This window comes from Paenibacillus sp. PAMC21692 (genome assembly GCF_014303795.1).
GTDB classification, from domain to species: Bacteria; Bacillota; Bacilli; order Paenibacillales; family Paenibacillaceae; genus Pristimantibacillus; species Pristimantibacillus agaridevorans.
In genome coordinates, this window is the sequence record NZ_CP060293.1 from 2,890,760 (window position 1) to 2,948,430 (window position 57,671).

The 57,671-nt window shown below is 53.4% G+C and carries 38 protein-coding genes and 1 riboswitch (2 of these 39 running past the window's edge); of the genes, 34 read left to right on the plus strand and 4 right to left on the minus strand.

Translation table 11 applies throughout. The features are described 5' to 3' along the window. The 10 genes from H7F31_RS11340 to H7F31_RS11385 form a co-directional block, all read left to right on the plus strand. Positions 1-334, plus strand: the final stretch of a protein-coding gene (locus H7F31_RS11340) for an oligogalacturonate lyase family protein (protein WP_187104266.1). Its footprint begins 824 nt before the window's first position; only the last 334 of its 1,158 coding nucleotides appear in the window; the start codon falls outside the window, past its left edge; the stop codon is at positions 332-334. A 19-nt stretch (positions 335-353) separates the two neighbouring features. Continuing rightward, positions 354-1,508 (plus strand): glycoside hydrolase family 88/105 protein, encoded by a 1,155-nt coding sequence (locus H7F31_RS11345; RefSeq protein ID WP_187104267.1) that lies wholly within the window; start codon positions 354-356, stop codon positions 1,506-1,508. Continuing rightward, entirely contained in the window at positions 1,501-4,146 is a 2,646-nt protein-coding gene (locus H7F31_RS11350) for a glycosyl hydrolase family 95 catalytic domain-containing protein (RefSeq protein ID WP_261800381.1), read from the plus strand. The genes H7F31_RS11345 and H7F31_RS11350 overlap by 8 nt, the downstream gene beginning before the upstream one ends. Positions 4,147-4,711: 565 nt before the next feature. After that, complete coding sequence (locus H7F31_RS11355) at positions 4,712-5,668, plus strand: ABC transporter permease (RefSeq protein ID WP_187104268.1); 957 nt, start codon at positions 4,712-4,714, stop codon at positions 5,666-5,668. A 16-nt stretch (positions 5,669-5,684) separates the two neighbouring features. After that, positions 5,685-6,557, plus strand: coding sequence for a carbohydrate ABC transporter permease (locus H7F31_RS11360; RefSeq protein ID WP_261800382.1), 873 nt, complete (start codon positions 5,685-5,687; stop codon positions 6,555-6,557). A gap of 41 nt (positions 6,558-6,598) precedes the next feature. Beyond that, positions 6,599-8,236 (plus strand): extracellular solute-binding protein, encoded by a 1,638-nt coding sequence (locus H7F31_RS11365; protein WP_187104270.1) that lies wholly within the window; start codon positions 6,599-6,601, stop codon positions 8,234-8,236. A gap of 106 nt (positions 8,237-8,342) precedes the next feature. Continuing rightward, positions 8,343-9,458: a glycoside hydrolase family 88/105 protein gene (locus H7F31_RS11370; RefSeq protein ID WP_261800383.1), complete on the plus strand. Its 1,116-nt coding sequence runs from the start codon at positions 8,343-8,345 to the stop codon at positions 9,456-9,458. Between the two features lie 152 nt (positions 9,459-9,610). Further along, positions 9,611-11,308 (plus strand): cache domain-containing sensor histidine kinase, encoded by a 1,698-nt coding sequence (locus tag H7F31_RS11375; protein ID WP_261800384.1) that lies wholly within the window; start codon positions 9,611-9,613, stop codon positions 11,306-11,308. Then, complete coding sequence (locus H7F31_RS11380; protein ID WP_187104272.1) at positions 11,305-12,840, plus strand: response regulator transcription factor; 1,536 nt, start codon at positions 11,305-11,307, stop codon at positions 12,838-12,840. The genes H7F31_RS11375 and H7F31_RS11380 overlap by 4 nt, the downstream gene beginning before the upstream one ends. Positions 12,841-12,904: 64 nt before the next feature. Further along, positions 12,905-16,792: a family 43 glycosylhydrolase gene (locus H7F31_RS11385; protein WP_187104273.1), complete on the plus strand. Its 3,888-nt coding sequence runs from the start codon at positions 12,905-12,907 to the stop codon at positions 16,790-16,792. 86 nt (positions 16,793-16,878) lie between these two features. Here H7F31_RS11385 and H7F31_RS11390 read toward each other — a convergent pair whose 3' ends face one another. After that, entirely contained in the window at positions 16,879-17,823 is a 945-nt protein-coding gene (locus tag H7F31_RS11390) for a ketopantoate reductase family protein (protein ID WP_187104274.1), read from the minus strand. Between the two features lie 147 nt (positions 17,824-17,970). Between H7F31_RS11390 and H7F31_RS11395 the strand changes: the two genes are divergently transcribed. The 10 genes from H7F31_RS11395 to H7F31_RS11440 all read left to right on the plus strand — a co-directional run bounded on the left by H7F31_RS11395 (position 17,971) and on the right by H7F31_RS11440 (position 32,596). After that, positions 17,971-18,537, plus strand: a complete 567-nt coding sequence (locus tag H7F31_RS11395) for a TetR/AcrR family transcriptional regulator (RefSeq protein WP_187104275.1) — start codon at positions 17,971-17,973, stop codon at positions 18,535-18,537. Between the two features lie 396 nt (positions 18,538-18,933). Beyond that, the gene (locus H7F31_RS11400; protein ID WP_187104276.1) at positions 18,934-21,219 is read left to right on the plus strand and encodes an AraC family transcriptional regulator; all 2,286 of its coding nucleotides are present in this window, start codon (positions 18,934-18,936) and stop codon (positions 21,217-21,219) included. Between the two features lie 182 nt (positions 21,220-21,401). Next, positions 21,402-22,745, plus strand: coding sequence for an ABC transporter substrate-binding protein (locus tag H7F31_RS11405; protein WP_187104277.1), 1,344 nt, complete (start codon positions 21,402-21,404; stop codon positions 22,743-22,745). Between the two features lie 85 nt (positions 22,746-22,830). Continuing rightward, positions 22,831-23,736, plus strand: coding sequence for a carbohydrate ABC transporter permease (locus H7F31_RS11410; RefSeq protein WP_187104278.1), 906 nt, complete (start codon positions 22,831-22,833; stop codon positions 23,734-23,736). Continuing rightward, complete coding sequence (locus H7F31_RS11415) at positions 23,733-24,566, plus strand: carbohydrate ABC transporter permease (protein ID WP_187104279.1); 834 nt, start codon at positions 23,733-23,735, stop codon at positions 24,564-24,566. The genes H7F31_RS11410 and H7F31_RS11415 overlap by 4 nt, the downstream gene beginning before the upstream one ends. Before the next feature lie 12 nt (positions 24,567-24,578). Beyond that, a complete protein-coding gene (locus tag H7F31_RS11420; RefSeq protein ID WP_187104280.1) occupies positions 24,579-27,758 on the plus strand; it encodes a hypothetical protein in 3,180 nt (1,059 codons plus the stop codon). 3 nt (positions 27,759-27,761) lie between these two features. Continuing rightward, positions 27,762-28,775 (plus strand): alcohol dehydrogenase catalytic domain-containing protein, encoded by a 1,014-nt coding sequence (locus tag H7F31_RS11425; protein ID WP_187104281.1) that lies wholly within the window; start codon positions 27,762-27,764, stop codon positions 28,773-28,775. 36 nt (positions 28,776-28,811) lie between these two features. Continuing rightward, entirely contained in the window at positions 28,812-30,446 is a 1,635-nt protein-coding gene (locus H7F31_RS11430; protein WP_187104282.1) for an extracellular solute-binding protein, read from the plus strand. A gap of 121 nt (positions 30,447-30,567) precedes the next feature. Then, on the plus strand, positions 30,568-31,275 hold the full coding sequence (gene ric, locus H7F31_RS11435) for an iron-sulfur cluster repair di-iron protein (RefSeq protein ID WP_187104283.1): 708 nt from the start codon (positions 30,568-30,570) through the stop codon (positions 31,273-31,275). Between the two features lie 220 nt (positions 31,276-31,495). Next, complete coding sequence (locus H7F31_RS11440; protein ID WP_187104284.1) at positions 31,496-32,596, plus strand: rhamnogalacturonan acetylesterase; 1,101 nt, start codon at positions 31,496-31,498, stop codon at positions 32,594-32,596. Positions 32,597-32,733: 137 nt separating this feature from the next. Here H7F31_RS11440 and H7F31_RS11445 read toward each other — a convergent pair whose 3' ends face one another. Continuing rightward, positions 32,734-33,804, minus strand: coding sequence for a Gfo/Idh/MocA family protein (locus H7F31_RS11445; RefSeq protein WP_187104285.1), 1,071 nt, complete (start codon positions 33,802-33,804; stop codon positions 32,734-32,736). A 159-nt stretch (positions 33,805-33,963) separates the two neighbouring features. Next, positions 33,964-34,824 (minus strand): AraC family transcriptional regulator, encoded by an 861-nt coding sequence (locus H7F31_RS11450; protein WP_187104286.1) that lies wholly within the window; start codon positions 34,822-34,824, stop codon positions 33,964-33,966. A 129-nt stretch (positions 34,825-34,953) separates the two neighbouring features. Here H7F31_RS11450 and H7F31_RS11455 point away from each other — a divergent pair, with 129 nt between their 5' ends. The 5 genes from H7F31_RS11455 to H7F31_RS11475 all read left to right on the plus strand — a co-directional run bounded on the left by H7F31_RS11455 (position 34,954) and on the right by H7F31_RS11475 (position 43,725). Next, positions 34,954-37,017, plus strand: a complete 2,064-nt coding sequence (locus H7F31_RS11455; RefSeq protein WP_187104287.1) for a beta-galactosidase — start codon at positions 34,954-34,956, stop codon at positions 37,015-37,017. Positions 37,018-38,209: 1,192 nt separating this feature from the next. After that, positions 38,210-39,256, plus strand: a complete 1,047-nt coding sequence (locus tag H7F31_RS11460; protein ID WP_187104288.1) for an ABC transporter substrate-binding protein — start codon at positions 38,210-38,212, stop codon at positions 39,254-39,256. A gap of 11 nt (positions 39,257-39,267) precedes the next feature. Continuing rightward, positions 39,268-40,317, plus strand: a complete 1,050-nt coding sequence (locus tag H7F31_RS11465) for a FecCD family ABC transporter permease (RefSeq protein ID WP_261800385.1) — start codon at positions 39,268-39,270, stop codon at positions 40,315-40,317. Then, the gene (locus tag H7F31_RS11470; protein ID WP_187104289.1) at positions 40,304-41,374 is read left to right on the plus strand and encodes a FecCD family ABC transporter permease; all 1,071 of its coding nucleotides are present in this window, start codon (positions 40,304-40,306) and stop codon (positions 41,372-41,374) included. Before H7F31_RS11465 ends, H7F31_RS11470 begins: the two co-directional genes overlap by 14 nt. A gap of 168 nt (positions 41,375-41,542) precedes the next feature. Then, positions 41,543-41,711, plus strand: a riboswitch (cyclic di-AMP (ydaO/yuaA leader). A 187-nt stretch (positions 41,712-41,898) separates the two neighbouring features. Further along, positions 41,899-43,725 carry an APC family permease gene (locus H7F31_RS11475; protein ID WP_187104290.1) on the plus strand — a complete coding sequence of 609 codons (1,827 nt, stop codon included), beginning with the start codon at positions 41,899-41,901 and terminating at the stop codon, positions 43,723-43,725. Positions 43,726-43,810: 85 nt separating this feature from the next. On the opposite strand, the gene H7F31_RS11480 is transcribed toward H7F31_RS11475, so the two are convergent. Next, entirely contained in the window at positions 43,811-44,818 is a 1,008-nt protein-coding gene (locus tag H7F31_RS11480) for a LacI family DNA-binding transcriptional regulator (RefSeq protein WP_187104291.1), read from the minus strand. A gap of 528 nt (positions 44,819-45,346) precedes the next feature. Between H7F31_RS11480 and H7F31_RS11485 the strand changes: the two genes are divergently transcribed. The 9 genes from H7F31_RS11485 to H7F31_RS11525 all read left to right on the plus strand — a co-directional run. Next, entirely contained in the window at positions 45,347-47,926 is a 2,580-nt protein-coding gene (locus H7F31_RS11485) for a beta-mannosidase (protein WP_187104292.1), read from the plus strand. Between the two features lie 237 nt (positions 47,927-48,163). Then, positions 48,164-49,945, plus strand: coding sequence for a sensor histidine kinase (locus H7F31_RS11490; RefSeq protein ID WP_187104293.1), 1,782 nt, complete (start codon positions 48,164-48,166; stop codon positions 49,943-49,945). Next, entirely contained in the window at positions 49,920-51,272 is a 1,353-nt protein-coding gene (locus tag H7F31_RS11495) for a response regulator (protein ID WP_187104294.1), read from the plus strand. Before H7F31_RS11490 ends, H7F31_RS11495 begins: the two co-directional genes overlap by 26 nt. A gap of 93 nt (positions 51,273-51,365) precedes the next feature. Next, positions 51,366-53,066 (plus strand): extracellular solute-binding protein, encoded by a 1,701-nt coding sequence (locus tag H7F31_RS11500; RefSeq protein WP_187104295.1) that lies wholly within the window; start codon positions 51,366-51,368, stop codon positions 53,064-53,066. 18 nt (positions 53,067-53,084) lie between these two features. After that, positions 53,085-54,185 carry a phosphotriesterase family protein gene (locus tag H7F31_RS11505; protein WP_187104296.1) on the plus strand — a complete coding sequence of 367 codons (1,101 nt, stop codon included), beginning with the start codon at positions 53,085-53,087 and terminating at the stop codon, positions 54,183-54,185. After that, entirely contained in the window at positions 54,172-54,957 is a 786-nt protein-coding gene (locus tag H7F31_RS11510; protein WP_187104297.1) for an amidohydrolase family protein, read from the plus strand. Before H7F31_RS11505 ends, H7F31_RS11510 begins: the two co-directional genes overlap by 14 nt. Beyond that, entirely contained in the window at positions 54,954-55,802 is an 849-nt protein-coding gene (locus H7F31_RS11515) for an amidohydrolase family protein (protein WP_187104298.1), read from the plus strand. Before H7F31_RS11510 ends, H7F31_RS11515 begins: the two co-directional genes overlap by 4 nt. Positions 55,803-55,807: 5 nt before the next feature. Continuing rightward, a complete protein-coding gene (locus H7F31_RS11520) occupies positions 55,808-57,310 on the plus strand; it encodes a hypothetical protein (RefSeq protein ID WP_187104299.1) in 1,503 nt (500 codons plus the stop codon). Further along, positions 57,307-57,671, plus strand: partial view of a M24 family metallopeptidase gene (locus H7F31_RS11525; RefSeq protein WP_187104300.1) — the beginning only. 859 nt of this gene lie beyond the right edge of the window; the window shows 365 of its 1,224 coding nt (coding positions 1-365); its start codon is at positions 57,307-57,309; its stop codon lies off the right edge, out of view. The genes H7F31_RS11520 and H7F31_RS11525 overlap by 4 nt, the downstream gene beginning before the upstream one ends.

Genomic DNA, 57,671 nt, shown 5'->3' on the forward strand with positions numbered 1-57,671 from the left:
CAGCATTCGTTATGACAATACCGGGATGGAGGAAACCGATTTCGGCTTCGACACTTGGCACGGGTATGCCGACGGGCTGGGGCAGGCCGTCGTGGACGGCAAAGGCGCGGTCAAGAGTCTCAGTCTGTGGCGTAAGCAGAATGGCAAGTACGAGGGCCCCCGCATGCTCTGCGAGCTTCGGTGCAGCTTCCACTCGCAGAAGGTGCATGCCCATCCGCGCTTCGACGAGCGGGGGAAGAGATTGTTGTTCACGAGCGACAAGAACGGTTACGCCAATCTGTATTTAATCGATATTCCGGAGCGTTTCGAGGAGCTTCCTATATTCCGGCCATAGAGACGAGGAGGATGTGAAGATGAAGGCTGAGACGCGGATTCATAGCGGGACGAACATGTCCGGCAAAATCGCCGAGACGATTCTTTCGCTCACCGACGAGCATGGTTATCACCCGCAAATCGCGAACAAATGGGGATATGTGTCCGGCATGGCGCTGCTTGCGATCAGCCGGGCGGGCGATTGGACGGCCAACGACAGCTATCAGCCGTTCGTCAAGCGCCAGATGGACGCGTTCATTCAGGACGATGGCGCGATCGGCGGTTTCTTCCGGTTGGAGGATTACAACCTGGATCATATCAACAAAGGCAAAAACGTGCTGCGCTTGTGGCGGGAGACCGGCGAAGAAAAATACCAAAAGGCAGCCAGCCTGTTGATTACGCAGTTGATCGGTCAGCCGCGGACGGAAGAAGGCGGCTACTGGCATAAAAAAATATATCCGTTCCAAATGTGGCTGGACGGCTTGTACATGTCATCGCCTTATATGGCGGAATATGCGGCGACGTTTCAGAAGAACGAATGGTTCGACGAAGCGGCGAAGCAATTGCTGCTCGTCGAGAAACGGACTCGCAACCCGCTGAACGGGCTGCTGCATCATGCTTGGGACGAGAGCCGAGAGCAGCGGTGGTGTGACGGAACGACGGGACGATCGCGCTACGTATGGGGAAGAGCGATGGGCTGGTACGCCATGGCGCTCGTGGATTCGCTGGAGCACTTCCCAGCCGATCATCCGAAGCGAGGCCAATTGATGGGCATTTTCGAACGCATGTGCAATGCGGTGCTTCGGGTGCAGGATCAGCAAAGTGGCGTCTGGTATCAACTTTTGGACTGCAATGGCCGCGAAGGCAACTATCTGGAGGCGTCAGGCTCTTGTATGCTGACGTATGCGATGGCTAAGGGGATAAGGCTGGGCTACCTTGCGGAGATCGATCGCGGGGCGGTGGAGCGCGCTTATGAGGGCATATTGGTCCGATTCGTCACGGAGGACGAGAAGGGCGTGCATCTGCATGGCATCTGCCACGGCGCCGGGCTTGGCGGCCGCAAGTACCGCGACGGCTCCTACGAATATTACATGAGCGAAGCGGTCGTCAGCGATGCGCTTATGGGGGTAGCGCCGTTCTTGCTCGCCAGTATCGAAATCGAGAGGCTGCGAGAGGAAGCGGGCGAAATTGAGTAGAGGGGAGCGCGGCGAGTCCTATCATGCGGGTGCCGATCATGTGGATGCCAATTATGTTGACGACGGTCCTTGTGGCGGCCAAGCAAGCGATCATCCAACCTGTAATCCTGAGGACGTGTTGATCCTGCGCTATCCGGCTTCCTGGTGGCGCAACATGTGGCGAGAGGCGCTGCCGTCCGGCAACGGCGTTATCGGGGCATCCGTATTCGGCGGCGTGAAGGAAGAGACCGTATTGCTGAACCATGCCAAGTTATGGCACTGGGGGCAGAAGGACGAACTGCCGGATGTCAGTCACGTCTTGTCCCGGACAAGAGCGATGATGGATGAGGGGCGGTATAACGAGGCCAGCTGGCTGCTCGCGAACGCCTTGAAGGAGAGCGGGTACGGAACGAAGCTGGCGTCGCGCTTCCCCCTTGCGGCCATTCGTCTCGACATGCCTTGCGGCAGCGCCTTTCGCTCCTATCGGCGTACGCTGGCTATGGATAGCGGGGAAGTCCATGTCGGATGGACGGATGGGCCGATCCGCTACCAACGCCGCTTGTTCGTTTCGCGCGCCGACAATGCCGTCGTTTACGAGATTGGATCGGACGGACAATCGTCGGTTTCCGGCGAGATCGGCCTTGTCTTGCATCCCAGCGACCGCTGGGCGGATACGCCGGAATTCAAGGAGCTGGAGAAGTCCGTGGAGGCGGGGGCGTCCGCTTGGGAGGCTGCCTCTCTTGCAGGAGATAATGAGGGCAAACATGAGTGGGACTGGCCTTGCGGCTTGGAAGGCTGCGAGGCGACTGAAGGCGCCGCGGGGGTTTCGTGGTTCTCCGCAACCAATGACGACGGGCTTGACTACGGTGCGGTGATGTTCATCAAGTCCCAGGGCGGTATCGTACGGGCAAGAGACGGGATGCTCATTATTGAAGGCGCCTCAAGCGTTCTGGCTGTAGTGCGCGTATTCGTCAAAGGTGAGCGGGTACGCGACTGGGACAGACTCCGGAGAGAGCTGTCCAACCTTATGTCCGATGTTACCTATGAGCAACTGCTGGAACGTCATACCGCGCTGCATCGGCCTTTGTACCGCTCCGCTGCTCTTGAGCTTGGGGACGAGGGGCGGGCGGATTCTCTTAGCGGGCGTCGGATACAAGAGGATATGTCCAATGAAAGATTGCTCCTTGATGCGTACGAAGGAGAAGCCCCTTTATCCCTTGTTCGCCGAATGTGGGCCTATGGCCGATACCTGTTCATAAGCGGAACGGACGCTTCCCCGGAAGCCGAGCCGTTCGGACTTTACGGTCTGTGGGGGGGCGATTACCGGCTCGTGTGGAGTCATAACATGGCCAACGAGAATGTCCAGATGATGTATTGGCATGCTCAAGTAGGCGGGCTTGGCGAATTGACCCCCGCTCTCTTCCGCTATTACGAAGAGCTGATGGACGACTTCAAGGGCAACGCCCAAAAACTGTACGGCTGCGAAGGGATCTACATTCCCGCAGGGACGGCGCCGGGTATCGGGGTGCCTAACCAGATCGTGCCCGTCATTCTGAATTGGACGGGAGCTGCCGGCTGGCTTGCCCGTCATTACGTCGAGCATTACCGATTCTCGGGTGATCTGGATTTTCTGCGGGGGCAGCTCATCCCGTTCCTGCGGGAAGCGGTTCGTTTCTATGAAGACTTCCTTGTGACCGGCGCGGACGGATTGTATCGCATCTATCCATCCGTCTCTCCGGAGAATACGCCGCTTAACTTTATGCCGCCGGAAGGCGTGGCGCTGGCGCATCCCATGCCCACTACGATTAACGCAACGATGGATGTCGCCATCTTGAAGGAGCTGCTTGGCAATCTTCTTGCGGTTTCTCGTCAATCCGGCACGGCGACAAGGGCTGAGCATGAGAAGTGGAAGGGCATGCTCGATAAGCTTCCCGCATATCTCGTCAATGAGGACGGCGCCGTTCGGGAGTGGATCCACCCCGACTTTGACGACCGGTACGCGCATCGGCATCTATCCCACCTGTATCCGGTGTTTCCGGGCCAGGAAGTGTCGGGGGAGAGCGACCCGGAGCTATTCGAAGCCTTCAAGACAGCCGTGCGCAATCGCGAGCTGGGAGCGCAGAGCGGATGGTCGCTTGCGCATATGGCTTCGATTTATGCAAGGCTCGGCGATGGCGAGAGCGCAGCCGGGTGTCTGGATATTCTCGCACGTTCGAGCCTGTTGCCCAATTTGTTCACGCTTCACAATGACTGGAGGGGCATGGGCGTCTCCTTGAACATGGCTACTGCCCCGGTGCAGCTTGATGCGAACATGGGGTGGGTGAACGCCGTGCAGGAGATGTTATTGCAGGTAGCGCCCGGCTTCGTTAAGCTGCTTCCCGCGCTGCCGGAGCGGTGGGCGCGCGGCAAGATTTCGGGCTGGCGGTTCCATACGGGAGAGGTAGCCATGGAATGGGATCGTGAACGGGGACGTTTCCTTGCCGTGCTGTTGGCGGAGCGAGAAACGGAACTCGTCGTCAAAGTGCCTGAATGGGTCGGCGGGTTCCAAGTGACCGGAGGAGAATTCGGGTCGTCCGAGCTCGGAAGGTCGTACCGTACTTTGCGGCTGGAAGCGGGAATGTCGGCGAGGTTTGAGATGGTGAATAAAGAGAACGGATAAGCAGGCTAATCAGACTTCGAGTACATCGCCAGTATGGCGATGTACTTCTTTATATAAGAAAACCCCCAGTTCGACTGGGGGTTCAGGAAAGCTATCCTGACGTTGAATAAACCCCCAATCCATTGTGCCAACTTCGTCGTATAGCAAATAAAACAAGACGCCAAACGAGCGAGCATCCGTACTCTGCCGATACTGCCAAGCGAGCACAACGGTGTTGTGGTGTGGTTTACAAGCAAATCGTACGTGCGGTTTTGGAACTCTTTTTGCAAACGCAATAGTGACTTTGCGCACTGATAAGCAATACTGTGGAGCAAAGTTCTTTTCTATTAAGGGACCTGGCCTGTGCCTTCCGGTACAGGCTATTTAGCGATGTCTTTAGCAGCCCTCAAGCTGTCAGCCATTCCCGGCATTGCTCAACCTCGCAATAAGCAGCAGACAGCCTCTGAGTAATCATTACATGCCCTAATGAGAAACAAAAATCGCACAGAAAGACCTCAAGATATTTAAGGCTCCTACTTGCGAACAAGCAGTATATTATAACTATCAACAAGAAAGAGGGGGAGCCATGAAAGTAACGTCTGCTGCCGTAGGAACGGATCAAGCGCCTGCAGCCAAAGAGGCTTTCTACCAGACCAAGCGGTTTCGGCAAAATATTCCGTTGTTTGCCATGCTTATACCGGGGGTGCTTTATTATCTGATCTTCCGCTATGCGCCTATGGGCGGTCTTGTCATTGCCTTCAAGGACTACAATTTTCACGATGGCATATGGTCAAGTCCGTGGGTGGGGTGGAAATATTTTGAGGTTTTATTTCAGTCTAACGTTACACTGCAGATTATCTGGAACACCCTTAACTTAAGTGTTCTGAATCTGGTGTTCGGGTTTCCTGCGCCGATTATTATCGCGATTGCCTTGAATGAGGTGCGGAAGACTTGGCTAAAGCGCTGGATTCAAACGGTTATTTATTTGCCTCATTTTTTGTCCTGGGTTATCGTTGCAGGCATTGTCCTGACCCTGTTCTCCATCGAAGGCGGTACCGTTAACAAGCTGCTGGGTCAATGGGGATGGGAGCCGGTGCCTTTCCTGTACCGAGCGGACTCATGGATCGCCATCTTTATCGGCTCCGGCATGTGGAAGGAGATGGGCTTCAGCGCTATTATTTACCTCGCCGCTCTCTCCAGCATTGACCCCAGTCTGTACGAATCCGCGGGGATGGATGGAGCAGGGAAGCTGAGACAGATTTGGCATATCACCCTGCCGGGCATCCGCCCTACGATTATTCTTCTGCTGATTCTAGGAGTGGGTCGTCTGATGGAAGTAGGATTCGATCAAGTTTACAATTTACAAAATCCTACTGTATTGGAGAAGGCGGAGGTCATCAGCACCTATGTGTATAAGGTGGGTCTGCAGCAGGCTCAATTTAGTCTGACCACGGCCATGGGGTTATTTGAGTCTTTTGTTGGACTGGTGCTAGTGTTGTCGGCCAATGCATTGGCCCGTAAATTCGATCAGGGATTATTCTGAAGAAAGGAGGCTGCGCTTGAGGGAATCCATAGGCGGTAAATTTTTTGTAACCTTTATTCATATCATTTTGATTCTCATATCGCTCACCTGCATCTTGCCTTTTTTGCATCTGCTTGCGTTGTCCGTAAGCTCAGGGCATGCGGTTGATCTGGGACAGGTCTTGTTCTGGCCGGTGGGACTTGATTTCACCGTTTACAACTACTTTTTCGAGAATACGCCAGCCTTGCGCGCCTTTACCAACAGCGTGATCATTACCTTGGGAGGAACGGTCTTGAGCATGTTGGCCACGGTGCTGACGGCCTATCCTTTATCCCGACGGCACCTCTACGCCCGCAAGCCGATCACAATGGCTGCATTATTCACCATGCTCTTCGGCGGAGGCATGATCCCGACTTACCTGGTCATGAATAGCCTGCATTTAATCAATACGTATTGGGCCCTTTGGTTTGCCGGGCTAATCAGCACCTATAATATGTTAATTATGAAAAGCTATTTTGAGAGCGTTCCAGGAGAAGTGGCCGAATCCGCCCAGATTGATGGCTGCGGCGAGGTTCGACTGCTCCTGCGCATAATACTTCCCTTGTCTCTTCCTATGCTGGCTACGCTGACGTTATTTTACGGGGTTGGCTACTGGAATATGTTTATGAGCGTCATTCTTTACATTAATGAGACGAGTTTGCAGAATCTGACCGTTGTCGTTCAGGGGATGTTGCAAATTCAGGGGAACTTCAACATGGCGGCCATGGATATGATGCAGCAACAGGAAATGGTATCCGAAAAACTGAAGGCGGTAGGGGTTGTGGTGATGGTCGTGCCCATGCTGGCGGTATACCCCTTCCTGCAAAAATATTTTGTCAAAGGCATTATGCTTGGCTCTATTAAGGGTTAGCGGCAACAAGGAAATTCATTATATATTGAGGGGGATTCCACATGTTTGGACAAACATTCACACCAAGAATGAAGTTCGCGTTGGCACTGGGGTTGTCCGCGGTTATGGCAGCAGGGGCAGTCGGTTGCAGCCAAGCGGAAACAGGATCAAAGGGGAAGAGCGAAAAAAAAGCTACAATTACCGTCTCCAACTATGACAGGGGAAATATTCCCGCAGCGGAGGGAACGGTTGAGGAGAACCGTTGGACCAAGTGGATTAATGAGCGTTCTCCTGTTACGGTCAAGTTTGTGCCGGTGGCACGGGCAGAGGCGGTCAGGAAGCTGAATGTGATGTTCGCATCGGGCAGTGCGCCGGATATTGTCAATGATTATGATACGGGGTTCCGGAATTCCCTGTATCAGCAGAAGCAATTGCTGCCTCTGGACGATTATTTGCAATATGCGCCTGAATACCAGAAGCTGTTGGAGAAGTACCCCCAGCTTCGCAAAGTAGGCACTAAGCCGGACGGCAAGCTGTACGAAATCGGTAAAATCAATGAGCCTCATCTGCAAAGTGTAGCCTTTATTCGAATGGATTGGCTGAAAAAGCTGGGTCTGGAGGTTCCGAGAACGACCGACGAATTGCTTGATGTTCTGAGAGCATTCGTGGAGCAGGATCCTGACGGTAATGGGAAGAAGGATACTTATGGAACCAATATGAGCTACACCTCGGGCGGAATGATAGATTCGATGTTCGGCTCGTATGGGTGGAAACTCTCCGATGATGATACAATTGTTAGAACTTGGGACAACACGCTGGAGTCCCTTAAATTTAAGAAGACATTATTTGAGGAAGGGCTTATCGATAAGGATTACCTCGCGGACAAGAATGGAGCTAAAGCCAAGCAGGATTATCTGAACGGTAAAATAGGCGTGTTCCTTCCCCCTGCTATCACTAACTGGTTTGAGAATACGGTAACGGACATTCAAACGCTCCGCAAGGTTGTTCCGGAGGCGGAGATAGCGCCGATGGAGCAGCCCAGGTCTTCCATGGGGCAATTCGTTCATCATGTGGTTAATCCGGTTCAAATGACCACGGTGATCAATGCTGCGGCCAAAGACCCCAAGGCCGCGATGGAATATATTAATTTCATCATCAAACCGGAGAACGCTCTGATTCTGAAGAAAGGAATTGAGGGAGAGCATTGGAGAGAAGGCGAGGACGGTTTTCCAAAGGTTATCGATCCTGAGAAGAACGCCAAGGAGCTGGACTGGGCTATGGACTATTCCATGTTTTATTCGATCCCTGAGAATCCGCTTCTGATTTCCACCACTGCGTTCGACGTGAACGATCCCGACCAGAAGGCCGGACTGGAAATGTTGAATAAAGCAGACGAGTTTCTGCTTAATCCCGAAGCTCAATATCCTGCGTTAAGCCACTATGAGCATATGCCTTCTCTGCCGAGCGAGCTGGTAGTGATCAATACCAATATCGACAAAGAGATCCAGGACATCTATGCCAAAGGCATTATTGGCGGGGCTCAATATACAGCTGAGCAAGCGGTTGCAGATGCGAAAGCTGCTTGGGAGAAAGGCGGCGGCAAGCAGATTGAGGAATTTATGAACACTTGGTATAAGGAAAACAAGGAGATCGCTTTCCTTGGCAAGGATATCTTGGAGTTGGTTCGCTCCCAGCACTAGCAAAGGGTGCAGGATCTGGAATATAGGATGAATGCGAGCCTAGTTCGGACATGATCGAGCTAGGTTTGCTTTCGGCACGTTGGATATGAGAAGGAGTAGATGAATCGTGACCAATGAAATACTGCTTCAAAAAATCTCGCGGGTAGTGGACAGGCTTATGAATTTGGGCGGCAGCGATTATGAAAAGGATAAAACCGTGGATCAAGCCGATACAAGAGTAGGGATTGTCCAACGAGATTTCGGAATAGAAGAATGGGACTGGCCTCAGGGTGTCGGTCTTTATGGTTTGTACAAGCTGCAAGAATATTACAGTGATCGCCGTTATATGGAGTTTTTTCAGGGATGGTATTCCCGCAATCTGGAGGTTGGTCTGCCGTCCAAAAATATTAATACGACAGCTCCCTATCTGGCTTTGGTTCATCTTCTGGATCAACTGGAGCCATCCAACCAACTGGAACAGTTATGCCAAGATCATGCGAACTGGCTTATTCATGAGCTGCCCAAAACGAAAGAAGGCGGCTTCCAGCATACAGTCACTGCCATTGGCAATCGGGATGGAGTTCACTTGCACAATGGGCAGTTATGGATTGATACGCTCTTTATGGCGGTTCTGTTCCTGGACCAAGCCGGGCGCAAGTTCAATCGACCGGAATGGGAACAAGAAGCCGTTCATCAGATTCTGCTTCATATCAAGTACTTGTACGACAAACATAGCGGACTGTTCTTCCACGGCTGGAGTTTCGAGCGTAATGATAATTTCGGCAGCATCTTCTGGTGCCGCGGCAATTCCTGGTTCACCTACGGCCTCGTCGATTACCTGGAAACTTGCCAGAATACGATTAATCCAGGTGTCCGGGAATTTCTGATTGATACGTACAAGGCGCAGGTCAATGCCCTGGTTCCGCTTCAAGCGGCTTCCGGTCTCTGGCACACCGTACTGCGCGACCCCACCAGCTATGAAGAGGTATCCGGGTCGGCTGCCATTGGCGCGGGTATCCTGAAAGGCATGAAAATCGGTATTCTGGATTCCTCCTATGAAGCTGTTGCGAACAAAGCTATCCAGGCGGTGTGTCAAAATATTAGCGAGGATGGAACCGTGCTGAATGTGTCGGCTGGAACCGGTATGGGAATGGATAGCGAACATTATAAGAACATCACGATCATGCCGATGGCATACGGACAATCCCTTGCTCTTATTGCCTTGTATGAGGCTTTAAAATAATATAAATATAATATGTAACTCGAGGAGGGAGCCGACTGCATCCGAAGAGCTGTCTGGGGTATATAGCCGGAAAAATAAAGGGCAGCTTCAAGATCAAGCTGATCGTCCTGCTCTCGTGTATGGTAACACTTTCATTTGCCTTGGCAGGTTGGATGGTTTATCGATCGAATATCCAATTAATGGAGGACGAAATTAGCAAGCAGTTCTCCATCGCCACCGAACAGGCATTGAACAGACTGGAGATGTCCTTCCAGGAAATCAACCGGGTATCCCTGTCTATTACCCTGAATCCGTCCATTGAACGGTTTCTTAAAGAGAACATTGTTTATGAAAGCGATTCCTACACTCAATTCAAGAACCGCAAATACGTGGAAGAACAGTTGAATATGCTGCTGGTGGATGCCCCGTCCATCCGTTCCGTGTTTCTGTACAATGAGAAGGGGGAACTGACGGTTCTCTCCAAAACCGGTGCGTCGGGAGAACCGGGAGCGAATGACTTGACCAGACTGATGGAGAAGCTTGAGCCTCATAGAGGGAACATGGTTTGGAGCCGGGCCGAGGCGGTCAGCGCCATTGATCCGAACGGACGCAGAACCGTTCTGATTGCTGCCAGACGGATGCTCAATGAGAAGCTGATCCCGTACGGCACTATGGTGATGGTGATAGAGGAAAGTCTGGTATCCAAGGTGCTGCGGGAACTGATGCATAACGGCAGAGGCAAGTTATTGCTGCTGGAACCTATGGGCGGCATGCTCTACTCCAATACCGAGCAGAGCGAGGCGGAGCAGCTCTTGCAACTGTCACAGGAAAGTTATCCCCAGCATGTCGAAATGGATGGCATCACCTATCTGTTCGTCCGACACGAGTTAATACCGGCAGGCTTTACCTTATACGGAGGAGCTTCCTTGCAGGAGATACAGAGGAGAAATAAAGACATTATCCGAATATTGGTATTCGCCGGAATCGGCATCATCCTGCTCAGTGCACTGCTGATTACGATTTCGACCCGGACGCTTCTGTCTCCTCTAGGCCATCTGATGCAGGGACTACGGATGTTGCGTTCCGGCGATTTCACGGTTCGTGTCAAGGTGAATTCCGGCGACGAGCTGGGATACATCGGAGATAGCTTCAACAACATGGCGGAGCAAGTGAGCGAACTGATCAACAAGGTATATCTGGCTCAGATCAGCCAGACGGAATCGGAGCTGAAGGCCATCCAGGCACAGCTGAACCCTCATTATCTGCACAACCTGTTCAATGAGCTGTATTGGAAGCTGTACAGCAACGATCAGGAGGAGACGGCGCTTCTGATCCACGCCATCTCGGAGATGCTGAAGTATTCCCTTAAACCTGTCCAGACGGATACGACTCTTGGCGAAGAGTTGAATCAGATCCGCAATTACATCAAGATCCAGACGGAACTATTCACCGGCGAGATTGAAACGATTATTCAAGCTGATGAGTCCTTGCTGAGTCTGAGGATGATGCGATCCCTTCTGCTGCCGGTGGTGGAGAATGTGTTTGTACACGCTTTCCGTGATATGGATCAAGACCGGGTGCTGCGGATCAAAGCGTTTCTATTAGATGAGGCGCTTCATATCGAGGTGGCTGATAACGGATGCGGTATGGATCAAGAAACCCTGAGAACCTTGACAGAGGCGGAGGATGTGCTGCAGGACGGCAATAAACTAGGGATCGGCTACAAAAGCGTGCTTCGGCGCATTCAGCTGGTATACGGCTCCGCATATGGAGTGAAGATTACCAGCAGTAAAGGGAACGGAACAGTTATTCACATGACGCTTCCTATTAAATCCGGGACACCGGGGAGTCATGAGGAGGGGGATAGATGAAGGGCAAGCTGTTTATTGCCGAGGATCAGCCCAACTTCCGCAAGGGACTGCTGAAGCTGGCGGGGAAGCGACCTGCCGACTGGGTAGTGACGGGAGAAGCGACTAATGGTCGGGACGCCTTGTACATGATGGAGCAAAGTGTCCCGGATCTCTTGCTGACCGATATTCGGATGCCCCATATAGATGGATTGCAGCTGACAGAAGAAATCAGAAGCCGCGGCTGGATGACCAAGATTGTAATTGTAACCGGATTCAAGGATTTCTCGTATGCCCAGTCCGCCGTCAAGTTCGGCGTGCAGGACTTTATCACCAAGCCTTGTGTAGAAACAGATATATTAAGCGTACTTGATCGGATTTATGTACAGCTGATTCAGGAAAGCCAGACCCAGCTCTCGGTGGAAGGCTGGAGAAGTCAGCATGAAGACAGCGAGCTGCGCTCGGCTATTATGGGCTTGCCCTGCAACGGCGAAGAGGTGGAGGCTTTGCTGAAGCGGATGAAGCAATGTGAACTGCACATTCTCCGTATTCCTACCTTTTTCCCCACGGAGAAGCATTATTCCGACCAAGATGTACCGCTGTTGCAGTTCGCTTTCGCCAATATTGCCGGTGAGCACTTGATTAGATGGTTTCCCGGCAGTTTTCGCCTGTTTCCCTTGAACGCATCGGAGTGGGCCTTATTGGTGGACCAGAGTTCTTCCCGATCGGATATGCTCCCCTCATGGCAGCAGATACTCGCCGATTCGGTTCATCATTATTTGGGACTGACTCTTGAATGCAGCGAACAAGGGCTATGCGCTACCACGAAGGAATTGTACCAGGGCTATAGACGATATTGCAACGAGGGGAGGCGTGAACACAGTTCCGCCGGCGAATCATTGCTCAACCAGACGGCGCTTTACGAGAAGGAGAGGGAAATTATAACCTGGCTGATGTCGGAGGATAACAGCCGCCTGGGTCAGGAACTGCAGGAACAAGCCGTTCGGATCAGCCGGTTGCCTCCGCAAGCCGCCAAGATCGAAGCGCTGCTGCTGGTTGCCGCAATTCTCCGGCTAGTGCAGGTTCAGTTCCCCGAATGGCAAATGACCGTGCGCTCCATAGAGTGGGATGTTGTCTACCAATGTGTGACGTCGAAGGATATAGCGGCATGGCTGCAGGGATATATCGATGAATTTCTGCAGTCTCACAATACCTGGCTTGCCAGCAAGAACGATAATCCGGTCAAGCAGGCAATCCGGTTTATTGAAGAATCATACATGGGGGTATGCGGCTTGGCCGAGGTGGCGGCTCATGTCCATCTCAACCCCAGCTACTTCAGCAAACTGTTTAAAAAGGAAACCGGGGAAGGTGTAATCGGCTATATTCAGAAGCTGCGCGTACAGAAGGCGAAGCTTCTATTGAAAAGCACAGATATGAAAATATTTGAAATTGCCGAGGCTACCGGCTTCAACGACTCCAATTATTTCACGCATATGTTCAACAGGATAGCGGGAGTCTCCCCCAAAGAATACCGCAAGCAGATGGTTGACCCGTGACTCTTATATAGACTCCAAATCGATTATAGTGTCCAAATCTATTATAGTGCGAGGAGGATTATAAATGTTCAAAAACAGTTTCAGGCATCTATTGCTTTGTCTTGCAGTGTTATTGATGCTGCCGCAAGGAATTGGAGCGGTTGCGGCTGAGGCATCCATGCCGGATTCGCCAGTGTCGATGCCGGCATCGACCGAAGGGGGATTGGAAGTGTCTAATTTCTACAATGTAATTATGCAGGTAGGCGCCGACCCTTGGGTGTACAAGCACACGGACGGCTATTACTACAACTCCTTTGCCAACGCCAGTGGTGTCATGATCCGCAGAGCGAAGACCATCAGCGGCCTTGAAGCGGGCGAGAGGAGACTGACCTGGTCGCCGGTCAAGGATACCATGTACAGCTCTAATATCTGGGCGCCGGAGATGCATTATCTCAAAGATACCGATGGCTCTTACAAATGGTATATTTACTTCGCGGCCGATAACGGAACCAATGCTAACCACCGCATGTACGTGCTGGAGAACGCCAATGAGAACCCGATGACCGGAACTTGGGAGTTCAAAGGTAAAATTACCGATTCCAGCGACCGCTGGGCTATTGACGGAACTGTGCTGACTGTAAATGATGAACACTATTTCATCTGGTCAGGTTGGGAGAATATGGACGGAAGCTTTCAAAATTTATATATTTCGAAGATGAGCAATCCATGGACGATCAGCTCGGAACGGGTATTGCTCTCGACGCCTGAATATGATTGGGAATCGTCCCCGGGCAGGATCAATGAAGGACCGCAAGTGACGATAAAGGGCGACATCATCAATCTGGTCTATTCCGCCAACGGAAGCTGGACAGACAGTTATTGCCTCGGGTTGATTACGGCCCATATTGGCGCCGATCTGATGGATCCCGAGTCTTGGGTTAAGCATGACGAGCCAATCTTCTCTAGCGCTAACGGCGTTTATGGTCCGGGTCACCACAGTCTGGTGACCTCGCCCGACGGCAGCGAGGACTGGATTATCTACCATGCCGCCCGCTGGCCGGGATCAGGGTGGACCCGCAATGTTCGCGCACAGAAATTTACCTGGAACGCAGACGGAACACCGAACTTAGGTGAACCCGTCGACCCGAACATACCGATTGCGATACCTTCGGGAGAGCCGGTACGTCAACGCTATGAGGCGGAGACTGCCGTGCTGGGGAAAGATCCCGCCAGCGCGATCGGCCCTGCCGTACGGCGGGAAGGCAGCGCATCGGGCGGGATGAAGATCGCTAATATCCAAAATGCAGGCGATCATATCCAGTATACGGTCAACGTGCCGGATGCAGGATTTTATATGATGTCCGTTCGCAGCGCCAATGGTTCATCGAGCGGGGGGGATGCTTCCCAAATCATGTCGGTCAACGGCAGTCCCGGAGCTAGACTAAACACCGTCTATTCCGGCTGGAATCGTTGGGGAGTCTCTACAGCGAAAATCTATCTTGAACAAGGTGACAATACGATCCGCTTCTCGGGCGGCGGCGGTCTTGTCGAGATGGACAGTCTGGATCTGTTCAAGCTTGAAGCAGGCTCCGAGCTATTATTCGATTCTCCGGGGTACACGCTGGGATTGGGGGAGAGCCGCAGCTTGCCCGTGCATACGGTTTCAGGTACGACCCATTCTCTTGCAGGCAGCGGAGTTTCCTTCAGTTCCTCCAATACAGAGGTCGCCATTGTTGAAGAAACGATTGAGGGAACGGTGATCAAGGGGATTAAGGCGGGCAGTGCCACGATAACCGCAACCTATAACGGGCTAATGGCTACGGCCGCCGTTTATGTTGCCGCTGAACCCAGGTCCGTGCAGTCCGTTGCGATTAGCGGATTAAACAACGTCCTGACCAGCGGACTGACAGGACAACTGCAGATAACGGCACGTTACAACACCTATGAGGAACAGGATGTGACGGCTGATGCTGGCGCCAAGTACTTCAGCAGCAACCCCGGCGTGGCTAAGGTTACAACCATCGGTCAGGTATATGACACCGAGCCGGGGGATACGGTGATTAAAGCTGTATACGGCGGCAAGGAAGCCGCATTCAACTTGACGGTAACGCCTGAACCATCCCAGGTTCCGCAAGTCGTTTCTCAAGTCAAGACCCCTTCGGGAGTGACACCTAGACTGCCCGGCGTTGTTAACGTCGTCTACAATGGGGAGGAGTACTCAGCCGGGATCAGCTGGAAGCTGGAAGGCATTCATTTCAACTCGCTTGGTTTCGTACAGATACCCGTCTTATTGACTCTGAATGGCGAGGATTTGCCTGCGAGCGCTTCCGTAGAAGTTGTTCCGGACTGGGGTCTTGATGGTATTGTGAATGAAATTCGCAGCAGGCTGGACAGTTTCTCATACCCTCTGGGCGAAAGCCTCGGTACTTATAGTCCTGCCGCATACAATACGCTCTTGGCTACGCTGCTTCAGGCAGAGACGTTGTCTGCAGACGGCAATCTGACGGAAGCGCAATTTAACCAGATGCGAACTTCACTTGCCGAAGCGGAAGCCGCTTTGTTAGGTTCGCTCAACAGTAAGCAGGATGGCGTGTTCTACAACGCTTACCGGGATTTCTCCGGCGATGAGACGGGCAAGTTTCCTTTCGGAATTATGGTTAGAGAGCTGACCAATGGCGCTACCGCCACTGTGTTAGAGGAAGACGGGAATAAATTCCTTCGATTGACCACCGCTGCTACTCCGGGCAAAGCCAACTTGTTCCTTCCTTATCTGGACGAGGTGACGGCTACAGGAGATCAGCGCATCATTATCGAATATCGCGCCAGATTGAACAGCAGCTTCCAATACGCGAATGGCGCTATGGTGAGAAACGACAGCGGAACGGATAATTATTCTATGGTCACGGCCTTTGATCTGGGGAAAATTATCGTGCAATCCGGACCTACCAAGCATAAAGTCAAAGACTTTAATTACAATGGTACATGGTATAAGTTCAGGATGGAAGCCAACTGGGATGCCAAAACGTATACCGTCTATTTAAACGATGATCCTACTCCGATAGCCGAGAACTATGTATTCCGTCATACAGGTGGTGACAAGCTGACTGGACAGCTCTTTGGCGTCGACGGTTACGCCAACGCCTCCATTGATTTCGACGATTTCAAAGTCATGGTTATCGGAGGAGCGAAGATTGCGCCTGAAGGGCTTGGGACAGTCGCTGAAACAGCCGAAGGCGCCAATGACGGTCGGATCACCGGCGTGAACGCCGCCATGGAATGGTCTTCCGATCATGGGGGCGTGTGGTCTCGCGTAGAGGGCGATGCCATTGCGAATTTGGCGCCTGGCACGTATTGGGTCCGATACTCCGCGACGGATACGCATAAGGCGAGTCCTCATGTGGAGCTGACAGTTGCGGGCCACCAACCGCAGCGTCAAGTCACCGGCGTGAGTCTGGACAAGACCAGTATGCAGTTGTATACCGATTCCGAAAGCTCTACCGTCCAGCTTATCGCAACCGTGGAACCTGCCGATGCGACTGACAAGAGCGTGACGTGGAGCAGTTCCAATCCTGATGTAGCTGCGGTGGATGAGAATGGGATTGTTACGGCGATTGCTCAAGGTACAGCTATAATTACAGTAACAACAGTCGATAGCGGTTACCAGGCGACTAGCATCATTACAGTATCCGACTCGCCGATTTCAACACCCACTGTAGATACGTTGAGCAATCAGTTACAAGCGTACGTCATCTCAGGCGATGTGAGCGGACCGCTAGTTAAGCAATTGACGAACCGGCTGAATCAGGTGGAACATCACTTGTCAGGTGGACGGCACTCACAGGCAGCTAAACATCTGGAAGACTTCCTTAAGCACTTGAATAATCGGTCGATGCAGAGGCATGTGACGGAGGAAGCGAAGCAGAAGCTGGAATCCTTGGCAAACCAGTTGCTGGAATCTTGGTCATCAAAGTGAGAATAGCCATGACCGCTTGCATGAACGACATATGGAACGAGAAAGCGCCGTACCCCAAGGTATCGGCGCTCTTCTTCTGCAGATTCCTATGATAAGGAATTTTCAATAGCTTTGTAATGTTCAGTTTTTTCAAATGCCATAGTAAGACGCGGCAAAGGTATGCCCAACTTTTTTGCTTCTCTCACCACTTCAGCTACCGCAAAACCCGCTTTACTATTGTTGTATTCCATGAAAAGTCGTGGTAAGCTGCCCTTTGCGAAAATAAACTTGTGAAAAAGCGTGCCGAGAAGCGCCGGCGGAATCTTAGTCAACAGCAGCAAAATCATATCCCTCTTTGCGCCTCTTGCTTTAAGTACAGGCGCCATTTCTCTCATATGTTTACCAACATTTGCGAATGAGTCGCTATGGTTCATGATCGCTGGAAAACTTCCACGTTTTAACACCTCGGTCTCCATTGCTGCATTCATGGCAAAGTGATTCCATAGCCAGCTTTGCATATCCTTTATCCAACTAATTTTAAAATGGGCGCTTTCAAAGCATTCCTTGACCAATTGGTTAATAGGTTCGGTGCCTGCCCGTGGTTTTTCAAGAAATACCATTTTCAAAAAACCGCCTCTAAGCTTGTTGTTCTCGATGCCGCCTCCTGCACCGGGGAAACCAAAGACAACATTGTTCATAGACAATGGCGCGATCGATGATTTCAAATCTTTCCAAATGTTATTGAATAGGAGGATAGGGGTATTCCCTGCAGCAGTTGATAGGAATTGTACAACTTCCGGAAGCTGTTCGGTGTTGACGCTCACAATAATGAGATCATAATTTGGAAGCATCTCCTCATGTAGTTTGACCTTCCAGCTTTCTTCTATCAGCTTTTTCCCTCTTCGCGCATCCCACATTTCAAGCTCTATACGGCTTCCGAAGGTTTCTTTTCTTCCTTTTCTAACGTAAAATTCAACAGTATGCCCGGCCTGTTCGAAAGCCCACGCATATTGGGTCGATATTACACCTCTACCGAAGAATAAAATTCTCATGTTAACCTCCCGAAAATAGTTGATCATCCTTGTTGATGATGCTACAACGTGTTGTATAATGACATTGTATGCATTCACTATAAGGCCATCAACCATCAGATTTTTATGATCTGTCGGATAATCGATTAAACAGAAAAGAGGCCAATCATGAAGAAGCAACCTGAAATTACGGACAAAACAAGGCAAACATTTATTAATGTATTCTGTGATTTATACAGTCGAAAACCAATTGAAAAAATATCTATTCAAGAGATTGCTAACAAGTCAGGATATAATCGCAGTACATTTTATCAATACTTTACAGATATTTATGAGTTGTTGAACTACGTTGAAGAGAAGGTTATGAAATCCATTAACGAGGAAATGGCACGCAGGGAGCTATCTGCGCATTCTTTCCAGGATGCGCTTCAGTGCCTGGAGAGTACAGAAGACATTCTAGTCCTGAAAGCTCTCTTGGGCGACTATGGTTCTGTTCATTTTGTTGAACGCCTGAAAAGGGAAATTCCCTTTGAGAGACTGATTGCGGACTTTACAACACATGATAACTTAGCGCCATACCTGGTTGAGTTTTATATATCAACCTTGATATCTTTGTTTCGCCTTTGGATACGCAACGGCAAAGATTTATCGTCGGAAGAATTGGCCAATCTGATCGATAGCTTATTTGCAAATGGGATAAAACCGTATTATATCTTTGGCACGTTGATCGACTAGGAGGCATTCATGTCCTGGAGCAAACTGAAACAAAATCTGGAAAGTTTTCTTTGTCCCGCTTTGAGCGATTCGTCTCATGCGATTCGGTGGTATCAGGAATAAACATGTGGCATTAATGATTTTGCCGAATTTTCGTTCCATGCAAGGCGTTTTTTCGAAGGCATACCCGGGGGGAACGTCAAGGAAAAGGAACGCAGCAGGGGTCAAAAAGGCGGTGAAAGATGCCCATATTTAAACGGATAAAAATATGAACTCCGCCGAATGTTACATTCGGGGGAGTTTTTTTGCATAGCGGGCCTTGTCAGAGGTAAAAGACGTGATTATAACGGTCACAGCGCGCTGCGGGAGCACTGATGTCAAAATGTGCACGGTGTAAAAAAGTGTGCATTGTTCCGTATGACAGTGATGGAATATAGTGAAAAATATGTGCAGTCGATATTAACATCAACGGTATTCGAAAGCAGGGAGAATGGATTGAAGCCTAACCGGATTTTCGTCAAAATGATTTTTTCTTATTTGCCCATTTTTTACAGCGTCGTCGTTATCATCTTTGTTGTGTCCACCATTCTGATCCACGAGTCCTCCCAGAAACAAACGTTGAAAACGAAACAAGCGCTCGCGAATCATGCAGTTGCCATCTTGGAGCAAACGTTCAAATCGATCGACGGCTCCGTCATTAATGAAATCGATCAAAATGAGGATCTGCGCAAATATTTGTATACGAAGGATCGGTTCGAAAAATATTATTACGCCAACAAAGTATCGGACGCATTTAATGCGCTCGTCGTCAACAATAAATGGATCAACAGCGTGTACTTGTACAGCATAGCGGACGAGACCGTCATCAGCTCGAGCATCTCGACCCGCGTCGAAGCGTTTGGCGACGAAGCGTTTATTCGCACGCTGTCATCGGATACGTTTCCGGTCGGCTGGACGAACAAGAGAGAATACAAGGAACTGGAATACGATAGGCTCGTCAGCGTCTTTTCCATTGTTAAGCCGTTTCCGCTGTTTACGGCAGAGAAAGGATATATCGTCGTCAACGTTAACGTCGGAACGGTGCAACAGCTTCTGAACGAGATGACCAATAGCGATGTCGGCAGTCTCAATCTATACGACAAAGAAGGCTTGCCGCTTTTTGGCGAGCAGGGGAAAGATATGTTGCTGGTCCGGTCCGATTACTTGGGCTGGTCCGTGGGCACTTCGATCGGGCAGTCCGGCCCGCTTGCGTGGGCATCCACGATTTCCATGTGGTGGATCGTATTCGGCTTGTGCGCGGTTTTGATGGGAACATTGGCCATCATCCTCATTTCGTTCAAACAATCGAAGCCAATAGAAGAGATTTCCCGGCAAATATTAAGTTATGTGGACCAGGCGTTCGGCAAAAAAAAGAAAGACAGAAATGACGATTTTAAATTTATTCAATCCGCTTTGCAGCATTTGATTAAAGACTCCAGCCAATCGAAACAACATTTGAAAGAAAATATCAATTTCCGGCGACAACAGCTGTTTCAGGAGCTGTTGAACGCCGACGACGCCCACGCAAGGCCTCGCTGGGCGATAGAGCTTAAGGAGCTGGGGCATTCTGGCGATTATGCCGCAATCTCGATATTCGTCATCGAGATCGACAATTATAGCGTGTTCAGTTCGCGGTATGTAGAACGGGATCAGGATTTGATGAAGTTCGCGATAAGCTGCGTCGTTAAGGAGGTATTCGAAGCTCAAGGCGTCGAGGTCTGGACGAATTGGATGAATCAGCAGCAGGCGGCGTGTATTGCTTTCCTGGGACGGGAGCATCTCCAAACGTTATCCGATTGCTGGCGAGAGCTTCAATCCTGGATCGGGCAAAACTTGAAGCTCACAGTCACGTTAGGCGTCACGGAAACTTTGGAGAATGCCGACCATCTGCATGTGTCGTTCCATAAAGCGTTGAACGCGCTCGATTACAAATCGGTTTACGGCAGCAATGCCGTTATCGCGTACGAAAATATTGACGCGAAAGGGCAAGGCGAAGTGTTCGAGCATTTGCTGGTCATACGATCTATTGGCCATTCCTTCCGGGAAGGAGATCCGAAGTGGTCTTCTACGTTGGACGAGCTGATCGGAACGATGAGGGCAAGATCATACAGCCGTACGAATATTTCGAACCTGCTGCAATATTTGGTTTACCAGCTCTATAAGGATATTAGCGGCTTGCCTTTGCAAGGCGAGGATCCCATTAAACGGCTTAATGAGGCTGCGGATGCGGTCGAGACGATCGAAGACATCGAAGGACCGTTCAAGGCAGCCTTGGAGGAGTTGGCCGAGCGGATTTATGCGTTCCGGGGGAAGCAGAGCAACAAAAGCATTGTATATGAGGCAAAAACTTATATTGAAGATCATTATGACGATCCGGATTTATCGTTATCGATGCTCGGCGAGAAGTTTGAGATCCATTCCAGTTATCTTAGCCGTTTGTTTAAAGAAGAGTTTAACGAAAATTTTGTCGATATGCTGGCCCGCGTGCGAATTGAACGAGCGAAGGCGCTGCTAGAGAACAGTAACGATACGTTGCAGGAAATTGCCGCAAAAGTCGGATATACGCATTATTTTTCGTTCAGCCGCGTGTTTAAAAAGCTGGAGAAAATGCCGGTTAGCCAATATCGCAAAATGATGGATTCGCAGTCGGACCACCTTTCTTGATAGAGGCCACATCATTTGCAATTTCGGATTTGCAGGCGTTATGGGGGCAAAAGATGTGCTTGCCCGCAAAAGGTGTTTATTGTGGCGGCCCCTGTTCTCTAATACAGTGGAGCCATCGCCGCTATCGAGCCGGGAGGCAAGATGGCCGCGCACACAATAAACCCGAGGGGGAAGCGGAAAAGATGAATAAAAAAGCGTTAACTCTGGCGACGTCGCTCGCGCTGGTCGGAACGATCGTCGCAGGATGCGGAAGCGACAACAATAGTACAGGCGGGAGCGGCAACGCCAGCACAGGCGGAGGAGACAAAAATTCGACCGTCACTCTGCGTCTTTTGACCACCAATCCACTCGTTGGCGAGGAGTCCATCGAGCTGTTCGAAGAACAAAACCCGGGCATCAAGGTCAATTATGAATACGTGCCGACGGCCGATTACTCCGCTAAATTCGCCGCTCTGGCAGCAGGCGGGGAAATCCCCGACGTGTTCTGGACGCAATCGGGCTTTTATACGGATCAGATCAAGCAAGGACTGGTGAGGGATCTATCCGAGGAAATGAAGACGATGAACTACGAAGGCGACCAAGTATGGGAGGAGACGTTTATTCCGGCGCTGCTCGACAATGCGAGGAATGTCGTCAAGAAGGGATTAGGCGAACGGGACAACTACGATTACGGCGTACCGTTTACGATGACGACGATCGCGGTCATGTATGACAAAACGATCTTCGATCAATTGGGCATCGCTCCGCCTGCAACCTGGGACGAGTTTATGGCGAACAACGAAACGCTGAAGCAAGCCGGTTATACCGCTCTGTCGATGCATAACAACTGGATCGACTGGTATCCGCGTTTGTTCTGGGATCAATATACGCGCGACGAATTGACGAGCAATCCGAACGCGTTCGAGGACGGCACGATGTCCTTCTCAAGCGAAAGCGTGAAGCAAGGATTGGTTTCGTTCAAGGAACTGTGGGACAAAGGTTATTTCCCGAGCAATGGCATTACGGCAGAGCTCCAGGCGATGCAGCAAATGTTCGTGCAGCGCAAGCTTGGCCAATTCCTGATCGCGCCGGATAAGCTGGAGTACATTATCAACAACGCGCCTAAAGACATGTCGCTTGCAACCTTTGCGCTGCCGGGCATTGCCGGCTTGCCAAGCCGCTCTCTCGGCGGATCCAGCAACGTGTTCGCGGTGAGCGAGAAGACGGAGCATCCGGAGGAAGCTGTTCGTCTGCTTAAATTCATTACTTCCAAAACACATTTCTCGGGAGTAGACGCGCTTAAATATTCGAATTCCGGCTTGAACAATATCGAAAGCGAGCCGGAGCTGGGGCAATTCCTGTCCGGTTTCACCCATGCGGCGGCCGGCGGCTTCAGTCCGGACATTCTCGTACCGACGACGATCAATACGCAGATCAGCACCGCGTTTAAGACCGATCTGCTTCCAAACTATTTGTTCGGGAAGATCAGTCTGGACGAAATAACCGAACAATTGCAGAAGTTGTACGAGGAAACAACCAAGAACTAGCAACCGGGCAAGGCGATTGGCATGCTAAACCTTGTCAATCGCCTTATTCGTTTTGCGCGCGGTTTTCTAGAAAGGTGTGATTGAAATGGTTAAACCCAAGCATGGCTTCTGGTCGCAAATTCGCGAAAGTGTGCCGGCTTACCTTCTTGTTCTACCAACCTTTGCGGTATTTTGCGTATTCCTGTACATTCCGTTCGTCAAGGCGCTGCGCATTAGCACGTATAAATTCAACGGCATCGGAGATCTGACCGATTACGTTGGCTTTGACAACTATTGGAGAGTATTGCAGGACGATAAATTTTATTCCGCCTTTTGGAATACGTTCAAGCTGATCGGCGCAGATTCTCTGTTTTCGATCGGCACAGGTTTTTTGCTGGCGTTCGTGCTGTACAAGGGGATCAAGCTAAAGAGATTTTTTAATACGGCTTTGTTTATCCCCTACTTGATCTCGATGGTCGTCATCGGGAGCATCTGGCGGATCATCTACGATCCGACGATCGGGCCCTTGAACCAGTTTCTGGAAGCGATCGGGCTCGCGGAATGGGCACAACCCTGGCTGTCCAACGAGCATACGGCGTTGCCGGCCATTATGCTCACCTGGATCTGGCATACGATCCCGTTCAATATGCTTATTATTTACGCGAATCTGATGACGATGCCGGGAGACTTCCTGGAAGCGGCCGAGATGGACGGCGCGACTCCGTTCCAGAAGCTGCGCTACATCATCTTGCCTTACTTGCTGCCGACCTTCGGCACGTTGTTGCTGCTGACGGTGACAACCGATCTGAAGGCGTTCGACATGGTTTGGGTGATGACGCAAGGCGGACCGGGAGGCGCATCGGAGGTTATTACATCCTATGTCTATCGCAAAGCGTTCTCCACCCAGGATTTCGGAACCGCCACCGCCGCTTCGGTCATCATGATGCTGGTGATGGTCACGATCATGATCGTTGCGCAATTGGCCGGAAGGATGGGGGGCAAAGGACGATGAAGAAGCGCATAAAAATAGGGCCATCGATCGTGTTTATTCTCGTCGCTATGTATTCGGTAGTTTCGTTATATCCGCTTATCTGGGCCATTTTGCAGTCGTTTAAGACGGAAGGCGAGTTTCTGAACAGCATATGGTCGCTTCCATCCAGCCTCAGCTTCTCGAATTACGAGACGGCCTTCCAGAAAGGGAATCTCTCGGAATATTTCTGGAATACGGTGCGCAATACCGCTGCGACGTTAGTCGTCGACCTGGTGTTTATTACGTTGGCCGGCTTTGCCTTCGCCAAGATGAAGATGAAGTTCAAAAAAGGTTTATATGGACTGATTTTAATCAATTTATTGATTCCGACGCCTATTATTTTACTTCCCATGTACCTGCTTGTTCTGGATTTGAACATTCAAAATACGTTGGCGGCTATCGTATTCCCTTATTACCAGGGGTTCGCCCCGCTAGGCTTGATTCTGATCACCAATTATTTCCGAAACATTCCGGACGAAGTTATCGAGTCTGCGAGAATCGACGGCTGCAACACGGCGCAAATTTTGATTAAAATGATCGTGCCGCTGGCGATGCCGATCTTGAGCACGCTGATGGTGCTCGGCGGTATGAGCGCTTGGAACGAATTTATGTGGGCGCTGATATCGATCAGCGACTCGTCGCAATATACGCTGTCTGTCGGCATCTCTACGCTAAACGACAAAACGTCCATACTTGGTTATACGCCGGTATTCGCCGCGCTGTCCGTCAGTGCCATCGTCTTTATTATCATCTATCTGCTGGCGCAAAGAGCGTTCGTGCAATCCATTACTGCGGGAGCCGTAAAAGGTTAGGGGGAGAACAAGATGTTGTATCCAAAACTGCCGTTCGACAAGAATACGTTCCGAAGTCCGCCTGCCGCCTATCGGGGCGCCCCGTTCTGGGCGTGGAACACCAAGCTGGATCGCGACCAGGTGCTGGAGCAGATCGATCAATTTCCCGCGATGGGCATGGGAGGCTTCCAAATCCATACGCGAGTGGGTCTCGATACCGAATATTTGGGTTCGGAATATATGGATATGGTAAAGCTGTGCGTCGAGCAGGCCGAGGAAAAAGGGCTGTTATGCTGGCTGTATGACGAGGACCGATGGCCTTCGGGTTATGGCGGAGGTTTCGTCACGAGGAATGACGAGCATCGGAGCAAATACGTCGTCTGGACGCCCTTCCGGCCAAGCGAACGCGAGATCGTGCCGGGCAACTTCGATTCCTGTGCCGCCGTAGCGGCTAATGGTCAAGGAACATGGCTGACGTCGTTCCGGGTATTTCTGGATGAAGAAGGATATCTGAGCAGCTATGAGCCTTGCGACGAGGATGCCCGAGCAGTAGACGGAGAGACTATTTGGCATGCTTATTTGGAGACGGGGCAGGACAGTCCCTGGTTTAATAACCAGGCCTATGTCGATACGCTAAGCAAGGAGGCCATCCGCCGGTTCGTCGAGGTGACTCACGAACGTTATTACGAGGCGGTCGGAGAATATTTCGGCACGACCGTGCCGGCGATGTTTACGGACGAGCCGCAGTTCCCGCATAAACAATTTCTTGGCTACGCAACGGCGAAGCAGGATGTCATCGTGCCTTATACAACCGACTTCGACGAAACCTACCGGCAGCAATACGGCGAAAGTTTGATTGCGAGGATGCCCGAATTGTTCTGGGAGCGACGCGACGGCGAAGTATCCGTCGCCCGGTATCGGTATCATAACCATATCGCGGAACGTTTTGCGCAAGCCTTTGCGGACCAGATCGGCGAATGGTGCGAAGGACATGGCCTTATGTTATGCGGACACATGATGGAAGAACCTACGTTGCATTCGCAGACCAAGGCGCTTGGAGAAGCGATGCGCAGCCTGCGCAGCTTTCATCTTCCGGGCATCGACATGTTATGCGATCAGCGCGAGTACAGCACCGCCAAGCAAGCCCAGAGCATCGCGCACCAGTACGGCCGGGAAGGCGTATTAAGCGAGCTCTACGGGGTGACGAACTGGGATTTCGACTTTAGGAAACATAAGCTGCAGGGCGACTGGATGGCCGCTTTGGGCGTGACCGTCCGCGTCCATCATCTGACATGGATGAGCATGGGCGGAGAAGCGAAGCGGGATTACCCGGCTTCGATCGGCATGCAATCGCCGTGGTATAGGAAATACGCTTTGATCGAGGATCATTTTGCCCGCATCCATACGGTTATGACGCGAGGAACGGTTATGGTTAGAGTTGGCGTCATCCATCCGGTGGAATCGTATTGGCTGTATTACGGTCCCAACAATCATACGAATCTGGTGCGGGAGCAGTTGGAGTCGAACTTCAAGAACGTAACCGAATGGCTGCTTTTCGGAATGCTCGACTACGATTATATCTCGGAATCGTTGATTCCTTCGCTCGAAGCAGGCGCCAAGCTCGGCGAGATGGAATACGACGTCATTCTCGTTCCGGGCTGCAAGACGATTCGCGGCACGACGTTGGCTTTCTTGAACCGCATGAGAAAGTTGGGCAAAGAGATCGTGTTCGCCGGAGAAGTGCCTAAGCTCGTCGACGCGATGCCCGATGAAGCTCCCGCACTGCTGGCAGCTGACTGCACCAGGGTCCCGCTGTCCAAACATGAGCTGCTTCAAGCGCTCGAGGCTTACAGGACGATCGATATCCGGTACGATGGCCCCAAGTTTCTGAAGAAACCGAATCACAAAAAAAATTGGGACGGCGAGCGCTCGGACAAATACGTATATCAGATGCGCCGCGAAGGAGAGGAGCGCTGGCTCTTGATTGCCAACGGCAGAGCCGAGGCGAACGAGGATCTTGTATCGGAGGATCAAGTGCTGATCACGATCGCGGGCGAATGGAAGGCGGAGCTTCTCGACACCCTCTCAGGCGATTTGCATCGTATCGAGACCGGTTACGGGGACGGCTTTACTGTTCTAAAGCGGAGGATGTATGCCCACGACAGCCTGTTGCTGCATCTTGTCCCGGCATCAGACGCAAAGTATGGCGAAAACTCGGAGAAGCAAGCGAGACAAGCCTCGCGGGTATTGGAAGAACGCAATCTGTTCGACGTGCCGGTCGAAATCCGGCTGGAGGAAAACAACGTGCTGCTGCTCGACTTGGCTGAATATCGTCTGAACGGAGGGGTTTGGCAGCGTACGGAGGAGCTCCTGCGCATCGATAACCTTTGCCGCGCGATTGTTGGGTACCCGGAACGAAAGGCGGCGCTGGCGCAGCCATGGGCGCAGGAAGCGTTGTTCGTCAGCGAAGTCCCGACGCTAGAGCTCAGGTTCACGGTGCATTCGGACATCCGTTGCGAGAACGCCGGCCTGGCTTTGGAGAATATCGATGGGACGGATATTATCGTTAATGGCATAAAGCTGAGCAAGGAGAAGCAAGGTTATTACGTAGACCGCTCCATTGAGATATGCAAGCTTCCCCCGCTTGAGCCGGGAGCGAATACGATCGTATTAAGCCTGCCTTTCGGACGCAAGACGAATGTCGAAGCCTGTTATTTGCTCGGCTCCTTCCGCGTGGAGACGGCCGGCGCAAGATCCAGAATCGTTGCCCCGTCAGCCGACGGCTACTTCGGATCGCTGACGAAACAAGGCCTGCCGTTCTACGGCGGCAACGCCTTCTACTCGTTCGAGCTGGAGCTGGAGCAAGGCGGCTACGAACTTCAGGTTACGAAGTTCAGAGCTCCGCTCCTGGAAGTGCATGTAGACGGGAAACCCGCCGGAGATATTGTATTCTCGCCGTACGTTGTTTCGTTCGACATTGATGAGCCTGGCATACATCGCATCGAAATCAAAGCCTACGGTAGCCGGATTAATACATTCGGCACGGTGCATAACTGCGATGAGCGAGAGGTGTATTTCGACCCTAATGCCTGGAGAACCGTCGAAGACGGCTGGGCTTACGAATATCAATTAAAGGACACCGGGATCGGCAAGGCTCCCGTGCTCAGACGAATCGCGCAGAACCATTCCAGTCATGGAACGAAAGGATTGTGAGTCATGAAAGCCATTCATATTGCTGAACCGCTATCCGTCAAGACGATTGATGCGTCGATGCCGGAACCGCAAGGGAACGAAGCTTTGATTCGGGTAAAGTCTGCGGGAATATGCGGCTCCGATATCGGCGCTTACCGGGGAGTGAACCCGCTGGTCAGCTATCCGCGCACGATCGGCCATGAAATCGCGGGGGAAGTGGTCGCCATCCCTCCTAACGTTAAAGGGATTCGTCTGGGGGACAAAGTTATCGTGGATCCTTATTTGTACTGCGGCCAATGTTATCCCTGCGCAATCGGCAGAACGAACTGCTGCGAGCGCTTGCAGGTGCTGGGCGTTCACGTGGACGGAGGCATGTCGGATTACTTCCGCCATCCGGTCGACATGTTAGTGAAGGCGCCGGACGACATGGCCTGGGATGTCATGTGCATGGCGGAGCCGTTGACTATAGCCTTGCACGGCCTGCATCGCACCCGTCTGCGGCAGGGCGAGCATATCGCCATTATCGGAGCGGGAGCGATCGGTCTTCTTGCCGCGATGGCAGCCATCCAATACGGCGCGGTTCCGATCGTCATCGACATCGTGCAGGCGAGGTTGGAGCAAGCGCGCGCCATGGGCGTTCAGCATGTCGTGAATTCATCGTCGGAGAACGCCGAGGAGGCGATTCGACGTATAACCGGCGGCAGAAAAGCCGAAGTTGTACTCGAGGCTTCCGGTGCGAACGCGGCGGTCCGGATGACGTTGGATCTTGTCTCCCATGCAGGGAGAATCGGGCTTACCGGATGGCCCAAGCAGGAGACGCCGCTGCCTACGGATTGGATTACGAGAAAAGAAGTCGATATCGTCGGATGCCGTACGAGCGCCGGGGAGTTCGAGGAAGCCGTCGAGCTTATCCATTCCCGCAAGGTGGATGTTCGCAAGCTCATTACCGCGACTGTTCCTATGGATGAGGCCGCGCGGACCATACAAGAGATCGAGCGCAACCCGGATCGTTATCTCAAGGTGATCGTTATGCTTTAGCTCATGATACAATAGGCACTATAAGGGGTGAGCGGGTTGTTTAACTGGAATGGGACAAGAATCGTATGCACTGTGTTGCCGTTGGCCGCCGCTTGGCTTGCTTTAGCGGGCTGCGCGAGCGGACCGGACGGTCAAGCGGCAGATCCATCCGTCGCAGGCGAACATCGCATTACCGTATCGATGTACGACCGGGGCAACATTCCCGAAGAGATGGGAACTCCCACGCAGAACATGTGGGTAGACTGGGTGCGGGACAACTCGGGCATCGATGTCGAATACGTCGCCATTCCACGGGGGGAGTCGGTGCCCAAGTTCAATATTTTATTGGCGTCGAACGAAGCTCCCGATCTCATTACCGAGTACGATTCGGAATTTATCCATAAACTGTACAATCAGAAACAGATCATGCCAATAGACGAATTGATCGAGACCTACAGTACCGAATATAAGCATGTGCTCGAGAAATTTCCGATCCTGAAGAAGCTGTCCACGCAACCCGATGGGCATATGTATGCCGTGGGAAGGGTGCAGGGGTATTTCCCGTTCACGTATTTGTTCATTCGGGAGGATTGGCTGGATAAGCTGGAGCTTGACACGCCGCGCACGACGGAAGAGTTGCTTCGGACCGCGATCGCGTTCGCGAAGCAGGATCCGGACGGCAACGGGTTGGACGATACGCAGGGCATCAACATGAGCGGATTCGCGCCCGATGTGATCAACAGCATGTTCCAGAACATGAGCTGGGTATTGGAGGACGGAGAGATCGTACGCGATTGGGAACGGGCGCAAGCGGCGCTGGAGTTCAAGAAAGCGTTGTTCGATGCGGACGCGATCGACAGGGATTATCTGACGGACAAAAATGGAAGAAAGGCGGAGCAGGATTTCTTAAAGGGCAAAATCGGACTTTATGCGTTCGCCGGAAACGCCAAGGAGATCTACGATGCATATGCGCGGCTTCGCAGCAACGTCCCGGAAGCCGTTATCGCGCCGATCGCGCTGCCCGCAAGTCCCTTCGGACAATTCAGCGCGCAGTTTAACCCCCCCTTCCAGCTTAGCGGCGTTATCAATGCAAAGGCGAACGATCCGGTCAGCGTCATCCGGTATATCGACTTCATGAGCAAGGAAACGACGGAAGCAACGTTTAAGCACGGACTCGAAGGCGTGCATTACCGGCTGGACAATGGCGTTCCGGTGACGATCGACAAGGACAAGTACGACAAAGAGGTGTCATGGCTCGGCGACTTCCGCACAATCGGGCCGCAATACCATACGACTGAATTCGAGAAGTACAAGCAGGATCTGGATCTGAACAAGCCGTTCGACCGGGAAGTGGATGACCTGCTGAACGAAGCGCTCGGGCTGTATATCAGTCCCGAACGTCCCTACGCGGGATTTACGCTTGATCGGTATATGCCCGCCTTGCCGAATGAGATCGAATTTATCGATTCCTATGCCGAACGCGCCATTCTCGACATATGGAATCGCGCGATTCTGGGCGGGGAAGCCTATTCGGCCGAGCAAGCCGTGCAAGATGCCCGCAAGGCCTGGGGCGACGGGGACGGGGCTCAGGTGGAGCAGTGGTACAGGGACTGGTATAAGGAGAATAAAGACAAGTGGGTATTCACGGAAGACCTGTACGATGTCCGAATTCGCTCCGAGTTCGGAAAATAGGAGAATTATCGCAACTTCTGTTCAACGAATCGCCGCAAGTCATGTGATTGGTATCACAACCTTTCATTGCAATGGTTCCTTATAATTAAGACGAACCTAATGAATGAAGGGGATGAATCGTATGATAACCGTAATTCAAAGCGAACAGCGGGTTGGCGATATCGTCGCGCAATATACTCAAGCAAGCAACGTGTTTAAGGAGCTCGGCATCGATTTCTGTTGCGGAGGCAAACAAACCTTATCCGATGCTGTTCGAAAGAGGAGACTCGATGAGGAAGAGGTTTTGTTTCAACTTAACAAGGTTTGCACCGAGTCGCGGCCGGCATGGCCTTTGGATTGGAAGCAGGATGATCGGAAATTGACGAAATTAACCGAGCATATCATTCTTCACCATCATGATTTTCTACGCAAAGAGCTTCCTGTTTTACGTGATTTCGTCAATAAGGTTGCTCGGGTGCACGGCGAGGACCATCCGGAGCTTAAGGAGCTGCAAGTCTTATATCATCAATTGAGCGCGGAACTGCTGGAGCATCTGAACAAGGAGGAGCAGCAATTGTTTCCGGCGATCCGCAAGGCCGAAGAAGAGGGATCGGCAAGCATGCTGCAAGCTGCGCTCCAAGTTCTGGATACTCTTGAGGCCGAGCACGACGAGGCGGGGGACCTGCTTAGCCGCATGCGCGAGACAACAAAGGGCTATGCGCTTCCAGAGGATGCGTGTATGACCTATACGATCACGTTCCGTAAATTGGAGGAGCTGGAGAGCGATATGTTTACCCATGTACATCTGGAGAACAATTTGTTATTCCCTGCTCTTGCCGAATTAAGATAGTGTTAATCTGAAGAAAACAAATGAAAAGACGACTAATCTTCTAGCAAATGGGGGTAAGTCGTCTTTTTTGTTCAATCGCTTTTTCGTGCTTTTCGAAAAATCGTAAGTTTTCGCCATGCTTCCCCTATATTTCCCGGAATGAAATAAAAAAATTGAATCTGGCATATCACTGCGTTACAGTGGTAGCGAGGATAATGAATAACGGGCAGGGGGAACGGTCATGACATGGCGATACGACTTCGGAACGGAGAACGAGCTGAAGGAGGGCTACATCAAGATAGGGGCGGATGCCCTCTATCATGCTGAGCAAGGTTATGGGTTCGGGGACATATCGAAAGTGGCGGGCATCAGACGAAGCGGCGAACCGCTTGTCGGAGATTTCTGCATCCCGTTCGATTCGGTGTTTCTCACGGATGTGCCGGACGGGAACTATATCGTTAGAGTCTGTATGGGGGACGAGCTGGCTCCTACGGTTACGACGATTCGAAGTAACGGAGAAAGGCTTATGCTCAGGGATGTCCGTACGGTTGCGGGACAACATACGTGGCAACAATTCGGTGTTAACGTGCAGGGAGGGCAGTTTCGGATTCGGTTCGAGGGCATCGCTCCCCGCATTAACGCGCTCGAAATTACGCCATCATCGGAGCAGATTACCTTGTTCCTGGCGGGGGATTCCACGGTGACGGACACGGAGCTTGGGGGATTGCCGCAATCCGGCTGGGGGCAGATGTTATCGTATTGTTTCCGTCACGACGTAGCCATCGCGAATCATGCGAAGGGAGGCCGGAGCTCCAAAAGTTTTATCTCGGAGGGACGCCTGGACGTTATAGCGGAGCAGATCAAGGAAGGCGACTATCTGTTCATCCAGTTCGGCCATAACGATCAGAAGACCGACGAGGAGCGGCATACGGACCCTAAGACGACCTATCCGGAATATCTCATGAAATACGTGGATACGGCGCGGTCCAAAAACGCGATTCCGGTTTTGATTACGTCCGTCCATCGGCGCCGCTTCGACGAGCGGGGCAGGCAGCTGGATACGCATGGCGAATATCTCGACGCCGTCCGAGAACTGGCCGCTGCCGAGGGCGTCGCCCTGATAGACCTGGCGGAGAAGAGCAAGGCATTGTTCGAGGAACTGGGTCCGGAAGGGACGAAGTCCGTCTTCCTTTTCGGAGCGCCGGGAGAATGGATCAACTACTCCACTGGCGTGCAGGACAATACGCACTTCCAGGAGCGGGGCAGCCTTCGGATCGCGGAGCTGGTCGCCGAGGGCATCCGGGAGCTGAATTTGCTGCCGTTGGCGATATTCTTGAGGTAGCGTTGGCCGAAAGGAGAACGCTAGCCGAGTTCGAATAACGGTTTTGCATGTCGGCCCCCTTGTTTTTTTGACGGTTTATCTGACGGATCTGCTTCTCGAACAAGGAACAAGCCTCTTCTCGCGGGAAGAGGCTTGTTCTAGTTGGCGATAAATCCTACCTCGACCGGCTTGACTTCCGTAAAAGAGCGTTCCATCGCCAAAGCGAGGCGAACATCGGCTAATGCTTCGGTCAAGGAGTAGAAGGAGACGCCTTGCCGCAGGTAGGTATCCATCTTGACCAGTGCGTCTGCTATGCCGATCTCCTCGTCGGAGAGCGGATAAGGGCTGAACGGGTTCCGATACAGGACATTCGCGCCCGCTCTGATCTCGAGCAGCGACAGGGGAGACAAGCTGCCCTCCTGTCCGTTCTGTACGCGTTCGAGGCTTAAGGTTTCGAACAGGCCGGGCCCCGTCTTACGCACGAGGGCATTGTCCCGGATTTCGCCCAGCGTACCGCGAATCAAGATTCGATTGGCACGAATCCGCGAGAAATATTGCGAACGAGAGAAGTCCAGTACGGCGCTCTTGCCCGAGCTGAAGCGAAAGATGGCGATCTCTTGCACCTCTTCGCCTTCCCGGTCATCCGGAACGGTCTGATCCCGATAGGGGACATCGCCGATGGGCATGCAAAATCGACTGCCAATGATTTCGCAAGACTGTGCCGGGTCGATGGCCAGCCACTTTCGTATCAGGCTGACGCCGTGGTAACCATGACCAGCGGATACTTGCACGTGATGCACGTCGCCGATGGCGCCGGACTGCAAGCAGGCGGTACGGGCTTGATGATGAGGCTGCAGAGGGTATTGCTCGGCGACCTGAATGCGGGCATCCGACGCGGCGATCGCCGTCAGTTGATCGAATTCGGTCAAGCTCGTTGCGGGCGGCGTTTCGGCCAGCACGGGAATTCCCGCTTGAGAGAGCTCCGAGAGCCAGGCGGGGACGCCGTTTTTGGACACTGCGAGTACGAGGAAGTCGCTGTCTCTGGCCAATTCATCGGCAGAGCGGTAGACGGCGACATTCCACTTGGCTAACAGCTCTTCGTATTTCTCGGGATGACGCAGCAGGATGCCGCTCACGCGGAACCGATGGGGCAGCATGGCAGCAATGCGAAGGTAAAAGGTTGCCCGCCATCCGCCTCCAATTAAGCCGAACGTAATAACAGGTCGCATAATGATTCCTCTCATTCGTTTTCGTTGTATTTGTACCTCTATTCAATAAATGCAATCCTCTTCCCGCAAATCACTCGCCTATCTGCCACCAATTCTCACAAATCAACCGCCTGTTTGCCTCCACTTCCCACAATTCGACCGCCTATTTGCCTGCGGGTCTCAGCAGTCGTCGGCAACGAATTGGCCCTTTGCGTATTGTTTGGGCGTGACGCCATAAGTACGCTTGAACATGCGGATAAAGTAGCTGGCGTCCATCCCCAGCTTGTCGGCGACGCGATCCACCGTTATCCCCGGATAATCCTGAAATAACTGCACCGAGCGCCGCATGCGCAGCTGCAGCACATACTGTTGCGGAGTCATGCCATAGTTGGCCACGAACAGCCGATGAAAATGCTGAACAGAGTAGCCGGCGGCTCTGGCCACGTTGGAGAGCAGCAATCGCTCGTCATAATGATCGTGGATAAGCTTGACGGCGGCTTGCAGGGCGGGATTGGGCTGATCTGTCGGGTAGATCTTTTTGGTCGATTGCGCAGCGGGATGATGCCCCTCCATAAAAGTGAGCAGCAGGTCGTACAGACGCCGCGAAGCCTCGTAGGCATGCTCGCCGCCTTTGTTGATCGTATGCCAGATGCCCTCGAGCTGCAGCCAAAGCTCGTTGAAGTTAGGAGCTTCTCCCGCAAACAATACGAGATCGTCCATTTGCGACATCAATGCGTCCGCCATGCCGCCTCCGAAGGCGACGAAGCCCAGATGCCATACCTCCTCCGATTCGTCGTCGGAGCGGTAGCGGTGGCCGGTATGAGCGGGCAGCAGCAGAGCCATGCCCTTGGACACTGTATATGTTTTGCCGCCGAGCATACGGAATGTACCTTGTCCGCTCCGAGTCAGGAACAGCTGGTGGGCGGGATAACCGTTATCGCGGCGATCGATTTCCTTCTGCTCATGGCTGCCGACGCAGATGACGCTAAACGGCAGACGATGCTCCAAATTGGCGTTGTCGGCAAGGAGGAAAGGCATCATTGTCCGAAATTCACCTCATGTTAAGATTAGACGATTTATTGGCAGATCCGTTCTATGATTATAACGTGACATTGAACTAAGATCAAAGAAGAATAAGAGAATAATGCGATTATGAGGTGGATATCCGACATGATGATTAACAATAAGCCAATAAGTCCCAAGCTGCCCGTATTCATGCACGGAGCGGACTATAATCCCGATCAATGGCTCCATGATCCTTCCGTTTTGGAGGAGGATATCCGGCTGATGAAGCTTGCAGGCTGCAACGTGATGGCCATCGGCATTTTCTCTTGGGCGTCGCTGGAGCCAAACGAAGGCGAATTCCGATTCGACTGGATGGACGGCGTCCTGGAGCGTTTCAAGAATAACGGCATCTATGCCTGGATCGCCACACCGAGCGGCGCACGTCCGGCTTGGCTGTCCGCGAAGTATCCCGAGGTGCTCCGCGTGGGCGCCAATCGCGTCCGCAATCTCCACGGGATGAGACATAACCATTGTTATACGTCGCCGATTTACCGCGAGAAAACCGCCATTATCAACCGCAAGCTGGCAGAGCGTTACGGAGATCATCCCGCCGTAATCGGCTGGCATATCTCCAATGAGTTCGGCGGCGACTGTCATTGCGATTTGTGCCAAGAGGCGTTTAGAGCGTGGCTGCAAGAGAAATATGGCACGCTGGAAGCGCTCAATATGGCCTGGTGGACGACATTCTGGGCACACACGTATACGGATTGGAGCCAAGTGGAGTCGCCGTCGCCGCACGGGGAGAACATGGTGCATGGCCAGAACCTGGACTGGCGAAGATTCGTAACGGCTCAGACCATTGCCTTTTGCAAGCATGAGATCGATTCGGTCAAATGGGCGAACCCCGATCTGCCCGCCACGACCAACATGCATATGATCGAAGGGCTGGATTATCGCCAATTCGCGGAAGTGCTGGACGTTGTGTCGTGGGATGCTTACCCGACTTGGCATCAAGGGAAGGACGACGTCAAGCTGGGGGCATCCATCGGCTTTTATCACGATCTGTACCGCTCCATCCTGCGGAAGCCTTTCTTGCTGATGGAGAGCACGCCGAGCCAGACAAATTGGCAAGCCGTGAGCAAGCTGAAGCAGCCAGGTATGCATCGACTCTCGTCTTTGCAAGCAATCGCGCATGGCTCGGATTCCGTGCAATATTTCCAATGGCGGAAAAGCCGCGGCTCCAGCGAGAAGTTCCACGGCGCGGTCGTGGATCACGTTGGGCATGAGCATACGCGCGTATTCCGCGATGTGGCCGAGTTGGGCGGTACACTGGCAGATATTTCTGCGGTAACGGGCTCGTCGACGCCAGCAGAGACGGCTATTCTGTTCGATTGGGACAATCGTTGGGCGGTCAAGGATGCGCAAGGTCCGCGCAATTCGGGCCTGCATTACGAGGATACCGTGCTGGCCCATCACCGCGCGATGTGGGAGCAGGGCGTTATAACGGACGTCATCGGCAGTGGCGACGATTTCTCGCCGTATAAACTAATCGTAGCTCCGATGCTGTATTTGTGCACGGAAGAGACGGGACGCAAGCTGGAGACATTCGTCGAGAAAGGTGGCACGCTGGTGTCGACATACTGGTCGGGCATCGTGAACGAGCATGACCTGTGCCATCTCGGAGGTTTCCCCGGTCCGCTCCGCAAGACGCTTGGCATCTGGGCGGAAGAGATCGAAGGGCTGTATGACGAGGATCGCAACGCTCTGTCTTTGCTTGCCGGCAATGAACTGGGCTTGTCAGGCAACTACGAGGCGCGCGAGATCTGCGAGCTGGCGCATGCGGAGAGCGCAGAGGTGCTGGGACATTATACGGACAGTTTTTATGCGGGACGACCGGCGCTGACCGTTAACAAGCTGGGCCAGGGCAAAGCCTATTACATGGCGACGCGGCTGGGCGATGACTTCCTGCTCGACTTCTACAAGTCGGTTGCGGCCGAATCTGGCGCGGCTCGCGCGCTGCAGTCGGAGCTGCCAGCCGGCGTAACGGCACAACTGAGAACGGATGGGAAATGGGATTATGTGTTCCTTATGAACTTCGGAGCTGAGGCGACGGAAGTCAAGTTAGACGGCCGGCTCTATACGGACCTCGAGAGCGGCGAAGCGGCGGAAACGGTCGTCTCGCTGCAGGTAAGCGGCATTCGTATGCTCAAGCGGGCGGCGGTACGATAATAGCAGTAACAGGAGGGTTCGTGGTTGCGAGCAAGCATGGCAGCCGAGTGTGCCAGAGGAGTGAGCAGGTAAAAGCAAAGCGAGTTCGTGGCTGTGAGCAAGCCTGGCGTCCGAGTGCGCCAGAGGAGTGAGCAGCGTGAAGCAAGGAGGTTTTAGGCTTTCCGAAGGCGGTTATTCGCGGGCAGCATGTGTGCGCGGGAGTTCGTGAATGGAAGGGAAATCGGAAAGCAAGCTTTGGCTCGTTCCCGGGCTACCGACGGATCAGGGTTGCTTTTGACCGGTTGAGAATCTAACGGACTCCTGCGACACTAATAGCCCATTTTACACATGGATCAAATTCTAACGGACAAGAGCATCGTTATATGGCCGAAACAAAGCAAAAAGCTACTCTGATGGGGTAAATAGGGGCGGGTGTGTCCGTTAGAAGGACAACCTTGCACAACGGAGCGATCGAAATTGCCAGTAAGGGTGATTTTGTTCACGTATAGGAATGTTCACTTATAGGAAAACATCATTTTCCCATACTTTCTCTATCAGTACGTGATCTCCGAGGACTGCTCTACAACAAGCTATTCCTGGTGAAGCCGGCCGCCGGTTGTACGTCCCGAGGGCGGAGCTATTCGTCGAGTTTCGTGCTGTAGGTCGCGGATCAGCTTTGACCATCCAAACGCATCCCTTTGAACGATATCCCATCTACTCAGGAAAATCTTTTTTAGCATTGCTGGTACTCGGTATAAAGCGATCGTCCCCCCCCTCTGAACGATATCCCGTCTGTTCAGACAAGAATGCGTAGTAACTTGTCCTGAATAGAGGGGATATTCATCAAAGGAGGATCGTCGATAGTTAGCTCTAGAACGAATCTTCTGAGTAGTGGGGATATTCATCAAAGGGGATCGTCGATAATTAGCTCTAGAACGAATCTCTGAGTATTGGGGATGTTAATCCAGGCATGTGATGCGAATGTTTGTCGGAGAGGGGTAACTGGGCAGTATAAGTGTATTGTTAGCCTGAAAGCAGCCGAGAAAAAGCAATTGACAACATTTCCGTCTCTTGTTAACATTCATTAATAGTAATTATTACGAATTGATAACCGGCTAATATAGTCGTTTTTTTCGAACTAACATCGTAATAATTACGCTTAAATGAAGCGCAATCGGCTACCGGTTATTAGCGCAAAAGGAGACCAAGAATCATGAAGAGGAAACACGGTTGGCTGATAATGTTGCTCGTCCTTGCCCTGCTGGCAACGGCGTGCGGAGGGAATAACGATGGAAAGGAGAGCGCCGCAGCGCCCTCAGGGGAACCGGCCAAATCGTCTCAGCATGACGATGCAGAGTCGAATCAAGGGGAAGAAGCCCCAGCAGAGGCCGGGACAATCGAAGTCACCGACGATACAGAAACCAAGCTCACGTTCGACGGGCCGGTGGAAAAAGTCGCTTGCATCGTATCCCTCTGTATTGACTTGCTGGCCGAGCTGGGCATGGAGCCGGCCGCTATCGCGGAGAGCGGTGTTCGGGTCATCGCGAGCTCGCCGGAGTTTTACGGAAGCAAGGGAGAGTCCTTCCCGTCGATCGGCGGAAGCTTTTTCGAGCCTAGCCTGGAGGATCTCGTGACGGCGGCGCCGGAGCTCGTTATTGGCCTAAAAGGCGTTCACGACACGCTGAGGGAAGGGCTGGACGGTATAGCTCCGCTCTATCTCGCCAATCCCAAAAGCTATAAAGATTCACTGGAATTCCTGGAAAAGATCGGCGAGTTGACGGGCAGAACCGATGAAGCGGCCGCCGCGAAGGCGCGTTTCATGGAGAAGCTGGAAACGGCCAAGGAGAAAAGCCCAATGGACAAGAAGGCGCTCATTATTTTCGGATCGGACGTCAACTTCTCGGTTGTAACGGCAACCGGGCTTGGAGGATCCGTCATGAAGGAGTTCTCGAACTATCCTTGGCAGGTGGAAAAGGCGGAGGACGATCCTTACGGAGAGGGCAGCGTGCCATATTCGCTGGAGCGATTGCTTGTCGAGGATCCCGATGTCATCTTCGTCGAAAGTTATTCTTACAGCCCGGGCACGCTGCCCGTATCGGAGCAGCTCGCGGCTTCCCCGCTCTGGAGCAAGCTGAAGGCGGTGCAGAATGGGCAAGTGCATGAGGTGCGTTCGCCGATCTGGGGCGACGGGCGGGGAACCCGCTCGCTTGGCATTCTAATGGACGAAGCGCTGGCCATCCTGTATCCGGAAATATTCTAGGAGGCTCGAATATGCCAAGCGAGACTGTTGCGATCCCGAAGCCTATAGAGAGGCGTCCCCAAAGAAGACTGCTGCCAGCAATGCTGTTTGGTTTCCTTGCGATTGCCGCGGTAATCACCGTCGGCTTGAAGGGAGGTACCCCTTCGCCGTCATGGGGAGAGCTGGCGGGGCTGCTTTTCGGAGAAGGAGATGACTTGGTCTGGACGATCGTAGCGGAAATTCGGCTGCCCCGTATAGTGCTGGGGCTCATGGTAGGCGCCATGCTGGCTGTCTCCGGTACGCTGATGCAAGGAGCGATGAACAATCGGCTTGCAGGCCCGGAATTGCTGGGCTTGTCCGCCGGGGCGTCGCTTGCTGCGGCCGCGATTCTGGTGCTGAGGCTGCCTGTTCCCTACCATCTGCAGCCGCTGTATGCCTTGGCGGGAGGGCTGGCTGGTGGCGCCGTCGTTATCATGGCCGCAAGGATCACCCGTGGTGCGGCGGGCATGCTGTTGATCGGGATGTCGGTCACGGCGATGTTGAACGGCCTGCTTATCGTGTTGATCGCCATGGGGGCCAGCAACGATGTGAATCTGCTTTATGCGTATCTGCTGGGTTCGCTTGCCAACCGCGGCTGGGAGCAAGTGCTTCGCGTGCTGCCTTGGTTCGCCGCCATGCTTCCCGTTGCGTTCGTTCTTGCGAAGCGGGTTAATCTCTTGCAGCTTGGCGACGAATCGGCTTCGGGGCTTGGCATCAACGCTGGTCTATCACGAATTGTGATCCTGCTTGCCAGCGCGATGTTAGTAGCGTCGACGGTCGCCGAGTGCGGTCCAATCGGCTATGTTTCCTTACTGGCTCCGCACCTGGCGCGAGCCGTCATACTTTCGCAGGACGCGCGTCTCGTATTGCCGGTCTCGGCGTTGATAGGAGCCGTTTTGCTCGCCTTGGCGGATCAACTGGGGCGGCTGCTGTTCGCTCCGTTGGAGCTGCCCGTCGGCGTTTGGACGACGTTGGTCGGCGGGACGGTCTTCCTGTTGATTCTGTCGAGAAGGAATGGAGGAGCATTCCATGGCGGACAATAAGGCTATTCCCGGAATCGGTGAACGGTCAGCCCGACATTCCCGCAGATTTTGGATCGTAACCGGTGTCCTGCTTGCCATGCTGACGGCGCTCGTGCTTCTCCATCTTGCATTCGGCCGAACGCCGCTGTCCTTGGAAGAGATAATGGCCGCCCTGTCAGGAAACGGGCAGGACGGGTACCGGCATATCGTCTGGAATCTGCGTCTGCCGCGGGCTCTTGTCGCCATGACGGCGGGAGGTCTTCTAGGACTTGCCGGAGCCATTCTTCAAGTCGTCATGCGGAATCCGCTCATGGAGCCGGGCTTGATCGGCGTGTCGGCAGGCGCGGTGTTGGCCGTCATATTGACGATGCAGTTCTCGTCGGCCGCGATTCCCATAAACGGACGGATGCCGATTGTCGCATTGGGAGGCGCATTGCTCTCGATTGGCATGCTTTACATGATCAATGGGAGAACCGGCGGCAGCGGCCCGCGATTGGCGTTGATCGGCGTCTTGGCAGCTTCCGTGCTGCAGGCGGCGAACTCATTGCTTATGCTGAGACAGCAGGAGGGCTTGGCATCCATCCTGCTGTGGTCGTTCGGTTCGCTTAACGGACGGGTATGGGCGCACTGGAACATGATATGGCCATGGGCGCTGGCGCTTGTTCCCTGCGCGCTGCTAATGGCAAGAAGGGCGGCGGTGCTGCAACTGGGCGACGAGACGGCGGTCGGGCTCGGCTTGCCCCTTTTTCGTACCCGGCTGCTCCTCTTGCTTCTTGCCGCGGCGCTGACGGCGGTATCCGTGTCCGCGGTAGGGGCCATCGGCTTCGCAGGTTTGATTGGTCCCCATATTGCGGCGAAGCTGGTCGGCCGGCATCCCGTCTATCTGTTTCCCGCAAGCGTATTGTTGGCGGGAACGCTGCTGATTGCCGCGGATTGGATCGCGGGGAGCGCGACGCTTTCCTTCTCGTTGCCGGGCATGGAGCATCGTGTGACGAGCTTGCCTGCAGGCGCGGTCACGACATTGCTGGGAGCACCGTTTTTTCTTTATCTGCTGCGTTTAACGAAAAAATTAATCTAGAATTTTCGAGGATATCTCGGATAAAGGCGAGAAAAAACGATATCCACGGATCAAATGAATAAGAAGCAACTGCTGCGAGCGTTTTATTGGCTATCTTTGAATTGAAACAACCATTTTTGAGCCGAAATGTCGTTTTACACCCTTCAATAAACGAGTTATGATCACTACATCATAAATTCGCTGAGTCTTCTTGAGGACAATGAAGAAGAGCGGGGGAACCAAACGGCGCTTATCGATAATGACAAGCGTCAGGGGTGAATCGGCATAACAACCGCCGTAGGGCTATCTAATGGCCCGAATCCGTCAGCTAACCTCGTAAGCGTTATTGGAATGGGTATGACTTCGGCTCGTTAAGCCGCAAGGTGCTGCCTTGCGGCTTTTTGCTGCGCTAAAAACGGCATGGGCCCGCCGGAATGCCGCAGCAAACGAAGTAGAAACCTTCCCTTCCAGCCAACAAAGCACAGGGGAGATGGACAAATTGAAAAAATCAACGATGAAAAGGCTCCAGTCGGGCGGTGGTTCTAATGTTATCCGCGCTTAAACGAGTGTTGATCGGAAGACCGCTGAAGTCGACGGAGCTTGGCGAGCAGAAGTTGAACAAAACAAAAGCGCTGGCGATTCTCTCGTCGGACGCGTTGTCGTCCGTCGCATACGGCCCCGAACAAATTCTGCTTGTGCTAATGACCGTCGGCATGGCCGCGTTCTGGTATTCCATTCCGATCGGAATCGGCGTCCTGCTGCTGCTGACGGCGCTTATTCTGTCATATCGGCAAATTATATACGCCTATCCGCAAGGGGGCGGCGCTTATGTCGTCTCGAAAGAAAATCTGGGCAAGTACCCCGGCCTTATCGCCGGCGCCTCCTTGTTGGTCGACTATATTTTAACGGTAGCGGTTAGCGTCTCGGCCGGAACCGATGCCATCACCTCCGCATTCCCGAGCTTGCATGCGTATACGGTGCCCATAGCCGTCGTATTCGTCATTCTGCTTACGCTGCTTAACCTGCGGGGCGTAACGGAGTCGGCGTCCGTCCTGGCTTATCCCGTATATTTGTTCGTTCTTGCATTGTTCGTTCTAATTGGAAAAGGATTGTACGACATGGCAACGGGAGCGATTCCGCAGGAATTGCATACGCCCGTAGGGACGCCGGTGGCAGGCATCGGACTTTTCCTGCTGCTGAAGGCATTCGCTTCCGGCAGCTCCGCGCTGACTGGGGTCGAAGCGATCTCCAACGCGATCCCGAACTTCAGGAAACCCGCGCCGGTCAATGCATCCAGAACGCTTGCCGCGATGGGGATTTTGCTCGCGGTGCTATTCTCGGGCATCGTTGTGATGGCCTACGAGTACGGAATCGCGCCGACTGCGGAGGCAACGGTCGTCTCGCAGATCGCGGAGGATGCTTTCGGGCGAAACTTCATGTATTATGCCATTCAGGGAACGACGGCGCTTATCCTCATTCTGGCGGCCAATACGGGCTATTCCGCTTTTCCCATGCTCGCGGTCAATCTGGCCAAAGATAAGTTTATCCCCAGAATGTTTACGGCGAGGGGCGACCGGCTTGGTTATTCCAACGGCATCATCATGCTTGGCATTTGTTCCATCCTGCTCATCGTGCTTTTTGGCGGACATACGGAACAGTTGATTCCGCTCTACGCGGTCGGCGTATTCATCCCGTTTACGCTGTCGCAATCCGGCATGATGCGCAAATGGCTTCGCGAGAAGCCGGCCGGCTGGGGGATCAAGCTCGCGATTAACACGGTCGGCGCGGCGATCAGCTTAGTGGTAACGATGATGTTTTTCCTGACGAAGTTTCCGCAGGTATGGCCCGTGCTCGTATTCCTGCCCGTCCTGATCTGGTTGTTGCTCGGCATTAACAGGCATTACGGAGCGGTGGGCGAGCAGCTTGGCCTATCCACGGGCGAGCCGGTGAAGGCTATCGAAGGCAACGTTCTGATTCTGCCAGTGGCAGGGATCACTCATGTCGTGGAGCAATCGCTGAGCTACGCGAGATCGCTTGCCGCCAGCCAGATCATCGCCGTATACGTGCCGTTCGAGCGGGAGGAGGAAGCCGCGTTCCGGGAAAAGTGGAGCAAGCTGCATCCGGACGTCAGGCTCGTCACCTTGCATTCGCCGTACCGGAGTATCATACAGCCGCTCATGAAGTTTATCGACGTCGTGGACCGCAAGGCCAAGGAAAATCATTACCAGGTGACGGTCATCATTCCCCAATTCATACCGAAGAAAGGCTGGCATAACTTCCTGCATAACCAGACCAGCTTCTATATCCGGACCCGCCTTCTGTATCAGAAGGACGTGATCGTCACGACCGTTCCTTACCATCTGAAAAAATAGCTTTGCCTTCCCGCAAAAAGAACCCCCGAATCGAGCAAGCCGAGCTTGCCCGTTTCCGGGGGTTTTTCTGTTGGCTGACATGCGCCTATTCGTTGACGACGAGTCGGCCACGAATCAGCTTCCGCTCGTAGCTTGCCGTTGGATGGTGGATACGCCAAAGCAATTGGTCCACGGCTCTTATGCCAAGGATCTCTTCCTCGACGTTGACCGTTGCGACCGTTACGCCGGGATAAGAGTTGTCGAAGCCGGTAAAGACGATGCCTTCGCTGGATGGATCAAGTTTCTTTACCGCCTTGGCTAACAGGCTTGCGTAATAATCGTTGGCGCAGACGAAAACCTGAGGGAGCGGTCTTGTCGCAAACGCTTCTCGAAGCGCCTCGTCGCAGCCCTCGTATTCGTACTGGAGCAAAGCCGGAATCTGATGCTGGGGAAGCCCGGCATCCATCAGAGCGGCGTTAAAACCGAGCCAACGCTCATAGAAGCTATAGGCATCGGCGATTTTGCCGACGAATTGGTACTCCCGATAACCCTTGCCGAGCATCGTCGACATGATTTCGTTTATGCCGGCCAGATTGTCGGAGAAGATACTGTCGCATGGGAAGCCCTTGTCCCAATGATCGACCATGACAACGGGCTTGCCGAGGCGGCGGCATTCGTGGAGGATGGGCGATGCGATGCTTCCGACGGCAAGAACCCCGATGATGGCTTCCGGGTTCAACAGCGAGAATAACGAGTGGATGTCGGGTTTGACCAGCGTAGCAAAATGAATGCCCTTCTGATTCAACGCGGCTGTTATCCCTTCGAACAGCGGCCCCCAGTAAGCGGATTCCGGATTCTGCGACCTTACGTCCGGGAAGAGGACAAGCACCGTTCCCGTCCATACCCGTCGTTGGTCCTCCGCTTGCTCGTCGCGTCGCCGGGGCGTTACCGCGGGTGGAATTTCCTTTCGGTAGCCGAGTTCTGCCGCTTTCTTGAGAATCAGCTCTCTGGAATGCGCGCTTACGCCGGACTTGCCGGCTAACGCGCGCGATACGGCATATTTGGACAAGCCGACGCTGTCGGCGATTTCTTGCATCGTTATTTTGCCTCGCATTAGACTTCTCCTCGATGTTTAATGGGAATCCGGGATAAAGGGGAAATACCCTCGGTTAAAATCTAACAGACACACGCGACGCTATATGTCCGATTTTTAACGTCAAACAAATCTAACAGACAGGAGGGACACTATTGGGTCGTAACGGAGCCAATATGCGCGATGATGATGCCAATAAGGTCGAGTATGTCCGTTAGCGTCATTTATGTCCGTTAGGCTGCGATAAAACTTACCTTTGAACGCGGTTGTTCAGTTTTTCGAAAGGCAAAGGGTAGAGGCTTTCGCATTTTGTTAGGAGGTCATTCGGCAACAAATAGTCTGCGCTAAGTGTAGCACTGAACGCCGGATTATCGCAACCATGGGGGAATAGATGCACCTAACAAATACTAACAAAATAAAAATTGACCATAAAATTAGGTTTTGTTATCATTTGTTATGAACGAGTTGATAGGTAAATGATGCAAGAGCAGAAAAAGCGATGACAGCACTCAGCATTTAGCATTTAGCATTTAGCAAGGAGAGGATATTATGAATAGATCTGTAACAACAAGCCAAGTAGGGCAAGAGACCGTGCAAACAGCGCTGAAGGATTGGAAGTTCAAGGCTTGCCGGGAATCGGAGTGGCTGCAGGCCGTTGTGCCGGGCTGCGTGCATACCGACCTGCGCCGCAACGGCATTATCGAAGATCCGTTTTATGCGACGAATGAACATGATCTGCAATGGATCGACAAGCTGGACTGGGAATACGAGACGGTTTTCGATCTGACGGAAGACCTGCTGGCGATGTCCGTGCTGGAGCTTGTTTTCGACGGATTGGATACGTATGCGGACGTCACGTTTAACGGCAAGCTGATCTTGTCCGTCAACAATATGTTCCGCTCCTGGCGAGCGGATGTAAAGGGATTGGCGAAGCCGAGCGGCAATCAGCTTCATATCCGCTTCCGCTCGCCGGTGACGGAAGATCTGCTGAAGATCGAGCGTCTAGGCTATAATCTGCCGGCAAGCAATGATCAGTCCGAGCTGGGCGGTCTCGGCGAAGACAAAATCAGCGTATTCGCAAGGAAAGCGCCTTATCATTACGGCTGGGACTGGGGCCCCCGCTTTGTCACCAGCGGCATCTGGCGCGAGGTTCGCGTCGTGGGCTGGAACGACGTCCGCGTGAACGACGTGTTCGTAAACCAGGAGCAAATATCGGCGGAAGCCGCCAAGCTGACCGTGGAAGTGGAGCTGGAGAGCGTCCGCTGCGCCGAAGGCAGCGTAAAGATTACCGCAGGAGGCGCGGAATGGAGTCTTGCGGTCAACCTTCAGCCTGGCGTTACTGTCGTGAAGGTTCCCGTGGAGATCGCGGAGCCGAAGCTGTGGTGGAGCAGAGGGCTGGGCGAGGCTCATTTGTACCATTTCCGCGCCACGTTTACGGAAGCGGGATCGTCGGAGCCGATTGCCGAGAAGTCGGTTCGCACGGGCCTGCGATCCGTTCGTTTGGTTCGCGAGAAGGACGAAGCGGGAGGCACGTTTTATTTTGAGCTGAACGGGGTTCCGGTGTTCGCCAAGGGCGCCAATCATATTCCGAACGACAGCTTCCTGACGGAAATCACGGAGGAGCGCTACAGACACGAGATTGTCTCGGCGGCCGAGTCGAACATGAATATGCTCCGCATATGGGGCGGCGGGATCTACGAGCAGCCCGCCTTCTATGAGATATGCGACGAATACGGCATTATGGTATGGCAGGACTTTATGTTCGCGTGCAGCATGTATCCGTGGGACGAACCCTTTCTCGAGAGCGTAAAGCTGGAAGCGCGGGAGAATGTGAAGAAGCTGCGCAACCATCCTTCCATCGTTCTCTGGTGCGGCAACAACGAGATCGATTCCGCATGGGCGGAGTATGACGAGACGGGAGGCTGGGGCTGGAAGAAGAATTATACTTCGGAGCAGCGCGCGAACATCTGGGCGGGCTACGAGAGCATCTTCCACCGCATTTTGCCGGAAGCCGTTAACGAGCTGGCTCCAGGCGCCGATTATTGGCCTTCCTCGCCGATGATCGATCTGACTGGAGATATTGGCCAACATGCTCATCCGCTGTCTACGGAAGGCGATATCCACTACTGGGGCGTTTGGCATTCTGTGGAGCCGTTCGAAAATTATAATGTCAAGGTCGGCCGCTTTATGAGCGAATACGGCTTCCAGTCGTTCCCGGAATACGACAGCGTGCGGACGTTTGCAGAAGAGGTCGACATGGAGCTGGAATCCAAGGTCATGCTGGCGCATCAGAAAAACGGCAACGGGAACAGGCTCATCAAGGAATATATGGATATCTACATGAACGAGCCCAAGGATTTCCCTTCGTTCCTGTATATGAGCCAGGTGCTTCAAGCCGAGGCGATGAAGACGGCGATCGAGGCCCATCGCAAGCGGATGCCTTACTGCATGGGGACGCTTTACTGGCAGATGAACGATTGCTGGCCGGTCGCTTCATGGGCGGGCATGGACTATTACGGCAAATGGAAGGCGCTGCAGTATTATGCTAAAACAAGCTTCGCCGACACGATTCTGTCGTTCGACCGCTCCGAGGGGGGCGAACTGCGCGTTTATGCTATCTCGGATTCATTGACTCCGGCGGAAGGCGAGCTGCGATTGACGTTGCATGATTTCGACGGCGAGATTCTTGCGCAAGAGACGCTGGCAGCGACGGTTGGAACGAACACGTCGACGCTTGTATATGCGGCAGACGAAGCGAAGTGGCTTGGCGGCCGCGATGCGGGCAGCATCGTTCTTGTCGCGGAGCTTGTCCAAGGCGAGGTGACGATCAGCCGGAAGGAGCATTATTTCGCTTACGCCAAAGGGCTGAAGCTGGGAGCGGCCGCCGTCGTTGTGACGGAGGTGGAAGGCAGCGGAGGGACGCGCTTCCTCGTATCCTCGAACGTGCTGGCGAAGCAGGTATGGCTGCGCGCCGAGCGGGAGGGCCGCTTCTCCGACAACTTCTTCGACGTCGTGCCGGGCAAGCCGATCGAGGTGGAATTCCAGCATCGCGCGCCGGGTCAGGCATTCAGCGTCCCGGCTGCGGCCGGAGTCGTAAACGCGACTTCGATGATCGATTACTTGGCTTAGTCCAACGTGGAAATAGCAGGCGTCATGCGTCATAAAGAGGTGGAGAGAGATGGAGCAGTGCCTGACAGGCACTGCTCCATCTCTTTTTTGTTACTTACCTCGAACTGAGGATAATGGGGGTGTGGCTAATTTTGTCGGACGTAGGTTTTAGATGGCACGCTCCAATCTTTTTCTCTTGGCAACAAAATATAGAGAAGCTAGTATATAAACAAATGAAAGGGAGGAAGGGACCGTGGGATGATCAAGCGCAGAATCGTGAAAATATCCAACATGTCGATATTTTACAAGATTTTAGTTACGTTCCTATGCATTATGACACCGTTGTTCGCGCTGGGCCTGCTTGTCAATGAATTGGGTAAATCGGAAGTCAAACGTCAAATCTCAAATTCCATCTCCATGAACACCCACTATTATTTCAAATCGCTGGAGGAAGAGCTGGAGCGGATCATACTTGCCCAGCAGCAATTTATCAATGACGAGGATCTAATCCAGCTTAGCTTCGAAACGCCCGTTCTGACGGAATATCAACGGACGCGAGCGATTAACCAATTGGTTAAAAGGCTTCATGTCCTCAAGGATTCAAGCGGCTACATCCAGGATGTCAGCCTGTATATTAAAGCGATTGACAGCACCCTTATGACCTCCAATCGGTCAACCGGCGATTTGTCCCCAGCCCAGGAAGCAGAGGAAATCGTAGAGGCGACGCGTCTGAGCGGTTCCCCGATGACGTGGTGGAAAGACCGCCTGTATTTGAATTTGCATTTGTCGCCGCTGAGAGCGCTTGCAGCAACCGGACAACAGGCTCATTTCGTGCAAAATATCGAGCTATCCACCGATGCGCTGCGCAAAGCGTTGGCTGCCTTTCCGCAGGAAGGCGCTGCCATATTGGTCAACGAGCATTGGCAAATTCATAACGACAGATACACAGCGCAGCTCCAGCCGATGCTGGAACAATTGGCCCCGTATATTGCCCAAGAGGATCATTTTACCCGCCCGGTCAAAATCGGCAGCGACACGTATCTCGCGGTTTATGAAAAATCGTATTTCCTGGATACCGCGCTGCTGTTCTATTTTCCGGAAAATATCATTGTCGGACAGCTTAAAAACTACGGCTTATGGTCCTGGCTGCTCATTGGCTGCTCGCTGGTCATCGTCATCCTGTTCTCGTACGGCATCTACTTGCTGATCCACCGCCCGATGCAGCTATTGGTCAAACGGTTCCGAAGCGTGGAGGAAGGGAATTTGCAAATTGCGGCGCCGCTTCATCGGGGCGACGAGTTCGGGTACCTGTTCAACCGGTTTGATCGGACGGTTCAACGGCTGAGCCAATTGATCGACGAACTGTACGTCCAGAAAATCCGCCTGCAGCAGTCCGAGCTAAAGCAACTGCAAATGCAGATCGCCCCACATTTTTTGTACAACAGCTTTTTTACGCTGCAGCATTTGATTCGGAATGATGAAAATGAGGCGGCCCAGCGGGTCGCGCGGAATTTGGGCGATTACTTTCGGTATATTACACGCAACGGCTTGGAGGAGGTCAGTCTGGGCGAGGAGTTCAAGCATGTATGCGCCTACGTGGAAATCCAGAAGATGAGATTTGCCAACCGGATCGCGGTGGAGGCGGACGAATTGCCCTTCTCCTTGCAGACGCTACCCGTACCTAGACTCATTTTGCAGCCCGTAGTAGAAAACGCTTTCGAGCATGGCTTGGATCATGTGGTAGCAGAGGGCAAGCTCAGCCTGCGCTTTGAGCTTCGCAAGGACCAACTGGCTTTTATCGTCGAAGATAACGGTACGGGAATGGATCAAATCGAATTAGCCGGGCTTGTCCGTAAGCTGACGCTTGACGAAGAGATGGAGACGACCGGACTGATCAATATCCACCGCAGGCTGAAGTTGAGGTACGGGGAGCGGGGAGGCATTGAAGTAAGTCGCAGCGCGCTGGGAGGACTGCGCGTAGAGCTCTTTATTCCAATCGAAGGGGAGAATGACGATGTATCGAGTGCTGATCATAGATGACGAGCCGATGATTGTCGAAAGTCTGGAGCAGACGCTGCGGGAGGAGAAGCAGTGGGAGTTAACGATTTATCAAGCGTTTAATGTGTACGATGCGCTGGAATGCATGGGGCAGAACCGGGTGGATATCGTCCTGTCCGATATCCGAATGCCAGGGATGACCGGCATCGAGCTGCATCAGCGCATCAAGTCGAGCTGGCCGCGCTGCCGGTTTATCTTTGTGACGGGATACAACGAATTCCACTATGCCCGAGATGCTATTCGTACAGGCGGGGTGGTCGATTATGTGCTTAAGAACGAAGACAGCGGCGTTATCGTGGAGGCCGTCCGGAAGGCGATTGCCGAACTGGATGAGCTGGAAGACCGGAGCAGCTACTTGCATCACGTGCAGGGCAAGCTCCATGTAGCGCTCGCCGCACTGCGCAAAGATACGATGTTCGAGCTGATGCGAAGCTTGCCCGCCGATCCGGTCGTCGTCAAGGACAAGCTCGAAGCGGCGGAAATCGGCTTGACGCCATCGGAACCGCTGCTCGTGGCCATCGGGAGGCTGGATCCCCTCGATACCGACTGGAGCGAGGCGGACTGGGAATTGCTGATGTTTGCGTGCCAAAATATTGCGGAGGAATATTTGGATCCCACGATCGTTCATGCAACCGTGCAATACAGTCGCCATCAATTTATTTGGTTTATGCAGTCCAAAGGGGAGGCGGATTCGCATGCGTGGAAGCATCTTGCCTCGCGGGCGTACGACATCATGGAGGCCGTGCAGGAGACATGCAGGAGACTGCTCAAGCTGCCGTTGTCTGCAGCGTTGGGACGGGAGCCGGTAGCATGGGAGCGGCTCGGCAGCCAGTTCGAGCATCTGGCCGCGCTGCTGGACGAGCATTCGCATGGCGAGCAGGAGTGGCTGATTCAGGATTCCGAGCAACTGGCCAGTCGAAAATCGATTTCAGTGGATGTCGGTGCGGAGACAAACGGGCAGGAGGAGCGACTGATCCTGGTTCTGCACCGGTATATCCAGAGCAATCTGGGCGGCGACCTGTCTCTGGTCAGGCTTGCGGAGCAGGTTCACCACAGCCCCAGCTATTTGTCCAGACAATATAAACGGATTACCGGTACGATGCTGTCGGATTACATTACGGAGGAGCGCATGAGGCTGGCTCAACGGCTGCTGGCTTCATCGACGATGAAAATTCAGGAAATTGCCTCTCAAGCCGGTTATGAAGCCGCGCCGCAATTCAACCGGTCGTTTAAGAAATGGTGCCAGATGACGCCCCAGGGGTACCGCGATCGACACTTCGCATTCGGCAATGATCAAACTACGCAATAGATGCTAAGAAAAACAACAATGGCAAATAGCGGGCGGAAACCCGATCCCTTAAGCTAGATATGAAAGCAAATACGACTTTTGGGGGAATGCACGATGAAAGCCAAAAAAGCCAAGCTGGTAGCAATCTGCGTGTTGTCGCTGCTGCTCGTGATCGTCTCGGCTTGCTCGAACTCCGGCAGCCCGAGCAACGGCAGCACGAACAACGGCAATAGCGGTGCCGTAAATAACGGCGATACCGGCACAGACACTGGCAACAAAGATGACGGGGAAGTCATCGACCCGATGGGCAAAATCGATCCGCCGGTCGAAATAACGGCGATTCGCCCGCTGGACTCCACGACCAAATTCGCCGAAGGCGAATCCATTGAAAACAACGCCTGGAACCGGCTGTATGAACAGGAATTCGGCATCAAGCTTAAATATTTGTGGGTCGCGGATACGAGCCAATACGATCAGAAATTTAATGTGGCCATGGTATCCGGCAAACTGGCGGACATTATGCCTGTAAACGCCATTCAGTTCCAGCAGTTGGTCGATGCGGATCAGCTCGAGGATTTAAGCGAAGCGTTGGAAAAATACGGAACGGAGAAATCGAAGCTGCTGCTGGAGAAAGACGGCGGCGTGGGACTCGACTCCGCCACCTTTAACGGCAAGCTTCTCGGCCTGCCGCTGGCAAGCAGCTATACGGACAACGCCCCGCTGCTGTGGGTGCGCACCGACTGGCTGGAGAAGCTGGGATTGCCCGAGCCGAAGACGATGGACGACGTGCTCGCGATTGCCGACGCTTTTGTCAATCAGGATCCCGACAACAACGGACAGAAGGATACGTACGGACTGGGCGTCGAGAAACTGTTTTACGGCGCGGTGCCGGGGCTGCAAGGATTTTTTAACAGCTACCACGCTTATCCGGAAATTTGGGTCAAGGACGACGAAGGCAAGCTCGTCTACGGAAGCATCCAGCCGGAGATGAAAGAAGCGCTCGCCAAGCTGCAGCAGATGTATAAAGACGGTTTGATCGACCGCGAGTTCGGGGTCAAGGATGCGGAGAAAATTTTCCAGGCCGTCAACTCGGGCAAGATGGGCATGTTCTACGGCTTGATGTATGCGCCGTTGTTGTTCCAGGATGGCAAAACCAATGATCCGAACATGGACTGGAAGGCATTCCCGCTGCCGTCTATTGACGGAGAGGTTGCCAAGCCGCAAACGCCATTTACCGTAGGACGTTATTACGTGGTCCGCAAAGGCGTCAAAAACCCGGAAGCGGCCGTGAAGATGCTGAATGCTTTCCATTATGGCTGGGAGGACAAATATCCGCCGACCGAAATTACGCAAGACGGGGATATCGAAAAATGGCATTATGCGCTTGTCACCGGCTCCAATCCGACGCAAAACCTGGATATGTACGTCAAAGTAACCGAAGGCCTGGAGAAAAACGATACGTCGGGCTTTGATGCGCCCGGGCAGAACGTATTCTACGACAGCATTGTCAAGTTTAGAGAAGGCGATATGAGCGGTTGGGGCTACACCCGAGTGTACGACGCGCAAAAGCTGCTTTATGAATACAACCAGAACAACGGCTACCAGATGACCGAATATATTGCCGGTCCAACGCCAACGATGGTCGAAAAGGATTCGACCCTGAAAAAAATGGAGCTGGAGACGTTTACCAAAATCGTCATGGGTGAAGCTTCAATTGACGAATTCGACGACTTTGTAAGTGATTGGAAAAAGCTGGGCGGCGACGTCATTACCGAAGAAGTAGCGGCATGGCATAAGAGCAAAAACGGAAATTGACGGAGGGGGGCGGCCGGCATGGCTGTCAGGACAGTGACTGGAGAAATATCGGCGGACCGCCTCGGCATTGTATTGCCGCATGAGCATGCCTTTATCGATTTGCGCAAGCTGGTTCCCGAGCCGCAGTCCATCTCCGGCAAGGTGCTGGCGCAAGAGAAGGTTCATATGGGCAACCTGGGCGTGCTGCAGCGAAATCCCTATGCCGTACTGGACAATGCGTTGATCGAGGATGAGAACGTCATCAAACAAGAATTGCTTGCCTTCAAAAAGGCGGGCGGCAGCACGATCGTGGATCTGACGCTGCGCGATATCGGGCGCGATCCCATCCTGCTGTCGGGGCTGTCCCGGGAGCTTGGCCTGAACATCGTCGCCGGCTGCGGCTATTATATCCAGGCTTCTCATCCGCCGGACATGGAGGAGCGGACGGTGGAAGGCATTGCCGAAGAAATGGTAGCGGAAATACGCTTTGGCATGGACGGCACGGCGGTAAAGGCCGGCGTCATCGGGGAGATCGGCACAAGCGCCGTTATTCATCCCGATGAACGCAAGGCTCTGCTGGCGGCAGCCCTGGCCCAACAGGAGACCGGACTCGGCGTCCACGTTCATACCGACCTGTGGGCGAGGCAAGGGCTGGAGGTGATGCGGATCTTGACGGGCGAAGGCGTGCCCCCGGACAAAATCTGCATCAATCATGTCGATGTCGATATCCATTTGGATTATTTGCGGGCGCTGCTCCATGCCGGAGCTATTATTGAATTCGACAACTTCGGCAAGGAATTTTATGCGGACCGCCGCCATCGGAGCGTGCTGAAGGGGCTGTTCGCCCGCGATATCGACCGGGTGCGGACGATCAAGCTGCTGATCGATGAGGGGTTTACGCATCAGATCATGATTTCCACCGACGTTTGTCTAAAGACGGCGCTACGGCATTACGGAGGCTGGGGTTTCGACCACATGCTGACGAACGTTGTGCCGATGCTGGAGGATGAAGGCGTTGCGGCGGACGAAATCGAGATGCTGATGCGCGTCAATCCGGCTCGTTTCCTGGACGACGGGCGTCCATCGCAGTCGCCTGCGGCTTCGGAGTCCGCAGAGGAGGCTCGCGATGCAATTCATTGATGCCAGCTGCGCAATCGGTTATCGGACGGTCAATTACGAGATCGTCAACCATGAGCGTTTCTACGTGCAGGAGCGGGTGAAGCAGGCCCGGGACGGCAGGGAGTTGATCGAGGAGCTCGATTTTTGCGGCATTGACCAGGCGGTCATCAGCCATAATGCCATGATCGATGTGGATCCCGGCTACGGCAACAAGCTGGCGGCGGCGGAAGCGGCCGGGTCGGGCGATCGGCTGCTGCCCTCGTGGGCGATCGCTCCGCCAGTGACCGAGCCGGAATATGCGCCGTCGGCGCTATTTCCGGCGATGCAGGCGGCCGGCGTAAAGCTGCTGCGGGCCTACCCGGCCCGCAATCGCTACATGCTCGGGCGCGTGGCGATGGAGCCGCTGCTCGGCGAAATCGCGTCGATGCGCATCCCGCTTTATTTGTCGCCGAGCGAAGGGTGGGAACCGATCTATCAGGTCTTGCAGGAATATCCCGATCTCACGGTCATCTTGACCAATTACGGATTGTGGAGCCACGCGAGATTGACCTTCCCGCTGCTCCGGGCTTACCCGAACTTCTACATCGAAACCGGAGATATGCAGACCGCGGGCGAAATACGGGAGATTTGCCGGCTGTTCGGCCCGGAGCGGCTGCTCTTCGGTTCGGGTTTTCCGAGCAACGCCATCGGCGGACCCTTGGCGGCGCTCCGCGGTAGCGGTATCTCGGAGGAGGCGATGAGCGCGATCGCAAGCGGTAATTTATTGCGCCTACTAGGGGAGGTGGCCTTATGAGCAGGACCGGCATACCCGAGATGGCGAATCGTTCCCGGCTTGCACGGGAATTTATGGAGCTTGGCCGGCTGGAAAGCTTGCCGATTATCGACATTCATACGCATATGGGGCCGTTCTACGGCACTTATTTGCCGGAGGCGCCGCTGCCGCACATGCTGGCCGAGATGGAGCGGGAGAATATCGACTGGATCGTATCGGCGCCGCATAGCGCGTTGTTCGATCCCATCGCGGGCAATCGGGAGATTGTCGCGGCGATGGCGGATCATCCCAAGAAAATTTACGGTTATTATACCGTTAATCCTCACTATTTGGATCGAATTAATGAGGATTTGAATGAATACGATGCAATCGACAACTACGTCGGATTCAAGCTGCTGCCGGACTATCATAAGTATCCGCTTACAGGCGATAGATTTACGCCGATCTATGAATTTGCCAATGAGCGCGGGCTGCTGCTGCTCTCCCATACATGGGGGCACAGCCGCTATAATCCGCCGGGGATGATCGCCGAGCTGGCCGTCAAATATCCCAATATTCGTTTCCTGATGGGGCATTCCGCACCGGGAGAAACGGATTACGCGATCGAAGCGGCGGCCTCTCTGCCCAATGTCTATCTGGAGCTGTGCGATACCGGGCGCTTGAACGGACTGATCGCCAAGATGGTTCGCGAGGCGTCGTCCGAGAAGGTCGTTTTCGGGACGGATTTCCCTTGGTATGATCCGCACTACATGCTGGGCAGCGTGCTGTTCTCCGGCATCGACGATCGCGAGATAAGCAATATCGTACATCACAACGCGGCGGCTCTGGTCGGCGGAGTGCTGCAGCGAAAAGCAAAGCGAGGATGAATGGAATGACCCAATTAATCGAATCGTTCGAAACGGCAAGAGGCAATGTGTTTGGCGATTTGCTGTCCAAGCGGGAGCAAGGCGGCAAGCTGAAAATCGGATTGGTTACCGTCGCTTTCTTCGAGTATTGGCGGATGTTCTCCCCGGAGATGAAAGGCAACGTCACCGGAGACATGGCACATTTGCATGACCATTTGCGGCAGCGTCTCCCGTTCTGCGAGATACTCTGGCCGGGGCTGATCGACACGCTGGACGCGGCCGAGCAAGCCGGCCTGGAGCTGGCGGAGCGGCAGGTCGACCTGATCATTTACGCGGCGGGCACGTATTGTCCGGATTACATGGCGATTCAATTGCTGGAGCATGTGCGGCAGGCGCCGGTGCTGATGTTTAATACGCAACGCGACAACCGCATCAATCTCAAAACGAATTATGAAAACATTATTCGCAACAGCGCCTTGATTGCCAATATGCAGCTAGCGGCTTCCTTTCGCAAGATGGGCTGGTACAAGGACTTGCACGTCGTGGTTGGTTCACTGGACGATGAAGCCGCGTATGGCGAAATAGCCTGTTATGCCCGCGCCCTCAAGGCTTACAAGGAGCTTAAACGCGTGAACCTGGGCGTCATCGGCCATGTATTCCGCGGCATGTACGACTTCGAATATGACAAGACGATGGTGAAAGGCACGCTCGGTCCCAATCTGATCGCCGTCCAATTAAGCCACTTGCTGGAACAATACGAGCAGGCGGGAGACAAGGAAACGGAAGAAGCGGTCGCCGCCGCGCGGCAGCAATTTAATATTGTCGGCGTGGGACAGGACGATTTGGACAAGTCGGCGCGGATGTATGTAGCGCTTCGCCATACGCTGGAGCGTTTCCGGCTCGACGGCTTGACGCTGCTCGGCCAGCATTACGTGGAGCAGAAGACGGGAACGACCTCTTATTTGGCCCATACCTTGCTTCACGAGGAAGCGCAATACGTGACGAACACGGAAGGCGACGTGCATGGGTTGATCATCATGAAGCTGATGCATCTGCTGACGGGCAAAGTGCCCGCTTATGCGGAATGGGGCGAGTTCGACGAGGAGCTGAACGCACTGCTCATTGTCCATCATGGCTTCGCCGATCCCTCGTACGCCGCCGACCGCGGCAGCGTGCAGGTGAACCGATCGCCGGAGCAATGGGGGCTGGAAGGAGCAGGATTTGGCTTCGAATATACGCTGAAGCCGGGCGTCGTGACGGTCAGCCATCTGATCAACGATGCGGAAGGCTACAAGATGCTGATTGTACGGGGAGAGGCGCTGCACATTCCCGAAAATATTCCGTGCGAGGAAATTACGGCCGTCGTCAAGTTTGAACAGCCCATCAAACTTTTGTTGCGGCGGCTCATTAAGGAAGGTTTCGCGCATCACTGCATTATCGGGTACGGCGACCTGACCGCCGAGTTGGCGCATGTAGCCGACTTTATGGGCATTCGCAAAATGGTGTACGAAGGGAGCGGGGAAGCATGAACAACGAAGCACGGACAGACGGAGGCGCATCCATCCCGGCGGCGGAGTTCCGCGAGCGGGCGGAACGGCTGCAGGCGTTGATGAAATCGCGGGGGATGCAGGCATGTCTCGTCTACGGAGACGAATACCGCAAGGAAAACCTGCGTTATATAAGCAACTATTGGCCGCTGTTCGAACGCGGGGCGGCCGTGGTGCCGTCGACGGGCGCACCGATTATTATCGCGGCTCCGGAAGGGGAGCAGTTGTGCAGGGAAATGGCGGCCTGGAGCGATATCAGGCTGCTGCAGGAGTTTACATGCGTCACGGTGCCCGACACGATCGAATATCCCAGGGCCGATTATGCCAGTCTTGGCGCCATTTT

What these genes read in the sequence shown, in the direction of transcription:
- H7F31_RS11345 (WP_187104267.1), top strand. Translation starts at nt 354, where the DNA reads ATGAAGGCTGAGACGCGGATTCATAGCGGGACGAACATGTCCGGCAAA.
- H7F31_RS11355 (WP_187104268.1), top strand. Translation starts at nt 4,712, where the DNA reads ATGAAAGTAACGTCTGCTGCCGTAGGAACGGATCAAGCGCCTGCAGCC.
- H7F31_RS11365 (WP_187104270.1), top strand. Translation starts at nt 6,599, where the DNA reads ATGTTTGGACAAACATTCACACCAAGAATGAAGTTCGCGTTGGCACTG.
- H7F31_RS11375 (WP_261800384.1), top strand. Translation starts at nt 9,611, where the DNA reads ATGGTTTATCGATCGAATATCCAATTAATGGAGGACGAAATTAGCAAG.
- H7F31_RS11380 (WP_187104272.1), top strand. Translation starts at nt 11,305, where the DNA reads ATGAAGGGCAAGCTGTTTATTGCCGAGGATCAGCCCAACTTCCGCAAG.
- H7F31_RS11385 (WP_187104273.1), top strand. Translation starts at nt 12,905, where the DNA reads ATGTTCAAAAACAGTTTCAGGCATCTATTGCTTTGTCTTGCAGTGTTA.
- H7F31_RS11390 (WP_187104274.1), bottom strand. Translation starts at nt 17,823, where the DNA reads ATGAGAATTTTATTCTTCGGTAGAGGTGTAATATCGACCCAATATGCG.
- H7F31_RS11395 (WP_187104275.1), top strand. Translation starts at nt 17,971, where the DNA reads ATGAAGAAGCAACCTGAAATTACGGACAAAACAAGGCAAACATTTATT.
- H7F31_RS11400 (WP_187104276.1), top strand. Translation starts at nt 18,934, where the DNA reads ATGACAGTGATGGAATATAGTGAAAAATATGTGCAGTCGATATTAACA.
- H7F31_RS11405 (WP_187104277.1), top strand. Translation starts at nt 21,402, where the DNA reads ATGAATAAAAAAGCGTTAACTCTGGCGACGTCGCTCGCGCTGGTCGGA.
- H7F31_RS11410 (WP_187104278.1), top strand. Translation starts at nt 22,831, where the DNA reads ATGGTTAAACCCAAGCATGGCTTCTGGTCGCAAATTCGCGAAAGTGTG.
- H7F31_RS11415 (WP_187104279.1), top strand. Translation starts at nt 23,733, where the DNA reads ATGAAGAAGCGCATAAAAATAGGGCCATCGATCGTGTTTATTCTCGTC.
- H7F31_RS11420 (WP_187104280.1), top strand. Translation starts at nt 24,579, where the DNA reads ATGTTGTATCCAAAACTGCCGTTCGACAAGAATACGTTCCGAAGTCCG.
- H7F31_RS11425 (WP_187104281.1), top strand. Translation starts at nt 27,762, where the DNA reads ATGAAAGCCATTCATATTGCTGAACCGCTATCCGTCAAGACGATTGAT.
- ric (WP_187104283.1), top strand. Translation starts at nt 30,568, where the DNA reads ATGATAACCGTAATTCAAAGCGAACAGCGGGTTGGCGATATCGTCGCG.
- H7F31_RS11440 (WP_187104284.1), top strand. Translation starts at nt 31,496, where the DNA reads ATGACATGGCGATACGACTTCGGAACGGAGAACGAGCTGAAGGAGGGC.
- H7F31_RS11445 (WP_187104285.1), bottom strand. Translation starts at nt 33,804, where the DNA reads ATGCGACCTGTTATTACGTTCGGCTTAATTGGAGGCGGATGGCGGGCA.
- H7F31_RS11450 (WP_187104286.1), bottom strand. Translation starts at nt 34,824, where the DNA reads ATGATGCCTTTCCTCCTTGCCGACAACGCCAATTTGGAGCATCGTCTG.
- H7F31_RS11455 (WP_187104287.1), top strand. Translation starts at nt 34,954, where the DNA reads ATGATGATTAACAATAAGCCAATAAGTCCCAAGCTGCCCGTATTCATG.
- H7F31_RS11460 (WP_187104288.1), top strand. Translation starts at nt 38,210, where the DNA reads ATGAAGAGGAAACACGGTTGGCTGATAATGTTGCTCGTCCTTGCCCTG.
- H7F31_RS11465 (WP_261800385.1), top strand. Translation starts at nt 39,268, where the DNA reads ATGCCAAGCGAGACTGTTGCGATCCCGAAGCCTATAGAGAGGCGTCCC.
- H7F31_RS11470 (WP_187104289.1), top strand. Translation starts at nt 40,304, where the DNA reads ATGGCGGACAATAAGGCTATTCCCGGAATCGGTGAACGGTCAGCCCGA.
- H7F31_RS11475 (WP_187104290.1), top strand. Translation starts at nt 41,899, where the DNA reads ATGTTATCCGCGCTTAAACGAGTGTTGATCGGAAGACCGCTGAAGTCG.
- H7F31_RS11480 (WP_187104291.1), bottom strand. Translation starts at nt 44,818, where the DNA reads ATGCGAGGCAAAATAACGATGCAAGAAATCGCCGACAGCGTCGGCTTG.
- H7F31_RS11485 (WP_187104292.1), top strand. Translation starts at nt 45,347, where the DNA reads ATGAATAGATCTGTAACAACAAGCCAAGTAGGGCAAGAGACCGTGCAA.
- H7F31_RS11490 (WP_187104293.1), top strand. Translation starts at nt 48,164, where the DNA reads ATGATCAAGCGCAGAATCGTGAAAATATCCAACATGTCGATATTTTAC.
- H7F31_RS11495 (WP_187104294.1), top strand. Translation starts at nt 49,920, where the DNA reads ATGTATCGAGTGCTGATCATAGATGACGAGCCGATGATTGTCGAAAGT.
- H7F31_RS11500 (WP_187104295.1), top strand. Translation starts at nt 51,366, where the DNA reads ATGAAAGCCAAAAAAGCCAAGCTGGTAGCAATCTGCGTGTTGTCGCTG.
- H7F31_RS11505 (WP_187104296.1), top strand. Translation starts at nt 53,085, where the DNA reads ATGGCTGTCAGGACAGTGACTGGAGAAATATCGGCGGACCGCCTCGGC.
- H7F31_RS11510 (WP_187104297.1), top strand. Translation starts at nt 54,172, where the DNA reads ATGCAATTCATTGATGCCAGCTGCGCAATCGGTTATCGGACGGTCAAT.
- H7F31_RS11515 (WP_187104298.1), top strand. Translation starts at nt 54,954, where the DNA reads ATGAGCAGGACCGGCATACCCGAGATGGCGAATCGTTCCCGGCTTGCA.
- H7F31_RS11520 (WP_187104299.1), top strand. Translation starts at nt 55,808, where the DNA reads ATGACCCAATTAATCGAATCGTTCGAAACGGCAAGAGGCAATGTGTTT.